The organism is Micromonospora sp. LOL_015 (assembly GCF_048060275.1).
Classification (GTDB): Bacteria; Actinomycetota; Actinomycetes; order Mycobacteriales; family Micromonosporaceae; genus Micromonospora_E.
Map to the genome: position 1 here is coordinate 57672 of NZ_JBHMIO010000013.1, position 57671 is coordinate 115342.

Sequence of the window (57671 nt, forward strand, 5' to 3'; positions counted from 1 at the left end):
CGTCGACGGCCGTCCAGTCAATGATCCGGCACCGACCACCCGGCCCCGGTCGGCGTGGGCCGCCGAACGTCGGCCGGGCGTCGCGCCCGCACCGAGCCCGGGTAGCCGCAGTGTCCGGGGCCGGTACGCGGGCCCGGCCGCCGCCGGAGCCGGACCGCCCGGCGGTACGCCGTCCGGCTGCTCGGCACCGCCCGCCGGCCCGCTGTCGTCCAGCGTCGCTGGCTCGGGCGACGGGCCGCCCTCCGGTGGTGGCGGACCCTGCGACGGGCCGCCCTCCGGTGGTGGCGGACCCTGCGGCGGCGGAGGATCGGGATCGTCGTCGCCGCACTCGTCACGCAACACCTCGTCGAGGCGCTGCTCGTCGGCACCGGGCGGGTCGAGCGGGTCACGGCGCCGCCGGTGCGGCAGCGCCAGCCGGGCTGCCTCGGCGACCTCGGCGGCGGTGACCGCCGGTTGGCCCCGCCAGGCGGCCAGCGCGACGGCGGCGCGGGCCATCACGATGTCGGCCCGCATACCGTCCACCTGGTACGCCAGGCAGATCCGGGCGATCCGGTCGATCTCGGCATCGGGCAGCGTGACCGCGGGCAGGGCCGCCCGCGCATCGCGTACCCGCAGTGCGAGCTGGTTGTCGGCGGACCGCCAGCGGTCCGCGAACGCCACCGGGTCGGTCTCGTACGCGAGCCGACGGCGCACCACCTCGGCCCGGTCGGCCACCTCGGAAGGTGCGGCCACCGACACCATCAGCCCGAAGCGGTCCAGCAACTGTGGACGCGGCTCGCCCTCCTCCGGGTTCATCGTGCCGACCAGCAGGAACCGGGCGGCGTGACTGACCGACACCCCGTCGCGTTCGACGTGGGCCCGGCCCATCGCCGCTGCGTCCAGCAGCAGGTCCACCAGATGGTCCGGCAACAGGTTGACCTCGTCGACGTAGAGCAGGCCCCGGTGCGCGGCGGCGAGCAGCCCCGGATCGTACGCCTTCACGCCGGCGCTGAGTACCCGCTGGATGTCGAGGGTGCCGACCACCCGGTCCTCAGTGGCGCCGACCGGCAATTCGACCAGAGCGGCCGGGCCGCGGCGTGCGGTCACCGGCGCGGTGTGCGGCCCGTCGGGGCAGGTCTGGTCCGGGGCTGCCGGATCGCAGCCGAACCGGCAGCCGAGCACCCGGTCGACCTCCGGTAGCAGCCCGGCCAGCGCGCGGACGATCGTCGACTTTGCGGTGCCCTTCTCACCCCGGATGAGCACGCCGCCGATGCCGGGGTGCACTGCGGCGAGCAGCAGGGCCTGCCGCAGGTCGGGCAGGCCGACGACGGCGGTGAACGGGTACGGCGTCATGGCAGGGGCCGACAGGTGTGCATGGTGAATCCCTCCCGCGGGTGTCCACGCCCGCGTACCGGTGGACCAGCGAGCGGCCGGAGTCTCCTGGCTGCCGGATCGACGTCGCGTCCCGAGCCTTCCCGCCGTTGGGGCAGTGGCTGTCTCAGGGGGACGCGACTCACCGGTCACAGTGGCGGGACCGCCCCGGATTCGCACCGGGTTCCTCCGCGCCGCTCGTGCCGGTCATGCTCCCCCACCGGCGGTCCACCGTCAATGTGGCGCCGGTCCCGGTGTCGGCCAGAGCCGCAGCCATTGCCCGAGCGGTCACCACGGCGGTACGCTGCGCAGGCCACGGTGTTCGGGAAGCCGGTGTGATTCCGGCGTGGTCCTCGCCACTGTGACCGGGAAGTGTCCGTTCCACCACGCCACTGGGCCGACGACGGTCCGGGAAGGCGGGACGGCCGCGACGATCCGGGAGCCAGGAGACCGGCCGTGGCATGCACCGCATCGCCACGAGGCATGGACGAGAGGATTTCCTGGCATGACTGCACCTTCTGTCGGCGGCGAGGTCACCACCACCGCCATCCGCGTACCGCTCGCCGGTTGGTTACTGGCCGCCGTCGCGGCGGTCGTCATCTACCTGGTCGCGCAGGACAACGGGCTGGTGCTGGCCGGTGCCGCCGAGTTCGTGCACGAGTTCACCCACGACGGCCGGCACGCCCTCGGCGTACCGTGCCACTGAGCGGCGGCCGGCTCCGATGAGCACCTACCCGTTCGGCGCGGTGCTGGGCCGCGGCCTGCTCGCCGGTGCGGCCGCCGGCGTGGCAGGCGCGGTGGCGGCCCTGCTGATCGTCGAACCGCAGATCGAGTCGGCGCTGGTCGTCGAGGAGGCCCGCGCTGCGACCGGGACGGCCGGACACAGCCACGACGAGGAGTTGGTCGGTCGGGCCATGCAGGTCCTCGGCGGGCTGGTCGCCACCGTCGCGGTGGCGCTGTGCCTGGCGTTGATCGTCGCCGTGGTCTACGCGGCGACCCGGCACCTGCTGCCCGGCCGCGACGACTTCCGCCGGGTGGGGCTGCTCGCCGGGCTCGGCTTCGTCGTGGTGGCGCTGCTACCGGCGATCCGCTTCCCGGCCAACCCGCCGGGCGTCGGCGATCCGGACACCGTCAACCAGCGCACCGGACAGTACCTGTCGTTCATCATCGCCGCAGCCGCCGTGACCTGGCTGGCGCTGCTGACCCACCGGCGGCTGACCGGCTGGGCGCGGCCGGCACCCTACCGGACGGTGGTCGCGGCGGCGCTGGCCATCGTCGGGTACGCCCTGCTCCTGGCGCTCTGGCCAGCCACCGGAGTCGACGTGCCCACCGACATCCCGGCGACGCTGCTGTGGGAATTCCGACTCGCCTCGCTGGCGCAGCTCGCCACCATGTGGACGGTCCTCGGGGTGGTGTTCGGACTGCTGCTCACCCCGGCCCGGACCGGTGGTCGGCGGTCCACGCTCGCCGACGTCGCGTGACGGCTGACGACGGCGCGGCAGGCCCGGAGCCCGGGCGCCTCGTCCGGGTGACCGTATGCCGAGGCTGCTGTTGCGGCACCCGCCGCAAACACCCGGACGTCGACCACGACCGGCAGCTCGACGAACTGCGTGCCGCCTCGCCGGTACGGGTGTCGGACTGCCTCAACGCCTGTGACCGGTCCAACGTGGTAATCGTGCAGCCGGCAGTGTTGGCCCACCGGCTGGGCGCTCGTCCGGTGTGGCTCGGCGGGGTGCTCGACGAGACGTCACTGTCAAGTGTCGTCAAGTGGATCGCGGCCGGCGGGCCGGGCCTAGCCGCACCGCCGGACCGGCTCGCCGGGCTGCGGTTCGCCGCCCCCCGCTGGGGAAAGTCCGTCCCGACGTCCTGACCGCCGTGATGCGCGGTGTTCCGCCCCGACGACACAGACCGGCCTTCGTCTACCGCTCCCAGCCGGTGCCGTACCACCCGGCCGACGCCTCGCCGATACGGATCGTCTTTCCGGGCGCTTCCGCCCGTAGCCGCCGCAGCCCAGCGTCAACGACGGCGCGATCGCGTTGTACATGTCACCGATCGCGCCCTGCGAGGCCGGCGCGTTCCAGATGATCCGTACCACCTTGACCCGCCGGCCGAACTCCTCGGCGAGCTTTGTCCTCGAACACGCCGCAGCCGGTCTCCTGGACCGCCAGCCGGGCCAAGTCGCTGCGTCGGCCGAGCGCGACGACCGACGCCTTGCCGACGATCGTGTCGATCCGTTCCTGGTCGAATTCGGCGTAGTCGTCGAGTGCCTTCGACGCCGCCGAGACGAGAGCGTCGATCGCGGCCTCTGTCTCGGCCGGCGCCGCCGGCTTCGGGTGCACCTGGACGACTGCGGTCGTGCCGATCACCTCGTTCGGTCGAGCACCGGCGGCACCCTGCCGCCGGTGCTCGACCTCATCGTCACCCGGCACGGCGATCGGTCGCTGCCGCCGTACGTCCCCGATCGCCGGGACCTAGGTCACCCGACAATCGGTCCACTGTGGCGGCTTGACCTTCCGGTCAGCTTGCGGAGCGCGCCGCCGCCAACTCTCGGGCCTTGGCCGGCCAGGTCGGCAGGCTGGCAGTGGCCCGTACCCCGGCGGCGCGGACCGCCGCGCGCAGCGCCGCCTCGTCGGTCGCGCCCAACTGCTCGTACGTACGGATCCCGGCAGACTGCAGGGCGGCGGCCATCTTCGGCCCGATGCCCTCGATGCGCCGGAAGTCGTCCGCCGGCTCAGCCTCAGCCTCGGCGGCGGCGGGCGGCTCAACGGCGGGCGGCTCAACGGCAGGCGGCTCAACGGCAGGCGGCTCAACGGCAGGCGGCTCAACGGCAGCGACCGGCTCGGCGGCGGGCGGGTCGACGGCAGCGACCGGCTCGGCGGCGGGCGGGTCGACGACCGGCGCCTGCTCAGGGCTGGCCGCATCGGCGGTAGTGGCCGGCTCAGCACTGACCGGTTCGACACTGACCGGCTCGGCCGTGGCATCCGCAGCGGGCTCGGCGGTGGGCTCGGCGGGAGCCTCGGTGGTGGGCCCGGTCTTGACCGGGTCGGCCGCCGACGGCTCCTCCGAGGTAGTGGTCGGTGGCTCGACTGCGGCAGCCGCCTCAGGCTTCACCGAGGCGTCCTTGCCGGCGGCGGACCGGCGGCTCATCACGAGCCACCCCGCGACTGCACCGAGCAACACTACGACCAGCAGAATCAGTATGTTTCCGAGGGACCAGTCCACGGCAAACCTCCAGCACCAAAAGTCAGAATCGCGAAAGGGTCTCGTTGTGGCCTTGTCGCTGTCAACCTACGGGCAGTCGCAAGGCGCTTCGAGGGCAGGTCGGTCCCGCTACTCTTCGCCAACCACAGTGGGACTGTGCGTGCCACCGAAAAACGGGGAGCGCACTCCTTGCGGGTGCAGTTCAGCCGGGTCCACGTCACCTGACTCGACTCGCCCGGTGACCGCGCGTACCAACGTCGGCCGGTCCCATCCACGCGCCGCCCGCAGCGGTGCCAGTGTGGTGCCCGCCGACAGCGCCACCACCAGATCCGCCGCCGGGGCGGTCAGCCACGGCGCTATGCCGAGGCCGTCGGCCAGGTCGACACCGTGGACGGCGAGCTCGACGACCCGGGTGGCCTGGAAGTCGGTCAACGTCATCAGGTCACCATGCCGGGTGACGACCATTCGGTCCGGCGGCTGCGTAGTGACCCGAGCGGCGGCGGTCGCTGCCCGCGCCGCCAGTTCGTCGACAGCGGCGGTGGCCGTCCGGGCCGCCGCCCACCGCTGTGCGTCGGCGATCCGCCCGCCGTCCGCGTCGGGACGGAACCGGGCGTCGGGCGCGTAGTAGCCGACTGCGTCCACCGAACCGTCCGGACCGGCGGCGGGTGCGCCGTCGTCGAGCATTTTGACGGTACGGGACAGTGCGATCACGGTGTGTGCAAGCAGTTCCTTGGCCGTCCACGGGCCGCATCTGGTCGGGCGGTCGAAGTCCGCCTCCGGTACGGCCCGTAACGCGTCGACCGCCGCCCGACTCTCGGCGGCGTAGGCGAGGGCCACCTCGTCGGACCGCCAGATCCGCTGCACGACACGGAACCGTTCGGCCACCACCATCGTCCGGTCGTCTACGGTGAACGTCTCGTCACCGAGGGCAGCCCGCATCGGCGTCGACTGCCAGAAGTCGACGTGGGCGCGGCGCCACCCGGCGACGTCAACGAACCCTTCGCCTTCGTCGACGGCGTGGGCGAGGTCCACCTCCGCCAGTGAAACCACCCGTACCCCGGTGGTCTCCAGTACCGCGCAGGGCCGGTCCGCCGAATCCACCAGCACCGACCGGTCCCCCGCGACCGGCAGCGGCTCGTTGTCGTGCTCGTACTCGCGCAGCAGCCCGGACGTGGCCGTCTTCTCGCCGGTGAGGATCGCCGCGACCAGCCGGTCGCGCAGCGGACCGGGAAAAGCGAACTCGGGCTTCGGTACATGATCGAGGCGGTGCGGCACGTCCTGCCCGGCATCACGGTCCGCCTCGGTCGCCACAGCCGCAGTGTACTGGCGCGGTGCCGCCTGGTCCCGTCCACGATCGTGTGCTGCCCGCCAACGACCGTCGCGCAATTGACGTGACTGGCCACGACCAGGTAGGCCACGATAGGCCGGTGACGACGTCAGATCAGCGCGCCGTGGCGCTGCACCCGATGACCCAGGCCGAGTACGACGTACGCATTCCCGCGCTGGTGGCGGGCTATGCCGGCAGCCTGCTGCGGTCCGGGCGCGCCACCACCGCGACGGCGCTGACCGAGTCCCGCCGCCAGCACGCCGAGTTACTGCCCGACGGGCTGGCCACCGAGCGGATGCTGTTCCTGGTGGCGCGGCCGGCGGATGCCGACGACGCGCGTCCGGTCGGCTGGATCTGGGTCGGGCTACCGGACTCTGCCGAACCGGAGCGGCCGGCCTGGATCTACAACATCGAGGTGGACGCCGCCCACCGCGGCAACGGGTACGGAGGGGCCATCCTGGCGGCTGTCGAGCCGGTGCTGGCCACGCGCGGAGTCACCCGGCTCGGGTTGAACGTCTTCGGGGACAACCTGGTGGCCCGTCGGCTGTACGAGTCGACCGGATTCACCGTCACTGCCCAGCAGATGGTCAAACCGATCGGTTCCGTGCCACAGGAGTCGGTGTAGCGAATCTGGCGTACCGCTGCGGGCGCGACCCGACGAAGCTTGCATCTCAAGCCGCTTGAGATCGCATAGTGGGCGCCGTGGACATGAACGAGCTGTACCCCATCGGGGATGTCGCCCGACGCACCGGTCTGAGCGTCAGCGCCGTCCGGTACTACGCGGACGCCGGTGTCGTCACGCCGGCCGCCAGTACGCCGGCCGGCCACCGGCTGTACGACGTGTCGGCGATCGCCCGGCTGGAACTGGTCCGGACGCTACGGGAACTCGACGCCGGGCTGGACGAGATCCGGCGGGTGCTGGCCGGCGAGGCGACGCTGCGCGAGCTGGCCGCCACCCACCTGGCTCTGCTGACCCGGCAGGAGGCACGGCTGCGCAGCCGCCGCGCGGTGCTGTCGACCATCCTTCGACAGGACTCCACCGCCGAACAGGTGACGCTGATGCACAAACTCGCCGGAATGTCGGACGACGAACGTGACCGGCTGATCGACGAGTTCTGGACTGAGATCTCCACCGGTTGGGAGCCGCCGGCGCAGATGCTCAAGTGGTGGCGGGCGGCCCACCCGAAACTGCCCGACCACCCCACCACAGCCCAGCTGGAGGCGTGGATCGAGCTGGCGGAGCTGGTCCGCGACCCCGGGATCCGCCAGGCGGTGCGCCGCGAGCTGCACGAGGTGTGCACCACCGGAGCCGGACCGCTGATGACCTCGTCACCGATGCTGGGCAGCATGGAAGCGGCTACGCCGATCGGCCAGGCGGCGATGGACGCGGCGCGGGACCAGGTGCCACCGGACTCGCCGCAGGGGCGGGAGATCGCCGACCGGTGGATGGGCTGGCTGACCGGCGTCTTCGCGACACCGGACAGCCCAGGGATGCCGGACACCCTCGAGTTCCGGCTCCAGACGGCCGACCACATGATGGAAGGTGCGGAGTGGGACCGCACACCGCCGGACCCGCCCGGTCTGTTGGACCGGTACCTGGCGCTGGTCACCACCGTTAACGGCGGGGAGCCGGAACGGTTCCCGTTCGAGTGGCTGGCCGAGGCGCTGCGCGCGTCCGCCCTACCGGCCCGCTGATCGGAGACTGGCATCATGCTTCTGAACGGGCAGCCCGTCGATCTGAATCATCTGAAGATCCTGGGTCTCACCAACTACGGTCACTTCACGTCGATGCGAGTGGACGCCGGCCGGGTGCGCGGACTCGCGCTTCACCTCGATCGGCTGACAAGGGACTGCCGTGCACTCTTCGGCACGGAACTCGATCAGCACGAGGTTCGCTGCTATGTCCGTCACGTGGTGGGTTCCGCCGAGTCGACCGTCGCCAGGGTAACGGTGTTCGACCCAGATCTCGACCTGGGGCATCCCGCCGGCGCATCAAGCCCGCAGGTGCTCGTCACGACGCGAGCGGTGTCGTCGGTCCCACCACAACCGCTGGTGCTCACCACTCGCTGCTACGAGCGGGACTTACCAGGAGTCAAGCACCTCGGCCTGTTCGCGACGGTGTTCCATCGCCGACAGGCCCAACTCGCTGGCTTCGATGACGTGCTGTTCGTGGACAGGGAGGGTTTCATCTCCGAAGGGGCGACCTGGAACATCGGCCTGATCGAAGGGGACGACATCGTGTGGCCGCAGGCACCGGTGTTGCCGGGAGTCACGATGGCGTTGATCCGTCAGGAGCGCCCAGGGCATGAGCGCCGCGTCAACGTGGCGGAGCTGGACCGCTACACCGCAGCGTTCGCCACCAACGCCACGGTTGGAGTCCGGGCTGTCACCGCGATCGACGCCATCCGATGGTCTGACATGACGCCGGTGGTCGAGCAGATCCGCAAGGACTACAGCGCCATCCCCGGCGAACCACTCTGATGCGCTGCACGTCGGTACGTACACCTGGCCTCGGGGCAGTTCAGCACACCCGCTACTGGAAGGGATGCTTCCCGTTGCCGGAACCATCCCCTGCCTTCCCTCTTGACATTTCCTCGTTGACGTAATCCCCGACAGGGTCAGGAATTGTTCGACGCAGATGGTTGAAGGCGGCATTCACCGGGTGGATACTGTCCAAAATCGATCACCGCCACAGGCAGTTCGCGCCACCACGCATCGATCGTGCGCCACACTTCGGGGGTGTCATGCAGAACCATCCGCTCACCGCAGCACGCGAACGCCTGGGCCTGACCCGCCGGCAACTCGCCGACGCCGTCAACAAGATCCTCTACCCCGACCCCGGCCAGGCGGCGCACAGCGCCTTCACCGCCAACTACCTGGGCAAACTCGAAAACGGCAAGATCCGCTTCCCCGCCGAGGACTACCGCACGGCCCTGCGCATCGTCCTCAATGTCGACACCAACGACGAACTCGGATTCCGCAACCCTCGCACAACGGTACGGCAGGATGCTGCTGTTGTCGGATCGGAGATCAGTGCCGTCTCCGGCAACCGGAGGGTTGTGCCCGCTTTCCCGAGCGTAGGTAGCGCCAAAGGGCTGGTCGAGCAGCCCTCGGTCATCCTGGCCCGGATCCGCGAGAACAACGACGCGAGCGTCAACCACGCGCTGCTGGACACTCTGAATCTCTACGTTTCGGATGTCGTCGCCCGCTACGAGGAGGAAGGGCCACTCACGCTGGCCGCCGACGTGGTGCGGCAACGACGCTGGGTGCAGAGCCTCATCCCGCTGCGGATGCAGCCCAGCTACAGCGCCCGGCTGCTCACCATCGCCGGGCAGCTCTCCGGGCTGCTCAGCTACATGTCGGTCAATCTCGGCCGGTTCAGCTCCGCGCGGGCCTACGGGATCGAGGCGTTCCAGCTCGCCGACTACGCGGAGGACCGGGAACTCAAAGCATGGGTACGGGGCACACAGAGCTTCGCCGAGTTCTACGACGGGCAGTACCGCAAGGCGCTCGCCTACGCCGTGGACGGCCGCCGGTTCGCCAGCCGCGGAGCACAGGCGGTCCGCCTCGCCGTCAACGGCGAGGCACGCGCGCACGCGAAGCTCGGCCAGGCGCAGGAGGCAGAACAGGCGATCGGCACGGCTTACGAGGTGCTCTCGGACCTGTCGCCCGACCGCTGGCCACCCCCGGCTGGCCATCGACCAGCTCCGCTCGGCCCGGTCCCGTAGGGAACGCTACGTCGGCGAGTGGCTGCCCGAGCCACTGGTCACCGACCCCACACCGGCCGAGCAGGCGGAGATCGCCGATTCGCTGTCGCTGGCCTTTCTCGTCCTGCTGGAAAAGCCTGTCAGCGCAGCAGCGCGCCGCGTTCCTGCTGCGCGAGGTGTTCGACTACCCGTACCCGCAGGTCGCCGAGATCGTCGGTGCCGACGTGGACGGCACCCGGCATCTGGTCGCCCGGGCGCGCGAGAAGATTCGCGCGCGCCGACCGCGCTATCACGCCAGCCGGCGGCAACGCGACGAGCTTGCCCGACGGTTCTTCGCTGCCGCTCAGCAGGGCGACCTGCCGGCGTTGGAGCAGTTGCTGGCGCACGACGTGGCGCACTGGCTGAGGTGATCCGGCTCCGCCGTGCCGGGCGGCCCGGTCGGCACGGCGGAGCCGGGAAGGCTCAACCTGCCGGTACGGTGATCCGTAGGCTCAGCGCGCCGTGCAGGTCGAGCCAGACGTCGACCGGGCCGCGTACCAGCCGCAGCAGCACCCCGGTGCAGTGCGGGCAGCGGGCGACCAGGCCGGGCGCGTCGGAGTAGACCATCAGAGCGGCAAGCGGCCCGGCCCGCCCGCAGTTGGCGCAGCGGCCGATCGCGGTGGTGACGTCCACCGCGAATATCTCGCCCAGCGGACCGGCCAGCGCGTTACCGTCCAGGTGGTGCTCATCGGGTAGGTGGTGCTCGTCGATCAGGTGACGTCCGTCGGGCAGCACCGACGTCACGGGCTGGTCGGTCATGTCAACCTCCGGTGGGTCCGAATCGTTCGGTGCGGACGCGGCGGGGGTCGTGCCCGAGGGCGATCAGGATGTCGGCGACCGTCTCCACGAAGCCGGTCGGCCCGCAGACATAGCAGGCCGGTTCGAGCATGGCCGGCCAACCGTCGGTGTTGACCCGGGAGATTCCGATCCGGCCGACCTGGCCGGGCCGGCCCTCGGGCGCCTGCCGGGTGTAGACGTAGCTGACGTCGAGACCGGCGTCGTCGCGGGCGCGGCGGCGCAGCTCGTCGGCGTAGTAGACGTCGGCCGGGGTACGCACCGAGTAGATGAGCCGGAACGGTACCCGGCTGCTGGCGGCCCGTCGGGCGCGGATCATCGCCATCAGCGGCACGATGCCGGAGCCGCCGGCGATCAACAGCACCGGATCGGTCGTGTCCGGTCGCCACACGAACCAGCCGCCGACCGGTCCGCGAATCTCCACCGGGTCACCGACGGCGTACGGGCCGGCCAGGTAGCCGGAGACCTCGCCGTCGGACACCCGCTGCACGGTCAGCTCGACCCGGTCGCCGTCGGCCGCGTTGGCGATCGAGTAGCTGCGCTGTGCCTGGTAACCGTCGGCGGCGGTGAGCCGCACGTCGACGTGCTGGCCGGGCAGGTGTCCGGGCCAGTCCGGCACGTCGAGCAGCAGGGTACGGGCGGTCGTCGTCTCGTCCCGGACGGCGGCGAGGCGGGCCACCCGCCAGCTCAGTCGCCCTGGTACCGCTGCTCGCGCCATGGGTCACCGTAATCGTGGTAGCCGGCGGTCTCCCAGAAGCCGGGTTCATCGTCGGTCAGCAGCCGGATGCCGTGCACCCATTTGGCCGACTTCCACAGATAGAGGTGCGGCACCAGCAGCCGGGCCGGGCCGCCGTGCTCCGGGCTCAGGTCGGCGCCGTCGTAGCGGTAGGCGATCCATGCCTGCCCGTGAAGCAGGCCGGCCAGTGGCAGGTTGGTGGTGTATCCGCCGTACGAGTGAACGAGGGCGTAGTCGGCGCTGGTGTCGATGTCGGCCAGCAGGGTGTCGAGGGAGACGCCGTGCCAGCGGGTGCCGAGCTTGGACCACTTGGTCACGCAGTGCAGGTCGACGGTGACGTCCTCACTGGGCAGGTCGAGCAGCTCCGGCCAGCTCCACCGCTGCTCGGTGCCGTCCTCGGTGGTGACCACGAACTGCCAGCCGGCGACGTCGATGCGCGGGGTCGGGCCGGCGGACAGCACCGGGAAGTCGTCGGTCAGATACTGTCCCGGCGGCAGGGTGGCAGCGCCGGGAGGACGTGGACGGCCCTGGAAACCGGGCGACACGATACCCATCGGACCGTCGTACCACCTGGCCGGGCGCTTCCGCCAGCGTCGGCGGGGATTGCACTCGTCCGAGGTGCCGGGCCGCGCGCACCTGTCAGAGGTCGAACAGGTCCCGCATCGCCTCTTCCAGTCGGGCCATGCTGGCACCGGTCACCATGCCGACCCGTTCCGCCCCGGAGCGGCCGGAGATGCGGCGCATCCGGTTGACCACGACGACTCCGGACAGCGGGTCGGTCTCGGCCAGCGGCACCACGAACGGCGGCAGGCTGGTGGCGCCGCGCTGGCGGACGATTGGCGCGCAGTACGGGGCGGCCCTGGGTCGCTCGTTGTGCGTGTCGCCGGACAGCACCACCACCCGGTAGCGCAGATCGGAGCGCTCGCCGACGGTCCAGATCTCGCCGCGGTTCACGCCGCGTCAGACAGGTCGGACCAGCCGGACTCCAGCGTGTCGGCGAGTTCGTCAAAGCCGTCCAGTTCGTCGCGGACCTCCGGGTTGGCGGCCAGCCACTCCTCGTGTGCCCGGGCGGCGTCGCGGCGTGCTTCCCGGCGGGCGGCCCGGTCGATCCAGTCGGAGAGCGTCATCCCGTCCCGTTCGGCAGCGGCCCGCGCCCTGGCCAGGGTCTGCGGGCTCAGCCGCAGGGTGACCATCTCTGCCATGTCGCGATGGTACGACCAGGGCGGCCGGTGTGCTGCCCCGGCCCGGCTCGGGTCGGCGGGCATGCCGCGGAGTTGTAACGTTCAAGTCAGCCATTGACGCACATGTAACTGACTCCTAACCTACGTTCACAAGCGCTTCCTCTGGCCCCCAAACACATCGTTACGCACCTGGTGGTCGGCTCAGATCCGGAGGTTTCTGATGGCAAGATTGAAACGATTCACCAAGTCGCTGGCCATCGCTGCTGCCCTCTCGCTGGTCGCCACCGGCACCGTCGCCTGCGGTGCCGACACCGAGTCGGGCGAGGTCGCGCTGCGCTACTCCTGGTGGGGCAACGCCGAGCGGGCCGACCTGATGCAGCAGGCGATCGACCTGTTCGAGGAGCAGAACCCGGGCATCACCGTGACGCCGAGCTTCCAGGAATACGAGGCGTACTGGCAGAAGCTGACCACCGAGACCGCCGGCGGCAACATGCCGGACGTCCTGCAGATGGACTTCTCCTACCTGCGCGAGTACGCCGACCGGGGAGTGCTTGGCGGTCTCGACGAGCACGTCGGCACCGACCTCGTCCTCGACGACCTGCTGGCCGGATTCGACGGCGCCGGCGCGGTCGACGACACGCTGTACGCGGTCCCGGTCGGCGGCAACACCTGGAGCATGTTCTACAACCCGGCGCTGTTCGAGCAGGCCGGGGTGCCCACGCCGGTGATCGGCTGGACCTGGGAGGACTACCACTCCGCGATGGCCACCATCAAGGCCGAGACCGGCACCTACGGCGGCGGCAACTACACCGGGGTAATCTACAACCTTGAGGCGCAGCTGCGTCAGGAGGGCGGGGCGTTGTTCACCGAGGACGGCCGCCTCGGCTTCAGCAAGGAACGGCTGGCGCGGTTCTGGCAGCAGGGCATGGACCTGATCGAGCAGGACGTGGTCCTGCCGGTGGAGACCGCCGTCCAGATCAAACCGGCCTCCCTGTGGGTCGACGACCTGGCCGCCTCCGACCTCAGCTGGGACAACTTCCTCACCCGGTACGCTGGCGAGACCGACACCGAAATCAGGCTGGGCCCGGTGCCCAGCAACAACCCGGGACAGCTCGGGCAGTACCTCAAACCGGCGATGCTGCTGAGCACGTCGGCCGGCACCGAGCACCCGGCAGCGGCTGCCAGACTGATCTCCTTCATGATCAACGACCCGGAGGTGGGTCGGATCTTCGGCGGCAACCGTGGCCTGCCAGCCACCAACGCCCAGCGGGACGCGGCCGAACTCGACGGGCCGCTGGCTGCTGTGGCCGCCTACGAGGAGACCATCGCCGATCAGCTCACCCAGGCACCACCGGCGCCTCCGCGCGGTGCCGGCAGCATCGAGGCAGCGTTCATCCGGATCAGCGAGGAACTGCACTACGGGCGGATCGGCGTGGCAGAGGCGGCCGACCAGCTCTTCGCCGAAGCCGAGGAAATCCTCGAGCCCTGATCCGTACGCGGTGACCAGCCCGAGGGTTCCGATGACAAGCTCCACCGTCGGCTCCGCCCGGCCCGCGGCAGCCGGCCGCCGTAGACCGGCGACGCCGCCATCGGGTCGCCGCGACGGCGACCCGGTGGCCGGTTACCTGTTCCTGTCCCCCTGGATCGTCGGCATGCTGCTGCTGACGGTCGGCCCGATGGCGGCCTCGCTGTACCTGTCGTTCACCGACTACAACCTGTTCACCACGCCGGGATGGGTCGGGCTGGACAACTACCGCCGGCTCTTCGACGACGACCGGTGGCTGCAGTCGGTCCGGGTCACCGCTGGGTACGTGCTGCTCGCCGTACCGTTGAAGCTCGCCGCGGCGCTGGCGGTGGCGATGCTGCTCAACCAGCGCCGCCGCGGCCAGGGCTTCTACCGGGCGGCGTTCTACGGGCCGTCGTTGATCGGCGCCAGCGTCAGCGTCGCCATCGTCTGGAAGGCGCTGTTCAGCGACGACGCGGTGGTCGACCGACTGCTGAGCTCGGTCGGTCTGGGCAGCGGCGGGTGGGTCGGCAATCCCGACTTCTCGCTGCTCATGCTGGTGCTGCTGGCGGCCTGGCAGTTCGGCGCGCCTATGGTGATTTTCCTCGCCGGGCTCAAGCAGGTGCCGGCCGAGCTGTACGAGGCGGCCGAGGTGGACGGCGCCGGCCGGGCGCGTCGATTCTGGTCGGTGACCCTGCCGATGATCTCACCGGTGCTGTTCTTCAACCTGCTGCTGGAGACAATCAACTCGTTCCAGATCTTCACCTCGGCGTACGTCATCGGCGGCCGCAACGGCAGCCCTGCCGGCTCGACCCTGTTCTACACGGTCTACCTCTATGACCGGGGCTTCACCGACTTCCGGATGGGCTACGCCTCGGCGATGGCTTGGATGCTACTGCTCGGCGTGGGGCTGGTGACCGCGATGCTGTTCCGAACCGCCCGTGGCTGGGTCCACTATTCGGGAGACGACCGATGACCCCCGCGTCTCGGGCGGCGGGTGCCGCCACCCGGCGGCGTCGCCTCGGCAGCGTCGGCTGGCATCTGGCGGCGGTGGCGCTGCTGGCGGTGATCCTCTACCCGGTAGTCTGGGTCGTCTCCGCCTCGTTCAAACCGTCCGGGTCGATCGTCGGCAGCCTGGAACTGTTTCCCCAGGAGCCGACGCTGGGCAACTACCAGCGGGCGGCCGAGGGCATGGCCGGTATCAGCGTGCTGCGGTTCTTCTGGAACTCGGCGGTGCTGGCGGTGCTCGCCGTGGTCGGGACGGTGGCGTCGTCGGCCCTGGCCGGCTACGCCTTCGCCCGGCTACGGTTCCATGGCCGTACCGTCCTGTTCGTACTGATGATCTCGACCCTGCTGCTGCCGTTCCACGTGCTGATCGTCCCGCAGTACGCGGTCTTCCAGAAACTCGCTCTGGTCGACACCTACGTGCCGCTGCTGGCCGGCAAGTTCCTCGCCGCCGAGGCGTTCTTCGTCTTCTTGATGGTCCAGTTCATGCGCGGCATCCCGCATGAACTGGACGAGTCGGCCCGGATCGACGGCGCTGGGCCGTGGGGCATCTTCTGGCACGTGGTGCTGCCGTTGTCCCGGCCGGCAATGGTCACCACGGCCATCTTCACCTTCATCTGGACCTGGAACGACTTCCTCGCCCCGCTCATCTACCTCAGCACCCCCGACAAGTACCCGTTGCCGTTGGCGCTGCAGCTCTACATCGATCAGACCACGCTGTCCGACTACGGTGCGTTGATGGCCATGTCGATGCTCGCGCTGCTGCCGGTCATCGGGTTCTTCCTGTTCTTCCAGCGTCTGCTGGTCGACGGGGTCGCCACCTCGGGGTTGAAGGGGTGAGCGCCACCGGCCGCGACGACCTCGCCACCGCCGCCGGAGCCGGTGTGCGTAACGCCCGCTTCGCGTTGTTCGGTGAGACCCTGCTGGTCGGAGTGCTGGTGCTGGTCAGCTTGCTGCCGCTGGTCACGCTGCTGGCCGCGCTGGCCGCCGGGTGCACGCAGCTGCGGGCGTACATCGACGACACCGGCAGCACCCGGCTCGGTGCCTTCGGCGTACGGTTGAGGGCCGCGCTGCCCGGCAGCTGGCCATGGTCGCTCGCGGCGGTCGGGGCCGGGCTGCTGCTGTACTTCGACGCGGCGGTGGTACGCACCGGCCAGTTGCCCGTCGGTGAGCTGGTCGCGGCGGCCTGCCTGCTCACCGCGGTCGGCCTGGGCGCCCTACTGTTGCGGGCCGCCGCTGGCTGGCACCCGGGCGCAGCCTGGCCGGCGCTGCTGCGCGCCGCGGCGCGCACGCTGCGGACCGACCCGGGCGGTACGGTGCTGCTGACGCTCGCCCTCACCGGTCTGGTCCTGGTCACCTGGCAGCTGGTCCCGCTGGTGGTGCCGATGACCGGCTGTGTACTGCTCGCCGCGGTCGCGGTGCACCGCCGTCAGGCGGCACCGGCTGGACCCGACTGACCCTCCGGTCCCGTCGGATGGACAGCTGACGGTCAGTCGTGCAGCTGGGCGAGGTGCCGCATCTTGTTCATCGCGTCCAGCGCGGCGACCTTGTACGCCTCGGCAAGGGTCGGATAGTTGAACACGGCGTCGACGAAGTAGTCGACGGTACCGTTGCAGCCCATCACCGCCTGCCCGATGTGCACCAGTTCGGTGGCCCCGGTGCCGAAGATGTGCACGCCGAGCAGTTGCCGGCTGTCCGGGGCGACCAGTAGCTTGAGCATCCCGTACGAGTCGCCGACGATCTGCCCGCGGGCGAGCTCCCGGTAGCGGGCGACCCCCACCTCGAAGGGCACCCGGTTGTCGGTGAGCTGGTCCTCGGTGCTGCCGATGAAGCTGATCTCCGGGATCGTGTAGATGCCGATCGGTTGTAGCTGTGGCATGCCACGGGCTGGTTCACCGCAGGCGTGGTGGGCGGCGAGCCGGCCCTGCTCCATCGAGGTGGAGGCCAGGGCGGGAAAACCGATGATGTCTCCGACCGCGTAGATGTGCCCGGCCGTGGTCTGGAAGTTCTCGTTGACCTGAATCCGGCCCCGGGCGTCGGCGGTCAGGCCGGCCCGCTCCAGATCAAGGTCACCCGCAACGCCCTGGCGCCCGGCGGAGTACATCACGGTGTCGGCGGCGATCCGCTTGCCGCTCTCCAGCACCGCGACCGCCCCGCGCTGGTGGCGCTGCACCGACGCCACCTCCTCGCCGAAACGGAAGGTGACAGCGAGGTCACGCAGGTGATACTTGAGCGCTTCGACGATTTCCAGGTCGCAGAATTCGAGCATCCGGTCCCGCCGCTCCACCACGGTGACCTCGGTGCCGAGCGCGGCGAACATCGAGGCGTACTCGATGCCGATCACCCCGGCTCCGATCACCAGCATCGACTGCGGCACCTGTTCGAGGTTGATGATGCCGTCCGAGTCGATGATGGTCCGCTCGTCGAAGTCGACGCTGGCCGGGCGGGCCGGGCGGGTACCGGCCGCGATCACGATCTTCTCGGCGGTGACCTTGTTTCCGTGGCCGGTCGCATCGGTCACCACCACGGTGTGCGCGTCATCGAACCGTGCCGTGCCGGTCATGATCCGTACCCGGTTGCGGGTCAACTGGCTGCGGGTCACGTCGATTTCGCGCCCGATCACGTGCTGGGTCCGGGCAGTTAGGTCACTGACCGTGATGTGATCCTTGACCCGGTAGCTCTGACCGTAGACCTCGCGCTGGTTGAGGCCGGTCAGGTAGAGGACGGCCTCGCGCAGGGTCTTGGAGGGGATGGTGCCGGTGTTGATGCACACGCCGCCGAGCATGTGCGCGCGCTCGACGACCATGATGCTCCGGTCGAGCTTCGCCGCGGCGATCGCCGCCTTCTGTCCACTGGGGCCGGATCCGATCACGAGCACGTCGACGTCATACACCGACCCAGTGTGACAGGCCCGGGTTTCCGGATGCTTACGACCACCCCTGTCCGTCCGGACGACCTGGGGCGATAGACGGGTTGCCTTCCGCAGCGAAAAGCTTACTATGGGGCAGCACATGAAGGCAACGTGTATGAATATATGATGGCACAGGCGTTGATGTCCGCTATGCCGTAAGCCACCGCTTCCCTCTCCAGTCGGAGCTCCGCCCGCCCAGTCGGACCTGAGAGGCACTACCGTGAGCCACCCCTACCGCACCTCTGCTGACCACTCCGGATTCTCCCCCTCCCGCCGCTCCCGCCGCCGGCCCGTCTGGCTGTGGATCACCGCGCCGGTCCTGCTGGCCGTCCTGGTCATCGGGATCGGCGCGCTGACCAGGGGCGAGCAGTCGCAGGCGACGCCGACGCCGACAATCGACGAGAGCACGTCGCAGACCCCACCGGCCGACACCGAAGGCTGGCAGGCGTGCCAGGACCTACGTGAGATCAGCGCGGCCGAGCTCGACCACGACGTCAATCGGGAGATCGGCCGGCAGGCACAGGCGTCGACCGACGCCACGCTGGCCGCCCGTGGAAAGGACCTGGTGGACGCCGCCCGGGCCGCCGCCGACCAGGAGCCGATCGAGGGGAACCTGACGATCTCGGCCGCGCAGGTCGACCTGCGCGAGGCCTGCGACCGGGTGTTCGGCCCGGCCTGACCCGACGGACAGGTGCCGGCCAGCCGGGGGCTAGCCGGCCGGGGCCGGCCGTCGCCACGTGTCGAAGGCGATTCGCACCGCCTGTTCCACCGCCGCGATGCCGGCATCCAGCGAGTCGTGGTGGTCGGACAGCACCGCCACCAGCCAGTCGTGGTCGTCCTCGACGATCCGCCCGATGCTGTTGACCAGCCAGCGTCCGTCATGATCGTCGACGGTGTCCCAGCCGTTCTTCACCCAGGTACGGGAGCCGGTCGTACCGGCACCGACCGGCACCCCCCACCGCTGTCCATCGACCACCCGACGCATCAGGTCCAGCACCAGGCCCCGCTCCGCCGGTCGCAGCGGGCTCTCCTCGTCGACCAGCACTCGAAGCAGCCGGACCTGGTCGGCTGAGGTGGTGACAGTCGTTCCCCAGGCCGACCTCGGTCGGGTCCGGGTCAGGCCCAGCTCGGTGTTGACCCGGTCCAGTCCGGAGACGCCGCCGATGGCGGCGAAGAGTTCACTGGCCGCCGCGTTGTCACTGGCTGTGATCATGGCCTCGGCCCGGTCGCGTTGCACGGCGGTCAACGGGATCCCGCCCCGGTCCAGCAGCAGGGCAGTGAGAATCTCCACCTTGACGATGCTCGCCGTCTGAAACTGGAGCTCGTCACCGGTACGGAACCCGGCCCCGGTGCCGCGCTCGACAGCCGCGAAGCTGAACTGGCCGGGCAGGCCGGCGGCGTACTCGCGTACCTGTCGGGCCGCCAGCGCCGCCCGGCGGCGCTGCTCCACCACGACGTCCGGGGTCGGCACCGCAGAGGTCGGCACGGCCACTACCGTACCCGGCCCGCCAGCGGCCACCCGACCGCCGGTCACCGGCAAACCGGCGGCAGCCCGCCACCCATAGCCGAGGCCACCTGCGGCGAGCAGGCCGGACAGGCCGAAGCCGAGCAGTGACCGACGAGATGTTCCGCCACGGGAGTCGGCGCGTCGGCCGGACGTCGCGGTTCGCCGGGCAGGGTGCCGGGAGTTCCCGGACCGGCCGGACCGATCCGCGAGGCGACCACTAACCGGGCCTTCTCCGATGATCACGTGGGCCCCCAGATCCGGTGCTGTCCGCTCTACCACCGGTGGTACGGGCATCGCACGGCGGACGTTCAAATCGACGGCTCAACGGAGGGCGTGTCCGGGTGCGACCGGGGGCAACGCATAAGGTGGCGGGCATCCTCCCTAAGACGGACAAGGCGGATCGACGATGGCGGACACGGCTGCGGTTGGCACGCTCGGCGCTGGCGACCATGCCTGTCTCACCTTCTCCGACCAGGAGGAGCGACTGGACCTGGTGGCGGCCTTCGTTCGTCGCGGGCTGCGGGCCGGGCAGAAGGTGGTCTGCTGGACCGACTCGGTGAGCCCGGACGAGCTCGCCGGTGAGCTGCACGACCGCGCGGTACGGCCTGGATCGGCCCTGCGCCGGGGCCAGCTGCGCATCGTCTCGGCCACCGAGTCGCTGCTCGGCGGGGCAACCGCCGACGCCGGGGCGATGGTGCGGACACTCGCGCGGGAGGCGCGCCAGGCCAGCGACGAGGGGTACGCCGGCCTCCGGGTGACCGCCGACATGTGCTGGGCGACCCGCCCGGCCGCCGCAGCCGATCAACTGGTCGAGTTCGAGACGCTGGTCGCCGACCTGTTCGCACACGGCCAGCTCTGTCTGATCTGCCAGTACGACCGGGAGCGGTTTGACGCCGTCACGCTGGCGTTCGCCGCCCGGGCCCATCCCCGGACCGTCGCCGCTCAGGTCTACCTGGAGCATCCGCTGCTGCGGGTCTGCCGGCAGTACAGCCCGGCCGGCCTGCGCATCGCCGGTGAGCTGGACTACCGGCACAAGGATGTGCTCGAGTTGGCGCTGGCCGAGTCGGTACGGATCGACCGCCACCTGCACATCAACCTGACCGGGCTGGACTACATCGACGGAGCCTGCGCCGGGATCATCCTGGCTGCCGCTCGGGCGTTGCCGGGATCGCGCCGAATGACGGTATCCTGCCGCCGGCTGGTCGGTACCGTGCTGTCCCTGGTCGGCGCGGATGACGTGGCTCAACTGCGGGTACAGAGACGCCATGAGCAGCCCTGATCCCACCTCGCTCGGCATCGGGGGACGGCCGACGGGCACTCCGTCCCCGGCCGGTGCCGTCGACCAGCCGTTCGACCGGGACGGTCTGTACGGCCTGCGGGCTACGCTCAGCGCACACGCTCCCGGGCTGGGCATCTCGGCCGAGCAGACCGAGCATCTGCTCATCGTTGCCGGGGAGCTCGCCACCAACGCGTTACGCCACGGCGGCGGCAGTGGCCGGCTCCGGTTTTGGCGCCGCGACGACATCCTGTACTGCCAGGTCAGCGACGGTGGACCGGGAATGCGTGACCCGCAGGTGGGAACCGTTCCGCCGGACCAGGCGCGGGCCGGTGGTCGGGGGATCTGGATCTGCCGGCAACTCTGCAGCGAGTTGATCATCGATCGTGTCGAACCGGGGCCGGGGGCGGTGGTTACCGCAGTGATCAGCCTGGCCCGGCCGGCCGGTGACCGACGATCCGGGGCGCTGATGCTGGTGTCAGAGGGCCAGGACCGCGACCACGGCGAGGTAGCCGCCGAACAACAGGGTGCCTTCGAAGCCCAACCGACCCCAGCCGCGGACCTGCCGGGCCAGCAGCCCACCGAGCAGCACCGTGGTCATCAGTAGCGCGGCAGAGGTGAGGAACAGTTCGTCCGGACCGGCCGCGTGGTAGATCGACCCGGGGCGGTAGAAGACATCAGCGACCACCAGGTTGAGCGCGTCGAGGCAGTTGCCGCCGAGGACGGCCGCGACCGCGAGGGTCACCGCCCCGCGCCGTACCGCCGCGATCGCGGTGATCGTCTCCGGCAACGCGTTGACCAGGCCCATGAGCACCCCGCCGACGAATCCGGCCCGTAGCCCGGTCGCCTGCACCAGGCTCTCGGCGGCGAGTGCGGTCAGCCAGCCGCTGGCGGCGACGGCCAGCCCGACGAGAGCGAACCGCACCCACAGCCGACGCAGTGGACAGTCGTCGAGGGGACCGTGACTCTGCGGCAGATCCCGGCGGGTCTCGTTGGTGTCGACGGCTTGCCAGTAGGGCGTAACGTCGGTGGAGTGGACGATCATGACGCCGCCGAGGTAGCAGCCGATCATGATCATCGAGACCGGGTGGACGCCCGCCACCGCGCCGTCCGGGGTGTAGGTGGCCAGCAGCGCCAGGGCCAGCAGCGCCAGCAGCAGGCAGCCGAAGAGCAAATTGGACAGCGAAGCGGCGGCGTGTTCGAGGTTGACCCGCCGGTAGAACAGGTCGGCCACCGCGATTGCGGTGGTCTGCGCAGCGATGCCGCCGACGGCGTTGCTGTAGGCCAGTTGCGGAGCGTCACTAGCCGCGGTCACCGCAGTCATCACGATCCCGGACAGCGACGTCGCCAGACCAAAGAAGACCGCACCGAAGACCGCTTCTCCCCAGCCAGTCCGGTCGGCGAGCGCGTCACCCACGGCGACGAGCCGGATCCCAGCCGCCACCGTTACCACTCCGGCGATCGCGAACGCGGCTATCGACCAGGAGACAGGCCAGTCCGCCGTCACCAGGAAATCCGGCATAGACGCATTTTTTCACCCGTCCCGCAGTCGCGTGCGATAACCGGACCACGCCGACAACCGCCCACGACAACCCGCCACGATAGATCAGGATAAACTGAACACCTGCCATTATATCCACACTGGATGCCCCGAATGCCGGTACCGGCAGGGCACGGTCCGTCAACCGAGAACCGAGAGGAATGTACGTGGTATTCAAGAAGATGCTGGGCGCTCTTGGAATCGGCGCTCCCAGCGTCGACACGGTGCTACAGAACCCCAACGCCCGGCCGGGCCTTGCCCTCACCGGGCAGGTGAACATCACTGGCGGCAGCCACGACGTGCAGCTGGACCAGATCACGGTCAGCTTGGTCACCCGGGTTGAGGTGGAGGCCGGCGGCGAGGACCACAACGCCCTGGCCGAGTTCCACCGGTTCCCTGTGTCCGGCGGCATCCACCTGCGCGAAGGCCAGCAGTTGTCGTTGCCCTTCCAGTTCCCGGTGCCGTGGGAGACCCCGGTGACCGACCTCTACGGGCAGCGCCTGCACGGCATGACCATGGGTCTGCGGACCGAGGTCGCCATCCCGGGGGCGATCGACCGAGGCGACCTCGATGCGGTGCACATCTACCCGCTGCCGTTGCAGGAGCGCATCCTGGAGGCGTTCGCCCGGCTTGGCTTCGCCTTCAAGGGCGCCGACCTGGAGTACGGGCGGCTACACGGCGTGCCCCAGACCCTGCCGTTCTACCAGGAAATCGAGTACTACGCCGCACCCCAGTACGCCGGCGGCATCAATGAGGTCGAGCTGACCTTCGTGGCCAGCGAGTACGGCATCGACGTCGTGCTGGAGTTCGACAAGCGCGGTGGTCTTTTCCGGCCGGGGCACGACTCGTACGGCCGCTACCGGGTCAGTCACACAGACGCCGACCAGGTGGACTGGACCGCCCAGGTCGACACCTGGGTCCGCCAGGCCCTCTCCCAGCGCCAGTCGCTGATCGGCGGGTACGGCGCGCCCGGTGGGCATTACGGCGGGCACCATGGCGGGTCGGGAATGGGTGGGGCCGTCGCCGGCGCGGTCGGTGGCGCCGCGCTCGGCTTCGCCGGCGGGATGATCGCCGGCGAGGTCTTCGACTCGTTCGGCGGGGACGACGACTCGGGTGAAGAGTTCGAGGAGGAGTGACCATCAGCCGGGCGTTGGTGCCCCGGTCGGGGCACCAACGCCCGGCGACGCGGCGTCGCTACCAGGTCACCGCGGTACCCGGCACACAATCGAGAGAGATCCGACCCGCGCCGACGTTATCCACTGCGGACACTCACCACCGATGGGTTCGGCAGTTCGACTGGGTCATTCGACAGCTGACGTTGCAATGCCGAGCGATATAGACGTAGGTTGAGGTCAGCCGACCGACGTACAAGGCCAACCCGTTCCGAGCGGCGGCATTCGGTACGACCGGCGAGGGTGACGACTTTGCGTATCCGGGTCCTCGGTCAGATCCCCGGGCGGTGAAACCGGCCGGGCAACGCCCGAACCGGCACCGGCCCAGCTGCCAGCCGACATCCCCGACTTCACCGGCCGGATCACCGAGTTGGCCGAGCTCGACCAACTGCTCGACGACGCCCACGGGTGGACTGACGACGTGGACCGGTCGCCGGTGGTGACCATCGCCGCAGTGTCCGGCACCGCCGGCGTCGGCAAGACCGCGCTCGCCGTCCGCTGGGCGCACCGGATCCGGCACCGGTTCCCCGACGGCCAGCTCTACGTCGATCTGCAGGGCTACGACGCCGAGCAGCCCGTCTCCCCGGGCCAGGCCCTCGCCGGCTTCCTGCGGGTAGCCGCGGAACTGGCGGCCACCCGCCCCACCGCGCCACTGGTCGAACTGGTCCGCGGACTCGCCGATCAGCACCGGCGCCTCGATCTGCTCGACGCGGGTGGCGACCGGCGCACCGGCGTACGCGCGGTGTTCTCCTGGTCCTACCTGCATCTGCCGGCCGACGCCGCCCGCGCGTTCCGGCTGCTGGGGCTGCATCCCGGGCCTGGGCCTGGCCACCGCTACGGGATGCACGACCTGCTCCGAGCGTACGCCGTGGACCTCGCCGGCCGGCAGGATTCACCGGTCGACCGGCACCAGGCGATGACCGTCCTGTTCGACCACTACCTGCACACCGCCGCAGCCGCCATGGATTACTCTTCCCCGCCGAGCGACACCGGCGGCCGGCGGCGACCGGCCCGAGCGTCGCGGCGCGGCCGCTGCCCGACGCCGTCGCGGCCCGGACCTGGCTGGAGCAGGAGCGGGCCAACCGCCGACCGACTCGAACTGGTTCTGGACCGGCGGGCTGCTGGACACCGACCGGGTCACCGGGGATCCCCGGACCGTCCTGAACCAGTCGTTGTCCGGCGCGGTGACCCGGGTGCTGGACGAACCGCGGCCTGGTCTGCCGTGGCTGGTGATCGCGGTGCTGGTCGGCGCGGCCGGGATGACCGTCGCGGTCCGCTGCGCGCGGGCCGGCGACGAACTGCTGGCGGTGCTCGCCTGCGCGGCCACCGGGCTGCTGGTCTCCCCTGTCTCCTGGCACCACCACTGGGTGTGGTGGGTGCCGGCGCTGCTGGTCCTCGGCGGTGACCAACGGTGGTGCGGCCGCAGGTCGACGATCCTCACTGCCGCCGCCGGCTGGCTGGTCCTGGCGGGCAGCACGAGCTGGGTACTGGCCAGTCCGGGCGGGTGGGACCTGCACTTCTCCGGGCTCGGGCTGATCTACAGCAACCTGTACGTGCTGCTGGCGCTCGGTGGGCTCGGGCTGCTCGGTAGGCGGGTACGGCCGGACCGGACCGGGCCCCGGCGGCGGGCGGCGGCAGCGGTGGGGCCGGTCGAGGCGGCTGCGCCGGTTATCTGCCCGATGGCACCGAGACCTGGTCGGCCAGCGAGATCGAGGCGTCGGTAGCGCACAGCGCCCGCCGGGTCGCCCAGCTCACCAGCAGCGTTGCCGGTGCCGCCGACGGCCCACTGCCGGCGGACGCTGCCGCCGCGATCCGGGCCTGGTACGACCGCCGGCTGGCCGCCACCCAGCTGGGCTGATAACCGGTCGGGTCGGTGATTGGCCGACGGCACCGGATCGGCCGCCGGTGGTCAGCCTCGTTCTAGCAGGTGACCGATGACCTGCGGGGCCAGCATCACCGGGGTGCCCGAACTGTCCCGGCGCGGATCGAGCTGCGGCAACGCCACCGACTCCCCGGACGGGGTGGCACCGACCGGTCGGGAACCCACCCAGGCCAGCTCCAGCCCCGACTCGCCCTTGAGGAACCGCTGCACCCGGACCCCACCGGTGGCCCGGCCCTTCGCGGGATACTCGGCGAACGGCGTGACCTTGACGTGATGCCCGGTGGAGGTGACCACCATCGGCTCTCCGTGCACCGGGTCGTCGGTCCGTACGGCGGCGAAGAACAGCACCCGGGCATCGGCCGCGAGGTTGATCCCGGCCATGCCGCCGCCCTTGAGCCCTTGCGGACGGACCAGCTTCGCGGCGAACCGCAGCAGCGAGGCGTCAGTGGTGACGAACACCAGGCTCTCGGTGCCGTCGGTCAGCCAACTGGCTCCGACGACCTCGTCGCCGTCGCGCAGACCGATCACCTCGAACTCGTCCGCGCGTACCGGCCAGTCCGGCGCGCAGACCTTCACCACGCCGTGGCGGGTGCCCAGCGCGAGTCCCGGCGCGTCCCGTTGGGTGGCCGGGGCCAGGCCGACAACCTGCTCACCCGTGCCCAACGGCAGCAGTTCGGCGACCGGCATGCCGCCGGACAGCGACACCGTTCCGGAACGCTGCGGCAGCACCGGCAACGGCAGAACATCGGTACGGACCGCCCGGCCGGTGCTGGTGATCAGCAGCACCTGGCCACGGGCAGTGGCCGGCACCACGGCCTGCACCGCGTCGTGCCGGGCCCGGCTGTTGCGCCGGGCATCCTCGACCGACTCCTCGCTCTCGGCGACGGTGCGGGCGACCAGCCCGGTGGCGGACAGGATGACCTGGCAGGGGTCGTCGGCGACCTCCAGCGGACCGGCCGGGACCGAGGCGGCCAGCACTTCCTTGAGGTCGCCGTCGACGAGAGTGGTCCGCCGGGGGGTGGCGAACTGCTTGGCCACCTTGGCCAGCTCGTCGGAGACCAGCTTCCGCAGCGCCGCGGGGTCGTCGAGGATCCGCGACAGCTCGGCGATCTCGCTACGCAGCCGGTCCTGCTCGGCCTCGAGCTCGATCCGGTCGAACCGGGTCAGCCGGCGCAGCGGGGTGTCCAGGATGTAGCCGGCCTGCACGGCGGTCAGCCCGAACTCGGCCATCAGCGCGTCCCGCGCCGCCTGCGCGTCGTCGCTGCCCCGGATCAGCCGCACCACCCGGTCGATGTCGAGCAGGGCGATCAGCAGACCGTCGACCAGATGCAGTCGATCCTGGCGGCGGCTCCGTCGGTAGAGGCTGCGTCGGGTGACGACGTCGTACCGGTGAGCAAGGAAGGCTTCCAGTAGCTCCTTCAGCCCGAGCGTACGTGGCTGCCCGTCGACCAGCACCAGGTTGTTGACGCCGAACGACTGCTCCATCGGGGTCAGCCGGTAGAGATCGGCGAGCAGAGCCTGCGGGTTGACCCCGATCTTGCATTCGATGACCAGGCGGGTGCCGTTCTCCCGGTCGGTCAGGTCCTTGACGTCGGCGATGCCCTGCAACCGTTTGGTCTTGTTGACCTCTTCGGTGATCTTCTCGATGATCCGCTCGGTACCGACCCCGTAAGGCAGCTCGGTCACCGTGATCGCCTGCCGCCCACGGCTGCCCTCGAGCAGGCCGATCTGCACCTTGGCGCGCATCCGCACCACCCCTCGCCCGGTGGCGAACGCACGGCGCACCTCGTCGAGTCCGAGCAGCAAGCCACCGGTCGGCAGATCCGGGCCGGGAACGAACTCCATCAGCTTGTCGAGGCTCGCGTCGGGATGGCGGATCAGCCAGCGGGTGGCCGCGACGACCTCACTGAGATTGTGCGGGATCATGTTGGTCGCCATCCCGACGGCGATTCCGGACGCGCCGTTGACCAGCAGGTTCGGGAAGGCTGCCGGCAACACCTTCGGCTCGGTCAACGAGCCGTCATAGTTGGGCTTGAAGTCGACGGTCTCCTCGTCGAGTTCGCCGACGAGCAGCATCGCCGGGCGGGACATCCGCGCCTCGGTGTAGCGGCTGGCCGCCGGACCGTCGTCGGGGGAGCCGAAGTTGCCGTGCCCGTCGACCAGCGGCACGTTGAGCGAGAAGTGCTGCGCCATCCGGACCATCGCGTCGTAGATCGCAGTGTCGCCGTGCGGGTGGAACTTGCCCATCACGTCGCCCACCACCCGAGCCGACTTGACGTAGCCCCGGTCCGGACGGTGCCCCTGCTCGCTCATCGAGTAGAGGATCCGTCGGTGCACCGGTTTGAGCCCGTCCCTGGCGTCGGGCAGGGCTCGGGCATAGATGACCGAGTAGGCGTACTCCAGGTAGGAGTCCTGGATCTCGGTCTCCAGCGGGTTGTCCAGGATCCGGGCGCCGGCCTGGTCGAACGCGGACAGGTCGACCCCGGACTGCTTGCTCTTGCTGCGTGCCATCTCTACGTTCCCAGCGCTTCCTCGATCGAGCGGGTCATGCTCAGGCGTCGATACTCTCCTGGTCGACCCGGCCGGCCGAGTCGATCAGCCAGTTGCGGCGCGGCTCGACCTTCTCCCCCATCAGCAACTCCAGGGTGCGGTCGGCGACCTCCACGTCGGCCAGGGTGATCCGGCGTACCGAGCGAGTCGCCGGGTTCATGGTGGTCTCCCACAATTCGTCGGCGTCCATCTCGCCGAGGCCCTTGAACCGGGGCACCGGGGTGACGACCTGTCGCCCGGCCCGCTCGATGCGCCGTACGGTCTGCTCCATCTCGGCCTCGGTGAAGGTGAAGATGGTCTCCGCGTTGCGGCCCTTGGTGGTGATCTTGTGGAGCGGAGGCATCGCCGCGTACAGCCGGCCGGCCTCGATCACCGGGCGCAGATACTTGGCGAACAGGGTGATCAGCAGGGTCCGGATGTGCGAGCCGTCCACGTCCGCGTCGGCCATCAGGATCACCCGGCCGTACCGCATGGCGGCCAGGTCGAAGGTACGCCCGGTGCCGGCCCCGAGGACCTGGACGATCGCCGCAACCTCGGCGTTGCGCAACGTGTCGGCCAGGTTGGCCTTCTGCACGTTGAGGATCTTGCCCCGGATCGGCAGCAGTGCCTGGTACTCGGCGACGCGGGCCATCCGGGCCGAACCAAGCGCGCTGTCGCCCTCCACGATGAACAACTCGCTGCGTTGCAGGCCGGTCGACCGGCAGTCGACCAGCTTCGGCGGCATGGACGCCCCTTCCAGGGCGGTCTTGCGCCGAGCGGCGTCCTTCTGCTGCTTCTGAGTGAGCCGGACCCGGGCCGCGTCGACAACCTTCTGCAGCACGGTCCGGGCCTCGGTACGGGTTCGACGATCCTCCACCCAGGACTTGATGTGCCGCTCCACCACCGTCTGGACCACCCGGGTGATGCCCGCGGTGGAAAGCTCGTCCTTGGTCTGCGAGGTGAACTGGGGCTCCGGTATCCGCACGTGCACCACGGCCGTCATGCCTTCGAGGACGTCGTCGACGGTCGGCGGATCCTCCTTGGGTTTTAGCAGGCCACGGCTGTTGCGCACCGCGTCCACGACGGCCCGGGTCACCCCGCGTTCGAAACCCCGCCGGTGGGTGCCGCCGTGCAGGTTACGGATGGTGTTCGTGAAGCATTCCACGGTCCGCTCGTAACCGGTGCCCCAGCCGAGGGCGACCTCCACCTCGGCCCGGCGCTCCACGTCCGACTGCATCACCCCGTTGGCGTCGGCGGCGTTCTCCTTGTAGGTGCCGGTGCCGGTGATGAACAGCGTACCGCTGACCGGTCGGTCCCCGGTCGGGGTGAGGAACTCCACCATCTCAACCAGGCCCCGGGGATGGTGGTACACCTCCTCGGCCAGCTCGCCAGAGGTGGCGTCGCGCAGCACGTAGGTGACCCCGGGTACCAGGAAGGCGGTGTTACGCAGCCTGGTCCGCACGGCCGCCACGTCGAGTGCGGCGCCGGCGTCGAAGTAGCGGGCGTCGTACCAGTAGCGGATGGAGGTGCCGGTGGCCTCGCCGCGCTTCATCCGACCGACCGCCCGCAGCCCCGACTGCCTGGTGAAGCCGGCGACCGGGCCGGGGCCGTCGAAGACCCCCGGGACGCCCCGCTGGAACGACATCTCCGACACCCGGCCGGCCCGCTTGACCCGTACGTCGAACCGTAGCGAGAGCGCGTTCACCGCCGACGCGCCGACCCCGTGCAGGCCGCCGGACGCCTTGTAACCGGAGCCGCCGAACTTGCCGCCGGCGTGCAGCCGGGTCAGCACCAGTTCGACCCCGGACAGCCCGGACCGGGTGTGTACGTCGGTCGGGATGCCCCGGCCGTCGTCGTCGACCTGGACCGAACCGTCGGCGTGCAGAGTCACCTCGACCCGGCTGGCGTGGCCGGCGACGCCCTCGTCGGTGGAGTTGTCGAGGATCTCGTTGAGCAGGTGGCCGACGCCCCGGCTGTCGGTGGAGCCGATGTACATGCCGGGCCGTTTACGGACAGCCTCCAGCCCTTCCAGGTGGGTGAGGTCGTCTGCTCCGTACAGCGTCTCAGATTGTGCAGTCAACGCGTCGAACTCCCGGTGCCGGCCCACGGTGCCCTGCCTCGCCGGTGCACAGGACCGGCCGGCAGGGCAACGACGGTGGCCTGCGAGCCACCGTCCGACGAGCGTAACCGCAGCCACCGACAGCGCCGCGCCGGGCCGGTACCGGGTGTCGCCGGGCCCAGCCGGTCGCACCCCCGCGCTCCCGGTCGCCGCACGCGGGCGGGGCCGGTACGCGGGACGTCCCGCGTACCGGCCCCGCCCTGGGGTGGTTGCCGTCAGCCGGCGCTGCAGGTCGGGGTCATCCCGCTGCCGGTGCCAGTGCCCTGGAAGCCGAACTGAGTCGACTGCCCGGCACCGATCTGGCCGTTCCACGGTGCGTTGCTGAAGCGCACCGTGCCGGTGCTACCGCTGGCCTGAGAGTTCCACGCGTTGGTGACCGCCGCCCCGGACGGCAGGGTCATGGTGACCGTCCAACTGCTCGTCGAGGCGGACCCGGCGGTCACCCGCACGTTCGCCACGAAGCCTCCTGACCACTGGTCGAGCGAGATCACCGCGGCTGAGCAGTTGCCATCACCTGGCGGCTGCGAGGGCGGCGGAGCCGTCGTGGGCGGCGGGGCCGTGGTCGGCGGCGGAGCCGTGGTCGGCGGCGGAGCCGTCGTGGGCGGCGGGGTGCCGCCGGCGTTGAGCGCGGAGAGGGTCGAGTGGTACGCCTGCTTCTTGTTGCCGTTGCACTCGAACAGCAGCGGGGTGCCGCCGCTGCGCCACGAGTCGCAGTCCCGGATGCCCCAGGTGGTGATGCCGGTGCAGCGGGACACCGCCAGGCAGTCCTGCACCACGTTGCGGTAGGTGTTGGCCTGGCTGCTGCCGGAGCCTTCGATGTCGAGCTCGGTGATCTGCACGTCGACGCCGAGGGCGGCAAAACTGGACAGCGTGGTGCGGTAGTTCGACGGGTACGGCGAGCCGCTGTTGAAGTGCGACTGCAGGCCGACGCAGTCGATGGGTACGCCGCGCTGCTTGAAGTCGCGGACCAAGTTGTACGCGGCCTGGGTCTTGGCCCAGGACCAGTTGTCGATGTTGTAGTCGTTGTAGCAGAGCTTGGCGCCGGGGTCGGCGGCGCGGGCGGCCCGGAACGCCGCCTCGATCCAGTCGTTGCCGGTGCGCTGCAGGTTGGAGTCGCGCCGGGCACCGCTACCGCCGTCGGCGAAGGCCTCGTTCACCACGTCCCAGGAGTGGATCTTGCCCCGGTAGTAGGAGGCGACCTGGGTGACGTGGTTGAGCATGGCCTGGCGCAGTGGAGCGCCTTCCATCTGCCGCATCCAGCCGGGTTGCTGGGAGTGCCAGGCGAGGGTGTGGCCACGGACGGCCATGCCGCGGGAGATGGCGTGGTTGACGATCCGGTCGCCGTTGCTGAAGTTGAACTGGCCCTGCTGCGGCTCGGTAGCGTCGAGTTTCATCTCGTTCTCGGCGGTGACGCTGTTGAACTCCCGGTTGAGGATGTTCACGTACGTCGAATCGCTGAGCTTGTTGGCCGCGACGGCGGCACCGAAATACCGGCCGGACTGCTCCGCGGCCGCGCCGAGCGTGGACTCGGCGGCGCTGGCGGAGGTTGCGTACAGCAGCGAGGTACCGGCGGCAAGGGCAACCACCGCGGCGGAGGCCAACGCGGCCCGCGGTCCCCTTCTCCTCGGTCTGCTGGCTGATTGATGGGTCATGGCGATGGTTGCCTCTCGGTGCGGAGTGTGGTCGGCGGGTGAACCTCGGCCACACATCGACTTTCATCGAAGTGCTGTTGAGCGATGCTAACGGAAAATTTCCGGTAGCTCAATGACCAAGACCGATACCGGCGGACCCGCTGTTCAACCAGCGGTCCGGAGGACGGCAGCACGGCGTCGGCACCTGATGGCGAGACCAGAGGTACCAAAATTTTCGAAAAGATCCGAGCAGATCCGGACCGCGCGCAACACCATCAGCGGCACCGTCGCGCTACGGGTCGGCGGTGTCGGCCGCGCCCGGACAATGCGGCATGGACACCAGCCGGCCGGCTGCGACTCGCCCGGCCGCTGTATGGAACTCTGTCAGATGAGCGCCCCGGGAGGAAGCACCTTGACGGACTCGACACCGGTCACCCTGCACGACGTCCGCGACGCGGCCGCGCGGATAGCCGGCGCCGCGCACCGCACCCCTGTGCTGCGCTCGCGCACTCTGGACGCCATGGTCGGCGCCGAGGTCTTCGTCAAGTGCGAAAACCTGCAACGGGTCGGGGCGTTCAAGTTTCGTGGCGCCTACAACACAATCTCCCGGCTGTCACCGGCTCAGCTGGCCCGGGGCATCGCCGCGTACTCGTCCGGTAACCATGCCCAGGCCGTCGCGCTGGCCGCCCGGGAGTTGGGCAGCACCGCAGTGATCGTGATGCCGCAGGACACCCCGGCGGCCAAGATGGCGGCGGTCCGCGGTTACGGGGCCGAGATCGTCACCTACGACCGGTACACCGGTGACCGGGTCGCCATCGGTACGGCGTTGGCCGCCGACCGGGGACTGGCCCTGGTCCCGCCGTACGATCACCCGCACGTCATCGCCGGGCAGGGCACCGCAGCGCTCGAGCTGGTCGAGGAGGTCGGCCCGCTCGACGCGCTGCTGGTGCCGGTCGGTGGCGGCGGGCTGGCGGCGGGCACCGCAGTCGCCGCGAAAGGACTACTGCCCCGGATCCGGGTGATCGGCGTCGAACCGGCGGCCGGCGACGACACGTTGCGATCGCTGGCCGCCGGCCGACGGGTCACCATCCCGGTGCCACGCACGATCGCCGACGGGCAGGCCGCCGAGACGCCCGGTGAGCTGACCTTCGCGATCAACCGGCAACTGCTCGACGACATCGCGCTGGTCGATGACGACGAGATCCGGATGGCGATGCGGTTCGCCTTCGACCGGATGCGGGTCGTCGTCGAGCCCAGCGGCGCGACCGGGCTGGCCGCCCTACTGGCAGGTCGGTCGGTATCGACGCTACGGCGGGTCGGCGTGATCGTCTCCGGCGGCAACGTCGATACCCGGCGCTTCGTCGACCTGATGTCCACCGCCGAGTCGCCCCGGCCGGCTGATCCCAGGTAACTCACCCGACGCGGGTGATGCGGGTCGGTCTCGGCCCGACCTACGGTGCACCGAGGACGTCACACGGCGCGAGGAGGTGGGGTCGGATGGTCGACACGGTCGAGGACGCGCTGGATCGGCTGGTTCGCGACGCAAGCTCGGTCCTGACCCGGCTGCCACCCCGGCTGAGCGGCACCGTTCGCTTCGACGTGCACGACGAGAGCAGGACGACGCACTGGTTTGTCACCCTGGGAACCGGGAAGGTCCAGGTGTCGTCGACGGGGCCCGAGCCGGATTCGATCATCCGCAGTGAACGGGTCCGCTTCGACCGGTTGGCCCGGGGCGAGGACCGGTTCATCCCCCTGCTGTTCCGCAACACGGTCGTCGTCGAGGGAGACCTGGGCCTTGCGGACCAGATCTGCCGGGTCCTGTTCGGCAGTGTGCCGGCCGGGCTGCATCCAAGGGACTTCACCCGGAGGGAGGCCGTCAAGAATGAACGAGAAGACCGTCAGCATCCTGGACGGGAACACCTTCGTGGTGACTGACGAACGCGGTGACGTGACCGCCTCACCGGACCTGCCAACCGGCCTGTTCTCGTTCGATACGCGCTTCCTCTCCACCTGGGTGCTCCGGATCGACGGCCATCGACTGAACGCGCTGTCCCAGGACGACCTGCACTTCTTCGAGACCCGCTTCTTCCTCGTGCCGGGCCGACCCACTCACTACGTCGACGCCAAGCTGTCCGTCATCCGGGAGCAGTCGATCGGCGCGGCGTTCGTCGAGCGGATCACCGTGCTCAACCATGACATCGCGCCGGCAACCCTGACCCTGCGAGTCGACATGGACACCGACTTCGCGGACCTGTTCGAAATCAAGGACGTTCAGCACAAGCGCGGAACGAAGTCGGTCCAGCACGACGACGGTCGGCTGCGGTACAGCTACCGGCGGGAGACCTTTCGGCGGGACACCGTCATCTCCAGCACGCTTCCGGCCCGGATCGACGACGACGGCATGACGTTCGACGTCACCCTGGAGCCGCGCGGTCAATGGCAGACCGAACTCCGGGTGGAACCGGTGATCAATGGCGGCGACCCCACGTCGCCGACCATCTGGGGCGCCTACCGGCGCCGGGCCCGACCGCAACTACGCCAAGAGCTGGAGCGCTGGATCGACCAGGCGCCGGAGTTGCTCGCCGACAACCCCAACCTCACCACGGCGTATGAGCGAAGCCTGATCGACCTCGCCGCCATGCGGTATGCCTCGCTGACCGCCACCGGCGCGATCCCGACCGCTGGGCTGCCCTGGTTCATGACGCTGTTCGGCCGGGACAGCATCTTCATCAGCCTGCAGACCATGCCGTTCCTACCCCAGCTGACTCCCCCGGTGCTGCGACTGCTCGGCTCATTGCAGGGCGGCAGCCTAGACGACCTGCGGGAGGAGGAGCCCGGCAAGATACTGCACGAATTCCGGTACGGCGAGTCTGCGGCGTTCGAGGAGCAGCCGCACACCCCGTACTACGGATCGGCCGACGCGACTCCGCTGTTCGTGATCCTGCTCGACGAGTACGAACGGTGGAGCGGCGACGTCGAACTGGTCCGCGGGCTCGAACGCCAGGCCCGCGCCGCGTTGCACTGGATCGACGAATACGGGGACCTGGTCGGCAACGGCTACGTCTCCTACTGGCGACGCAACACCCGCAATGGTCTGGAGAACCAGTGTTGGAAGGACTCCTGGGACGCGATCTCCTACCGTGACGGACGGCTGTCCGCGCTGCCGAGGGCAACCTGCGAGCTGCAGGGTTACGCCTATGACGCCAAAATCCGTGGCGCCCGGCTGGCCCGCCAGTTCTGGAACGACCCAGCGTACGCCGACCGGCTGGAGCGGGAGGCCGCCGACCTGAAGCAGCGGTTCAACCGCGACTTCTGGGTGGCCGACGGCGAGTACTACGCGCTCGCTCTCGACCCGGACGGCACCCCGGTCGACGCGCTGGCGTCGAACATGGGGCACCTGCTGTGGAGCGGAATCGTCGAGCCGGATCGGGCCGGCAAGTTGGCCGAGCATCTGCTCGGGCCGGCGATGTTCTCCGGCTGGGGGGTACGGACGTTGGCCGAGACCGAGGCACGGTACAACCCGGTCGGCTACCACGTGGGGTCGGTCTGGCCGTTCGACAACTCGATCATCGCCTGGGGGCTGCGCCGGTACGGGTTCCGCGAGGAGGCCGCCCGGATCGCGGAAGGGATGATCGAGGCGTCCGGGTTCTTCGACGGACGGTTGCCGGAGGCCTTCGCCGGCTACCGACGCGAGTTGACCGAATATCCGGTCGAGTACCCGACGGCGTGCAGCCCACAGGGCTGGTCGGCGGGGGCGGTGCTGCTGCTGCTGCGTACCATGCTGGATCTCACCCCGTACCAGGACCATCTGGGCGTCGACCCGCATCTCCCGCCGTCGATACCCCGGATCGAGCTGCTCGACGTACCCGGCCGGTGGGGCCGGGCGGACGCGCTCGGCCGACGGGCCGAGCGTCACCAGCGGCAGCACACCGGGCTGCTCGCCCGGCTGGGACACAGCGACAACGGCTGACTCGGGGCGGCCACGCCCCGGGCCGGTCAGTGCGCGTCACGGGTACGTTCGACGAGCGCCGTGCCGCGCCGCGCGGCGGCGCCGGCGTCCACCGACAGGTCCGGGTCATCCGCCGGACGCGGCACGCACAGCAGCAACGCCGCCGGCTGGACCGTCACCCGCAGCGTGGCGCCGGGTTCGATCAGGTCGCCGTCGAGCTCGCGGGGTTGGTCGCGGTCACTGACCACCGACACCTCGCGCCCCCGGTACACCTGCATCCGCGGCACCCGTCGCCGACCCCGTACCAGTGCCCAGGCCAGCGCAAGCCAGTGCCGCAGCGTCCGTGGCGTCAGCACGGCGACGTCGAGCAGACCGTCGTCGGGTTCGGCGTCGGCCAGCAGGGTCATCCCGCCCTGCAGCCGGCCGACGTTGGCCACCAGCACGGTGCGGGCCCGGGACCGTACCGGCGGCTGGTCGTCGATCTGGACCTGCACCGGCACCGGCCGGTCCCGCAGGTGCCGCACGGCGCCGGCAACGTACGCCAGCCAGCCGATCCGTGCCTTGGCCTGCTCGGAGGTGGCGGCCAGCAGGCTCGCGTCGAACCCCATGCCAGCCATCACCACGAAGCAGCGCTCGTCGTCGAGCCGACCGACGTCGAGCCGGCGGGTCTGCCGTTCCACCGCGACCTCCAGCCCGGCCGCGAGGTCGGTCGACAGCCCCAGGTTGGCGGCGAGCAGGTTACCGGTGCCGGCCGGCAGGATGGCGAGCGCCACGTCGGTGCCGACCAGACCGGCGACACACGACATCACGGTGCCGTCGCCGCCGCAGGCGAACACGACGTCAACCCCGGCCGCGACCGCGTCCCGGGCCTGCGTCCGCCCCGGTTCGGCGACCGTCGTCTCCAGCCAGATCGGTGCCGCCCAGCCGGCTTCGGCCAGGCTCGCGTCGACCGCCGCTCGCAGGACGTCGAGGTCAGTAACCTTCGTAGGGTTGACCACTACGGCGGACCGTACCGGCGCTGTCTGCTTCTGCACCAGGTCAGTGTGGGCCACCGGGTCAGCCGGTGACGCGGAAGGTGGCGTCGGCGCGTGCCTGCGCGTCGGCGATCGGCTCGAGGCGCAGTTGGTAGCCGTAGTGCCGGATGTAGCGGTCCGGGAAGTTGTAGGACTGGAACGACGACCATCCGGCGTCGGCCAGGCCGACGACCCGGCGGAAGGTGGCGTCGGCGGCGAAGACCGCCGAGCCGTCGTCGGGTGCCAACTCGAAGTCGAACGCGTAGTGCCGCAGGTAGTGGCCCGGATAGTTGACCGATTCGATCGAGACGTACCCCGAGCCGCCGGACAGGCCGGGCACCAGCCGGAACTGCGCGTCCTGGGCCGGGCTGACGTTGGCGTCGATGCGCACGTCGAAGTTGGCGTGCCGCACGTAGCGGTCCGGGTAGTTGTACGACTGAATTCGGTTCACCGGGGTGGTCGTGCCCCAGCGGGCAAGCACCCTGGACTGCTCGGCCGCGGTCAGGTTGAGGATCGATCCGTGCCGCTTGCGGCTGCCGCCCATGCTGTAGTCCGACCGGGTCCGGAAGTTGCCCGTGCCGCCCAGGTTAGTCGAGGTGACCGGCAGGTAGCCGCGGCCGGTGGCGTACTGGTCAAGCCAGAGCACCCACTCGTCACGGCCGTTGAACTGGGCCCACATCGGGCCCTCGACGACGTTGCCGCCGCCGGTGCCGTTGGAGATGCCCAGGTGCGACAGGTTGCCGAGGGTCGTCCAGTTACCGAGGATCGAGTTGCTCGCCTCGATGGTGATGTGACCGTCGGCCGACGCCCGGTAGTAGCGGTAGCCGCCGACGCTGTTCGGGACCTCGATGATCTGGGTGTCGATGATGCCCTGGCCGCTACCCCGATCGATGTACAGCTGCGGAGCACCGATGGTACGGAAGTCGCTGGTCCGCGCGTACCAGATGCGGTGCTTGGTGACCCCGTTGCGGGCCGAGTTGGTCGCCCAGTAGACGACGTAGTCACCGGTCGCCGGGTTGTAGATCGCCTCCGGTGCCCAGGCGTTGCCGGCGCCCGCGATACCGTTGGCGACGTTGAGCAGCCACGGTGCCGACCAGTTGACCAGGTCGGTGGACTCCCAGACGACGATCGAGGTGCTGCCCCGGTTGGCGGCGTCGTTCCACGACGTTCCGCTGGCGATCCGCAGATCGGTGGCGATGATCCAGTACCGGTCGCCGGCCGGTGAGCGGACCAGGACCGGGTCCCGCACGCCACGGGTGCCCACTGTGGATATCAGGACCGGGCTGCCGTTGTTGAGGTCGGTCCAGTGCAGCCCGTCGGTACTGTGCGCCAGATAGATCTGCTCGCCGTTGGTCGACTCCCCGGTGAAGTGGGCCAACAGGTATCCGGTGAACGGGTCGAGGGCGGCAGCCGGTCTCGCCGCGGTCACCGACCATGAGGTGAACAGCAGGCAGGCGGCGGCGAGGACGGCGCTGAGCCGGGCAAGGGTCCTCGGCATCGGGTCTCCTTCAGTTGGAGTTGGTCGGGTCCGGCCAGCGCCGGCGGTCCGCCGCCTACGTGCTGGCGCACGACGTGGCACTGCCGGGCACCGGACGGCAGCGACGCCGCAGGCGACAGGTATCCAGATCATCCGATGTTATCGCTAACACGGCACCCGGTACGATTGCCGCGCGATTGCCGGATTGAATCGACAGTGTTAACTACCTGCAGTCTCGATGTCAATGGGTCGAGGGCCGGCAGCGGATACCCGTGTCCGCCGGGGAGTCGGCCAACGGCTCCCCGGCGCTGCTTAAGCTGGTGCATGCTCGATGAACTCGTCGCACGTGCCCACCGGCTTGTCCCCCGCGACGGCCGACTCCTGCTCGGCATCACCGGCTGCCCGGCGGCGGGCAAATCGACGCTGGCGGCACTGCTGGTCGCCGGGCTGCGGCAGGTCGGGGTTCCGGCGGCGCTGGTGCCGATGGACGGCTTCCACCTGTCCGACGCGGCACTGGACCGGCTCGGCCGGCGCGACCGCAAGGGCGCCATCGACACCTTCGACGGTGACGGCTACCTCGCCCTGCTGCACCGGCTGCGGACCGAGCGGCATCGGACCGTCTGGGCGCCGGGTTTCGAACGTGACCTCGAACAACCGGTGGCCGGCACCATCGCGGTGGACCCACCGGTACGGCTGGTCGTCACCGAAGGAAACTACCTGCTCGCGGACGCAGAGCCCTGGCCGGCGGTACGTGCGCTGCTGGCCGAGGTGTGGTTCTGCCAACTCGACGACGACGTACGGCGGGACCGTCTCATCCGCCGGCACGTCGAGTTCGGCAAGTCACCCGCCGCCGCCCGCGCCTGGGTAGCCACGGTCGACGACCCGAACGCCCGGTTGATCGGGGCCGGTCGAGACCGAGCCGACCTCGTCGTCGACATGACCACGTTGGGACCGGCCGACGGCAACGCTCCGCGCCCGGTTGACCGGCCGCCCCGGCCCGGCGGACGCTAGCGGCACGGCTGGCCGGCGGCGCTAACAGCACGGCTGCCCGCCGTGCCGGTCCGGCGGGTCTTCGGCTCCGCCGGAGGACGGGGCGGCCGCCGGGCCATCCGCCCGGGCCAGCAGGAACAACGGGAGCAGCACCGCCGCACCGGCACTGACCGCCAACACCGGGTACCCGACGGTGCCGAGCACCATTCCGGCACCGACGCTGGCCACCGCCGAGGCTCCCCAGGCGACCGCGTCCACGCCCCCTGGACGTGCTGGCGGTCGGCGAGTGTCAACGACTGGGTGAGCAGGCCGCTGCCGCCGACGAAGGTGAGGTTCCAGCCGGAACCGAGTAGGAACAGCGCGACGTACAGCTGCGCGCTTGCGGCCGCCGGCACCAATGCGACCATCGTGGACAGGGCGATCAACCCGATGCCGGCGAGGATCGCCGTCCGTGCCCCGAACCGGTCGACGATGTGCCCGGACAGCGGCGCCAGCAGGAACATGCCGAGCAGGTGCGAGCTGACCACCGCACCTACCGCGCCAAGGTCGTGACCGTGCATGTCCATGTGTAACGGCGCCATTGTCATCACGGCGACCATCGACACCTGGCCGGCGGTCATCGACACCACCGCGGTACGGACCACCGGACGTCGCCACACCCCGACCGACACGGCACCCGGCTTCGTGTCACCGGGCGTCAGGGCAGCGCGCCGCGTACCGGCCCGGGTCGTCGGCAGGGTCGCCGACGCCGCTGCCGCGGCACCCGCACCGACCAGCGCCAGGAGGTACGGCCCGGCGAGCGGCGGCAGACCCAGCCCGGCGGAGAACCGCGCGAGTGGCGCGATCAGGTTGGGCCCGGCCAACGCGCCGACGGTACCCGCCCAGACGACGACGCCGACCGCGAAACCCCTGCGGTCGGGCGGGTACAGGTCCGCCGCGCAGTACCGGGCCAGCTGCGCTGCGCCGTTGCCGACACCGAGCAGCAGCATGCCGACCATCAGCGGGCCCGCCGCGTCGGCCAGCACGGCGCCGCCCGCGACGACCGCACCGACGGCCGCGACCAGGTAGCCCAACACGAGCGCGGTACGGCTGCCACGTCTGGCCAGCACGGCGGCGAGCGTCAGGGTGCCGACGGCGGAGCCGACGATTCCGGCCGCGTTCGGTATGCCGCTCCACAGCGGGCTGAGCAACTGCGCCCCGACGAGAGTGCTCACCGTGCTCGCACCGACCATCGACACGTGGGTCACCGCCGCGCCGGTGAACAGCGCGGCCATCGGCCGGTGTCGGGTCCGGCGGGCCTCGACCGCGGCGGGCACCATGGTCAGCCAGGTCTCTCGACGAGGATGCCCCTGGGCACTGGCACAGACATGTGCCGACCTCTTCTGCGAGACGTCGGCTGTGGCGGAACGTTGTCAAGATTCTTACGGCTGGCGGCTGCGGTGCTTCTCCGGCGTTGCCCGGCCGACGTGTCGGGCGCAGACGACGGGCGGGCCATCGGTTTCGCCGATGGCCCGCCCTGTGCGGTGCCGGCCGGCTCACGGCGTACCGCGGCCGGAGGTGCCCGGGTCAGAGGTGTCAGTTCGGGGCGTGGACTCCGGTCGCCGCGTAGTCCTTGATGGATCCTCGGACGTACATCTCGCTTCCGGTGTTACCAGCCGGCGAACGGCGTGGTGGAGGCGTTGCGTCCGTACACGTCTGTGTAGACCGTGGATGGCCCGCTGTTGCGCACCGAGAAGGTGCCGGGCCGGTACTCGCGCAGGGTGCCCTTGAACGGCGATCGGGGATCGCCCCAGGCGACCTGTTGGCCGGTCTGCTGGGTCACCTGTCGAGCCTCGGCGCAGTAGTCGCCACCGACCAGGTCGGTGTAGCACAGGTCCACGATCCGGCCCATCCTGTTCGGCAGTGTCGGGTCGTAGTACCGGGAGGGATTGACGACGTAGAACAGCCGCGCGAGGTGAAAGTCCAGCCCGGAGCCCGTCACCCGCACGTCGGAGAACCAGAAGTCGTCCATGTCGGAAACCGTGAACGGCACCGGGTTGGGGTAGAGCGGGTCGAAATGCGTACGACCTTCCCGGATCGCGTCGATACAGCCGTTCTCGGCGATCAACCGGCTCAGCGATCGGGTGTCCGACGGCGAGTCCGCCGGCACCGGGGGTGCGACGTCGATGAGCGGACGACCGAAGCCGGGGCATTCGCTGGGGCTGAAGCCGCCGGGTCGGCCAAGCGGGATCATCGCGTTGTATCGAGCCTCGGTGACCGGGCCACCGTTGCTCCCGACGCAGCGCTGGTTGAACAGCAGCTCGTGGACGTTGTTGGTGAACGCGTCCGGCGAGTGGGTACCCTGGTGGAACTTCAGCAAGACGTCGCAGACGGCGATCGTGGGCCGCTCCGGTGGGAAGAAGCTGGTGCCGTGGTCCCCCTGGATGACGTTGCTGTTGTTCACCACCAGTACCTTGTGCCCGACGTGGTCCTCGTGGCGGTGACTGTGGTCGGGCATGTTGTCCAGCATGACCTCGCTGGTGTAGCCGAAGGCCGGCCAGCCTGCGGTGCCGTACAGGTCCGAGGTCCGCGGATCGTCACCGTGTTCGTGGCCGAAATAGCAGCCGCTCGGGTGCCAGGTCGGGTAGACCTTGCCGTCTGGGCCGTAGGTCCAGTACCGGGCGTGGATCTCGACCGAGCACTCGCCGGCCCGCGGCAGGTAGCCCTTCTCGTTGGCGGTGGCGATCAGTTCGTACGCCCGGCTCCTGGGCGCGCTCGCCGGTGGCAGCGCAGTGCCCCAGGCCGGGTCGCCGGGCGGCATCGGCGGCGGCGCGGTGGTCGGCGGTGGACTGGACGGCGGCGCGGTCGTGGGTGGAGGGGTGGTGGGGTCGGTGGGCGACCCCGTACAGGTGGTGCCGTTGAGCGCGAAGCTGGTCGGGGCGGTGTTGCTGCCGTTCCACGACCCGTTGAAGCCGAACGACGTAGTCGCCCCGGTAGCGATGTTGCCGTTGTAGCTGGCGTTGCGGGCAGTGATCTGTCCACCGCTCTGCGACACCGTGGCGTTCCACGCCTGGGTGATCTGCTGACCGTTGCCGTAGCTCCAGGTCAACGTCCACGAGCTGACCGGGTCACCGAGGTTGGTGACGGCCACGCTGGCCGTGAAGCCACCCGGCCACTGCGAGGCGACGGAGTAGGTGACGCCGCATCCGACGGCAGCGTACGCGGCCGTGACGGCCACTCCGCTTCCGGCGATGACGGCCGTCACGGTCGCGGCTGACCACAGCCGGGACCGGTACCGGTGTTAACGCATGTGCTGGCTCTCCTCCACTGACGTGCGGACGGATCGACAGGGCGCGCTGTCACCTACGGTCGACCACCCCGGGTGGCCTGAAGCGCGAGGTGTCCCGGTGTGGCGCGGCACGGGTGGCACCGGGCAGCGCAGCGTGGTGGATCGTCCGAAGGGAAGACAGCGAACGCACCATCGATAGATGCTCATAAATGTTATGCCGGCGCACTCACTGTCAACTGGATACGCTGACGTCCACCGATGTAAGGTTGATCATCTTTGGAGCAGCCGAACCTCGCCTACCCGTTCTCGACCCCGGGCAGGTCGAACGTGTGCGCGAGCTGCGCGCGACCGTCGACGCCGACGCGCTCCGACACGAGCTCCGGACACTCCCGGCACCCCGGGTCCGGGTGCTCACCCCGGACGCCTGCGCCGAGCTGGACGGTGACCTACGGGACCGTTTCGCGGCAGCGGGCTGGACGGCCCGACTCGACCGGTTTCACGCGCGGGGTGTCCCCCAGTGGGGGCCGAGCGGGCGGTACGAGGACGTCCTGACCGACGTGGACATCGACGGCGTCAACATCGTCGCCGCCAAGGAGGGCGAGCTCTCCGAGGTGGTCCTGGTCCTCGCCCACCACGACACGGTTCCAGGCACCGGCGGCGCCGACGACAACGGCACCGGCGTGGTCGGACTACTGGAACTGGCACGACTGCTGGGTGGGACACGGTTCCGCCGTACGGTGCTGCTCGTCGCGGTCGACCACGAGGAACTCGGCTTTCACGGTGCCCGTCACCTGGTGCGGCAGATGTCGGTTGCCAGGCGGAAGGTGGTCGGCGCCTATGTGTTCGAGATGCTCGGATTCGCTAGCACGGAGCCCGGCAGCCAACATCTGCCGACCGGGCTCGGCCTGCTCTACCCTGGGCAGATCAAGCGAATTCGGCGCGACGGGCAGCGAGCGGACTTCGCTGCCGTGCTCTACCAGCGGTCCAGTCGTACGATGGCGACGCTGTTCGCGGCCGCCCTGACCCAGCTGGCCGGCCCGACCGGCACTATTCTGCTCCGCGCACCCACCGACCTCCCTGTGCTGGGGCCGCTGCTTGGCCGTTTCGTGCCGTTCACCCAGCACTTCGCGCGCAGCGACCACCTGCCGTTCTGGGACGCCGATCTGCCCGCGGTCCAAATCACCGACACGGCCAACTTCCGCAACCCGCACTACCACCGGGCCGGCGATGTCCCCGAAACGGTCAGCATGCAGCAGGTGGCGGACGTGGTCGCAGCCACCGCCCTGGCCGTGGAGATCCTGGCGGAGCGGCTCGACTAGCCGGCACTGGCGCCCGCGAAGCCTGGACCGCATCCTGACACCCATGACATCGATCACCGCAGGTGCCTGGATTCGCCGTTACCACTCGGCGGCGGTGGACGCGCCGCGCCTGATCTGCCTCCCGCACGCCGGTGGCAGCGCCAGCTTCTACTTCCGGCACTCGGTCGCCCTGGCCCCGCCGTCGCGGTTCTCGCCGTGCAGTACCCCGGTCGCATGGAGCGCCACGACGAGCCCTTCGCCAATTCCGTCGCCGACCTCGCAGACGGAGCCTTCGACGCGCTCGCCGCCCTGCCCGACCTCGGCGGCGACGTCTCCCTCTTCGGACACAGCATGGGCGCGACCGTCGCCTTCGAGGTGGCACGACGGCTGGAGAACCGGCTGGGGCTCACTCCTCGCCGGCTCTTCGTCTCCGGCCGCCGCGCTCCGTCCCGGCACCGCGATGAACGCGTACACACTCTCAACGACGACGGCCTCATCGCCGAACTGACGGCCCTCGACGGTTCCGACAGCCGGGTCTTCGCCGACCGGAGATGCGGGCGCTGCTGCTGCCGGCGATCCGCAACGACTACCGTGCGATCGAGACCTACCGGTGCGCCCCGGACGTGACGATCTCCGCCCCGGTGACGGTACTGACCGGCACCGCCGACCCGACGACCACCCCGGACGAGGCCGACGCGTGGCGCCGGCACACCACCGCGGGCGTCACCATCCACACGATGACCGGCGGGCACTTCTTCCTCAACGAGCACCGCCCAGCCGTACTCGAGATCGTCACCCGGTCGCGGTCGGCACGCGACGGTATGCCCGACCGGTGAGGCGCCCGGACCCGCAACGCAAGTCACTCAACCGCATGTGCGAACGACGGGTCTAGATCAGCAATCTCCTACCGAGGCACAGTGCATTAGAAGCCGCTGACCAGAGATTACTCCTGGTCAGCGGCTTCTTTAGCAACTGTCGGGACGGCCGGATTCGAACCGACGACCCCTTGACCCCCAGTCAAGTGCGCTACCAAGCTGCGCCACGTCCCGCCTCCGCCGACACAACGCCAGCGGCAGCCGGTACAGCGTAGCGCACCGGTCGGCCAGGACTCCGTGGCCCCACCCGACGGCCACGACAGCCGTACCGGCAACGGGTCTCAGCCGTGGGCCTTGCCCCGCCCGCCGGGACCCACCTGCTTGCGCGGGCGCACCGTGACCTCGATCGGGGTCCCCTCGAAGCCGAACTCCTCCCGCAGCTTGCGCTCGACGAACCGCTGATAGCCGGCGTCGAGCGGGCCGGTGGTGAACAGCACGAACCGGGGCGGCGCCACGCCGGCCTGGGTGGCGAACAGGATGCGCGGTGCGCGGCCGCCGCGTACCGGGTGCGGGGTGGCCTGCACCAGGGCGGTGATCCACTGGTTGAGCTGGCCGGTCGGGATCCGGGTCTCCCAGCTGGTTAGGGCGGTCCGCAGCGCCGGGGCGAGCCGCTCCACCGACCGGCCGGTCCGGGCGGAGATGTTCACCCGGATCGCCCACGGGATGCGCCGGAGATCCCGCTCGATCTCCTTCTCCAGGTAGTATCGCCGGTCGGCGTCGACCAGGTCCCACTTGTTGAACGCGATCACCAGCGCCCGGCCGGCCTCGACGACCATCGACAACACCCGCTGGTCCTGCTCGCTCAGGACTTCGCTGGCGTCGAGCAGGACGACCGCCACCTCGGCCGCTTCGATCGCACCGGCGGTACGCAGGCTGGCGTAGTACTCGGTGCCGCTGGCCCGGTTTGCGCGCTTGCGCAGCCCAGCGGTGTCGACGAACTGCCAGGGCTCACCGCCGATCTCGACGATGCTGTCCACCGGGTCGACGGTGGTGCCCGCGACGGAGTCGACGACGGCCCGATCCTCCCGGGCGAGCCGGTTGAGCAGACTCGACTTGCCGACGTTCGGCCGGCCGACCAGGGCGACCCGGCGAGGGCCACGCGGCCCACCCGGCTCGGTGACCGGCGGCGGATCAGGCAACGCGTCGAGGACCGCGTCGAGCAGATCACCGGACCCGCGGCCGTGCAGCGCGGAGACCGGGTACGGCTCCCCCAGGCCGAGCGACCACAGGGCGGCCGACTCCAACTCGACGGACATGTTGTCGGCCTTGTTGGCGACCAGCAGGACCGGTTTTGCGCTGCGTCGCAGCATCTTGACCGCGGCCTCGTCGACGTCGGTCGAGCCGACCGTGGCGTCGACGACGAACAGGACGACGTCCGCGGTGGCCACCGCAGCTTCGGCCTGGGCGGCGATCGCGGCGGCGCGGTCGCGGGCATCCGGCTCCCAGCCGCCGGTGTCGACGACGACGAACTGCCGGCCGGACCAGTTGGCGTCGTACGGTACCCGGTCCCGGGTCACGCCCGGGGTGTCCTCCACCACCGCCTGCCGGCGGCCGATGATCCGGTTGACCAGTGTGGACTTGCCGACGTTGGGACGCCCGACGACGGCGACCACCGGGACCGGGGCAGCCGGCCCGGTCCGCTCGTCCGGAACCGCCTCGGCGCTCACCGGGTCGTCCGGGCTGCGAGCAGCTCACGGAGCCGGTCGACGACCTCGTCGATGCCCATCCCGGTGGTGTCCAGCTCGACCGCGTCGGCGGACTGCTGCAACGGGTCGGCGGCCCGGGTCGAGTCGAGCCGGTCGCGGCGGGCCAGCGCCGCCGCTGTCGCCGCCACGTCGGCGGCGGTCTCGGCACTGCGCCGCATCGCCCGGGCCTCGGCCGAAGCGGTGAGGTAGACCTTGAGGTCGGCGTCGGGTGCGACGACGGAGCCGATGTCACGGCCCTCGACGACGATCGGGGCCGGCTGGTCGATCAACGCGCGCTGCTCGGCGACCAGCCGTTCGCGTACCGCAGGCACGGCGGCCACCGCGGACACTGCGGAGGTGACCTCCTGGCTGCGGATCTCGACGTCCACCGCGACGCCGTCCGCACTGATATGCGGTGCCGCCGGATCGGTGCCGACGGTCAAGGCGACGTCCGACGCGACCTTGACGACCCCGGGCGTGTCGTGCGGATTGACGCCAGACCGGAGCACCGCCCAGGTGATCGCCCGGTACATCGCCCCGGTGTCCAGATAGCGGGCGCCCGTCGCGGTGGCCAGTCGCCGGGAAACGGTGGATTTGCCGGATCCGGACGGACCATCCACCGCCACCACGAAGTGCCCGGTCCGTACCTGCTCAGCCACCGTCGGTTTCCTCTCTTCCGCACCACCGGCCCCGGCAGTCCCGGGAGCATCCACGAGAGCACCTGCCGAGTGCCCGCTTTCCGGGTCCATCATGCCTGGTTAGTCACTGACGGCCGCGAACAGGGCGGCGACCTCCGCGTTGTTCAGCCGCCGGGTCCGCCCCGGCCGCAGGTCACCGAGCCGGATCGGCCCGATGGCGGTCCGCACCAGTCGCGAGACCGGGTGCCCCACCTCGTCGAACAGCCGACGCACGATGTGGTTGCGCCCCTCGTGCAGCACCACCTCAACCTGCGCGGTGCGACCCAGGGTGTCCAGCAGCGCGTACTTGTCCACTTTGGCCGGCCCGTCGTCGAGGTCGACACCGGCGAGCAGCCGGCGGCCGACCGCCCGGGGCACCGGGCCGGCGATCTCACACAGGTACGTCTTCGGCACCCCGTACGACGGATGCATCAGGCGATGCGCCAGCGTGCCGTCGTTGGTCAGCAGCAACAGTCCCTCACTGTCCGCGTCCAGCCGGCCGACGTGGTAGACCCGCTGGTCGACCCGGTCGAGCAGGTCCGACAACGCGGTACGCCCCTTTTCGTCTGCCATGGTGGAAACGACACCGCGGGGCTTGTTCATCGCCAGATAGGCGAGCCGGTGGTCGGCGACGACCCGTTCGCCGTCGACGTGGATGACCGCCGTACGCGGGTCGACCTTGTCACCGAGTTGAGCGATGCGTCCGTCGACCGTCACCCGGCGTCGGAAGATCAGATCCTCGCAGGCCCGCCGCGAGCCGACCCCGGCGGTGGCGAGCACCTTCTGCAGACGCTGGACACCGCTGTCGTCATCGCTGGGCATCGGCAATCTCTTCCACGTCGTCGGGCAGGAACGGCGCGAGCGAGGGTAGCTCCTCGACGCTGTCCAACCCCAGTTTCTCCAGGAACAGCGTCGAGGTGCGGTAGAGGTAGGCGCCGGACTCCGGCTCGCTGCCGCACTCCTCGATCAGGCCACGGGACAACAGGGTACGGATCACCCCGTCGCAGTTGACACCCCGGATCGCGGAGACCCGACCGCGCGTCACCGGCTGCTTGTAGGCGACCACAGCGAGGGTCTCCAGCGCGGCCTGGGTCAGCCGCGCCGACTGCCCGTCGAGCACGAACCGCTCCACGTACGGTGCGTACTCCGGACGAGTGTAGAGCCGCCAGCCGCCAGCCGCCCGGCGCAGGTCGAAGCCGTGACCGGCCGCGGTGTAGCCGGCGGAAAGGTCGGCGAGGACCGCGGCGATCCGGTCGGTGGGCTGCTCCAGCACCTGGGCCAGAACCACCTCGGCGACGGGTTCGTCGATCACGAGCATGATTGCTTCGAGCGCGGCGCGCAGCTCGCCGTCGTCGAGCAACGCCAGCGCCTCCGGTCGGACCGGCGACGGCTCAACCACCGGGGTCGGCTCAGTAGCTGGTGCCGGCTCAGCGACCGACACCGGTTCAGGCTCGGGGGCCGGCGGCTGCTCCGGTTCGGGCGCGGGGGCACGCTCCGCTGGTACGGGGGCCCGAGCCCACGGTGGAACCCAGGCGGCCGCCTGCTCGGCGAGCGAGTCAGGCTGCTCGTCGGTGCTCACGAGGTCTCCTCCTGGACGGTGTCCGGCTGGGCGGGCGGTGCCGCCGCGGCGTCCCGTTCCTCCGGGTGGCCGGCGTACTCGTCGATGGTGAGCTCCCCGCCGCCGTCGGCGCCCCCGGTCCAGCGTACGGTCAGATCTCCCAGGGCCTGCTCCTGGCTGAAGCCGACCAGACCCTCCCGGTAGAGCTCCAGCAGCGCGAGGAAGCGTGCGACGACCTCCAGGGTGGACTCGCAGTCCAGGCACAGCGTCTGGAACGTCGCGGTGCCCATCCGGCGCAGCCGGTCACGCAACAGAGTGGCGTGCTCCCGCACGCTCACCCGGATCTGGTGCACGTGGTCGATGGAGACGACCGGTGCGACGCGTGGCGTCATCGCCCTGATCGCGAGCTTCGCGAGCCGCTCCGGACCGACACCGAGCACCAGTTCAGGCAGCGCCTGCGCGTACCGCTCCTCCATGGTGACCGAGCGGGGATAGCGGCGGGCCCCGGCGGTCTCCAGCTCGGCGATGTGCCCCGCGGCCTCCTTGAACGCCTTGTACTGCAACAGCCGGGCGAACAGCAGGTCCCGGGCTTCCAGCAGAGCTAGATCCTCTTCGTCCTCGACCTGGGCGGCGGGCAGCAGCCGGGCCGCCTTGAGGTCGAGCAGGGTCGCCGCGACGACCAGGAACTCACTGGCCTCGTCCAGGTCCCAGTCGTCGCCCATCGCCCGGATGTAGCCGATGAACTCGTCGGTGACCTGGTGCAACGCCACCTCGGTTACGTCCAGCTTGTGTTTCCCGATGAGTTGCAGCAACAGGTCGAACGGGCCGGTGAAGTTGTCCAGCCGGACGGTGAATCCGGTGCTCTCGCCGGGCCGGGCCACCCCGGCGGCGTCGCCGGAGCCGGGTGCCGTATCGGCCACCTGCCCAGCTGTCGCGTCGACCGTCGGAGCGCTCACCCGTCGACCGTAGTCCACCTGCTCGACGAGCTGCACCGCAGGTTAGCGCTCCGCCTGGTGCGCGATGACCTCACGGGCCAGCTGCCGGTAGTTGCGGGCCCCAGACGAGGCCGGGTCGAGGCTGGTGATCGGCGCGCCGGCCACCGTCGACTCGGGGAACTTCACCGTCTTGGTGATGACCGTCTGGTAGACCTTGTCGCCGAACGCCTCGACCACCCGCTGCAGCACCTGCCGGCAGTGGGTGGTGCGGCTGTCGTACATCGTGGCGAGGATGCCTTCCAGCTCCAGGTCGAAGTTGAGCCGCTCGCGGACCTTGTCGATGGTGTCCAGCAGCAGCGCCACCCCGCGCAGGCTGAAGAACTCACACTCCAGGGGGATCAGCACACCGTGCGCCACGGTGAGCGCGTTGATCGCCAGCAGACCGAGCGAGGGCTGGCAGTCGATCAGAACGAAGTCGTACTCCTTGCGGATCGACTTGAGCACCCGGGCCAGGGCCATCTCCCGGGCGACCTCGTTGACCAGCTGGATCTCTGCGGCCGACAGGTCGATGTTGGCCGGCAGCAGGTGCAGACCGGCGACGTCGGTCTTGATCAGCACGTCCTCGGCGGTGACGTCGTCCTGCATCAGCAGGTTGTAGACCGACAGATCAAGGTTGTGCGGGTTGACCCCGAGCCCGACCGACAACGCGCCCTGCGGGTCGAAGTCGACCAGCAGCACCCGGCGTCCGTACTCGGCCAACGCGGCACCGAGGTTGATCGTCGTGGTGGTCTTGCCGACGCCGCCCTTCTGGTTGGCCATCGCGATGATCCGCGCCGGGCCGTGCCGGTCGGTCGGCATCGGCTCGGGGATCGGCTTGCGCATGGTGTAGGCGGTCGGATCGGCGGGACCGAGCTCCGCGCTCAGATCGAGCCCCGCCTGTTGTTCGCGGAGCGTCGAGGTCCACGCCTCGGCACGGTCACCGTTGCCCGCCATGTCCTGTGCGCCCCCTCCCGACGACTGCTCGGCGCCGGAGCCGACCGGCGTCTGCAGCGGCGTCGCCGCTGCGGGGCCTTCGCCTGCCGCCGTACGAAAGCCGCGCCGTTGCCCGACTGTACGCCACCCGGCTGGGGTGCGGCGGACACCGGTCCGGCGTGTCGACCCGGCTTGCCCGGGTACGCCCGGCGGCCTCACCCGCACCCGCCCACGGATCAACCGTAGGCACGCGGAGCGGGTCAATGACGGGCCCGCGGATGGGAGGTGGCGTAGATTTCGCGGAGCCGGTCGACGGTCACCAGAGTGTAGACCTGGGTGGTGGTCACCGACGCGTGCCCGAGCAGTTCCTGGACCACCCGTACGTCCGCGCCGCCGTCGAGCAGATGGGTGGCGTACGAGTGCCGCAGGGTGTGCGGGGAAACCGGATGCGCCCCGCTCACCGGCAGCCCGGCGCGTTCGGCGGCGCGCCGCAGCACCGTCCACGCGCTCTGCCGGGACAGCTGCCCGCCCCGCGCGTTGAGGAAGACGGCCGGGCTGCCCCGGCCCGCCGCCGCGAGGGCCGGCCGCACCCGGGTCAGGTACGCCCGCAGCGCGTCGGCCGCGTACCCACCGACCGGGACCACCCGCTGCCGGCCGCCCTTGCCGCGGAGCAGGACCGCCCCGGTGGCCAGGTCGAGGTCGTCGACGGCGGCACCGACCGCCTCGGAGATCCGCGCCCCGGTGCCGTAGAGGAACTCCAGCAGTGCCCGGTCGCGTACGGCCAACGGCGGCACCGGACCGTCCACGGCCCCGGCGGCGGCCAGCAGCCGTTCGATCTGGTCGAGGTCGAGCGCCCGGGGCAGCCGACGCGGCGGGACGGCGGGACGGACATCGCGGCCGGCGTCGGAGTCGGCGTGTCCCTCCCGGACGGCGAACCGGTGCAGCCCGCGGATGGCGCTGGCGGCCCGGGCGGTGGACGCGGCCGACAGCGGCGGCTGCCCATCTGCGCCGGACCGCATCGCGGCGAGGTGCCCGGTGATCTGCGCCGACCCCACCTTGGCCAGCTCGTCGATCCCCAGGTTCGCCAGGGTGCCGAGGTATCGGTCCAGGTCGCGCCGGTACGACCGGAGGGTGTGCTGGGACAGCCCGCGTTCGACGGTCAGGTGATCCAGGTAGCTGCGGACCGCGTGCCGCAGCGCGGGGGCCGGCGGCACCGTCGGTGGCGGCGCGTCGCCGGTCAGCCCAGCACCTCGGCCAACGACCGGCTGCTCAGGCCGTGTGCCTCGGCCACCGGGCCGGAGGTGATCTCGCCGTCGTGGGTGTTCAGACCGGCGGCGAGAGCCCGATCGTGGCGCAGCGCGTCGCGCCAGCCCCGGTTGGCGAGTTCGAGGGCGTACGGCAGGGTGACGTTGGTCAACGCGTAGGTGCTGGTGTGCGGGACGGCGCCCGGCATGTTCGCCACGCAGTAGAAGACCGAGTCGTGGACCGGGTAGACGGGTTCGGCGTGGGTGGTGGGCCGGGAGTCCTCGAAACAGCCACCCTGGTCGATCGAGATGTCGACGAGCACACTGCCGGGCTTCATCCGGGACACCAGTTCGTTGGTGACGATCCTGGGTGCCTTCGCCCCGGGCACCAGGACCGCGCCGATCACCAGGTCCGCGTCGATCACCGCCCGTTCGACCTCGTAGGTGTTCGACGCGACCGTCTTCATCCGCCCCTGGTGGATCGCGTCCGCCTGACGCAGCTTGCTGATCTCCCGGTCGAGCAGCAGGACGTCGGCATGCATCCCGGCCGCGATCGCCGCCGCGTTCATCCCGGACACCCCGGCCCCGATGACCACCACCTTCGCCGGGTAGACGCCGGGGACCCCGCCCATCAGCACGCCGCGCCCGCCGCCGGGACGCATCAGGTGGTACGCGCCGACCTGCGCGGCCAGCCGACCGGCGACCTCGGACATCGGTGCGAGCAGCGGGAGGGACCGGTCGGCGTTTTCCACCGTCTCGTACGCGATTCCGGTGACCCGCTGCCGCAGCAGGGCGTCGGTGCACTCCCGCGACGCCGCAAGGTGCAGGTAGGTGAAGAGCACCTGGCCGGAACGCATCCGGTGGTGTTCCTCGGCGACCGGCTCCTTCACCTTGAGTACCAGGTCGGCGCTTGCCCAGACATCGTCGGCGCTCGGGGCGATACTCGCCCCGGCGGCGGCGAACTCGTCGTCGGTGATGGAGGACCCGACGCCGGCGCCAGTCTCCACCGTCACCTGGTGACCGGCCCGGGTGAACTCGTGCACCCCGGCCGGGGTGATCGCCACCCGGTACTCGTGGTTCTTGACCTCGCGGGGAATGCCAACCTTCACGTCGCCGTCACCTTTCCGCGGGCCACGCTGCCCGAACTTGTCTCCCGGCGAAGTCTAGATCCGGTCGACGGGTCCGACAGTCCGCACGTTGACAGTCGATGGCGGCGCGGCTTGACGGTGTGTCATCCCACGCAGCCACCGGCCAGCTGGCTACACAGAGCGAAGGTCCGAGACCACCAGGTAGCACCCGTTCACGGGTTTTCCCAGCATCCGGACTTTCGCTGCGACGACCTGGACCAAGGTCACTACATTGCCGCTTCATGACCTTTCCTCAGCATCCTGGCGCCGGTGGCGTCTCCGACAAAAGCAAGATCATCGCCGGGTTCTCGGCATCCTGCTGGGCGGCTTCGGCGTCGGCCGGTTCTACACAGGCCATACCAAGATCGCCGTACTCCAGCTGGTCGTCAGCGTCGTCACCTGTGGCCTCGGTTCGCTCTGGGGCCTGATCGACGGGATTCTCGTCCTGGTCAACGGCGGCACCGACGCCCAGGGGCGACCGCTGCGCGACTGACCACCCGATTGCTCGGCGACCCCGGCGGATCCGGCCGGTCGCCGAGCGGAGATTGCGACAAGCCGAACGGCGGTCGGGCGACATCCGCCCCGGCCGCCGTTCGGCGTACACCGGGTCAGCGTGCCGCGCCGCCGGGCGGGCGCGAGGCAGGTTCGGTGGCGGCGCGCAGCGCCGCCCACCCTGTCTGCCGGGCGCAGGCGGCAGCCAGCAGACCGGCCACCGCCGGACCGTTGGTGATCTCGCCGGCCAGCACCATCCGGACCGCCTCGTCGAGGTCGACGAGGCGGATCTGCAGCTCGGCCTCCTCGTCGTGGCGGTGGTGCCGGTCCTGCTCCGGCACCGGGGTAAGGTCCCGGGCGAGGAAGATCCGGACCGTCTCGTCCGAGAATCCCGGCGACGGGTGCACGTCGACGAGCAGGTCGAGTCGACCGGCGGTCAGGTCGGCCTCCTCGACGAGCTCCCGGTGGGCGGTGGCGGGCAGTTCCTCCCCGGCGACGTCGATCAGGCCGGCGGGTAGCTCCCACAGTTGCCGGCCCACCGGGTGGCGGTACTGACGGATCAGCACCACTCGTCCGGCCTCGTCGAGCGCGACCACTGCGACCGCGCCGACGTGCCGTACGTAGTCGCGCCTGGCCACACCGCCGCCTGGCATCGTCACCTCGTCACTGACCACCGAGAAGACCGGGCCGGAGAACCGGTCGATCCGCGACAACACCTGGTAGACGTGACCACCCGAGCCGTCTTCGGCGTCCGGCTCATGCTCCCGCATCAGGCCCGGCCTCCGGGGGCCGGCACCAGATCCACCGGCAACTGGTCGGCCTCCGAATAGGTGATCACGGCACCGACGAAGGCGTGGAACAACGGATGCGGCCGGGTCGGGCGGCTCTTCAGCTCCGGATGGGCCTGGGTGGCCACGAAGAACGGGTGCTCAGCCCGGTCCAGCTCGACGAACTCAACCAGCCGGCCGTCCGGCGAGGTGCCCGAGATCCGCAACCCGGCTTTCTCCAACACCTCCCGGTACGCGTTGTTCACCTCGTAGCGGTGCCGGTGCCGCTCATTGACCTCGGTCGCCCCGTACGCCTGCGCGACGATCGAGCCCTCGGCCAGCAACGCCCGGTACCCGCCCAGCCGCATCGTGCCGCCCATGTCCCCCTTGCCGGCGACGATCTGCTCTTGGTCGGCCATGGTCGCGATGATCGGGTGTTCGACCTCCTCGTCGAACTCGGCGGAGTTGGCACCGGCCAGACCGGCGCCGTTGCGGGCCACCTCGATCGTCATGCACTGCAAACCGAGGCAGAGCCCGAGCACCGGGACACCGTTCTCTCGCCCGTACCGGGCCGCGCCGATCTTGCCCTCGATGCCCCGCACCCCGAACCCGCCCGGAATCACGATCCCGTCGACCCCGCTGAGCGCGGCGGCGGCACCGTTCGGGCTGACACACTCGTCGCTGGGCACCCACCGGATCTGCACCCGCGCACGGTGCCCAAAACCCGCCGCCCGGATCGCCTCGGTCACCGAGAGGTACGCGTCCGGCAGGTCGACGTACTTGCCGACCAGCGCCACGGTCACGGTGTGTCGCGGATGGTGCACCCGCTCCAGCAGGTCGTCCCAACTGGTCCAGTCCACGTCCCGGAAGGACAGGCTCAGCCGGCGCACCACGTAGGCGTCGAGGCCCTCCCGGTGCAGCACCTTCGGAATGTCGTAGATGCTCGGCGCGTCGGGGGCGGCGATGACCGCCTCCCGGTCCACGTCACAGTAGAGCGACAGCTTGTGCTTCAACTTGTCCGGGATCTCCCGGTCGGAGCGGCACACAATCGCGTCCGGCTGGATACCGATGCTGCGCAGCGCGGCGACCGAGTGCTGCGTCGGCTTGGTCTTGAGCTCGCCGGACGGCACCAGATAGGGAACCAGCGACACGTGCAGGTAGAAGCAGCGGTCCCGGCCGACATCGTGGCGGACCTGGCGGATCGCCTCCAGGAACGGCAACGACTCGATGTCTCCGACGGTGCCGCCGACCTCGGTGATCACCACGTCCGGGATCAGCCCGTGCTCGTCGGGCTCCCCCATCGCCCGGATCCTGGCCTTGATCTCGTTGGTGATGTGCGGGATCACCTGCACCGTGTCGCCGAGGTACTCGCCCCGGCGTTCCTTGGCGATGACCTCGGAGTAGATCTGACCGGTGGTCACGTTGGCCTTGCAGGACAGGTCACGGTCGAGGAACCGCTCGTAGTGCCCCACGTCGAGATCGGTCTCGGCGCCGTCGTCGGTGACGAACACCTCACCGTGCTGGAAGGGGTTCATCGTGCCGGGGTCGACGTTGAGGTACGGGTCGAGCTTCTGCATCACCACCCGGAGTCCGCGGGCGTTGAGCAGGTTACCCAGGCTGGATGCGGTCAACCCCTTGCCGAGTGAGGACGCGACGCCCCCGGTGACGAAAATGTGCCGTACCGTCTGTGTCGAAGGGGCCAAGGCGTGCTCCCGTGGGTCGTCTGACTGGTCGTGCAGACCGGCGCGTCACTGATGAAGCTGCTGGCGCGATCCACGGGACTCCACGGTAACACCTGCCGAAACAGCGGACTCGCTGACCTCGTCGGGTGCCTTCGCCGTGGTCTGCTCGGCCGAGCCCGGCGGGCCGGTCGACGGTCTGGTCCGGTCCGCCGAGTGCCCGAGCACCCGCAACGCCACCAGCGCGGCCAGCGGCACGGTCACCGCCGCCGCCGCACCAGCCACGTCCAGCGCCGAACCCGCGAGTCCGCCGCCGATCACCGACGACACAGCGATGCCAGCCATCGCCGCCCGCACCGCCGGGTAGATGCCGAACAGCCGTTTCAGCCCGCCCCACGGCTGCAGCAGGGCGAACCACACGAGTACTGCGGCGACCAGCGCCAGTACCGTCAACGGGCTGCTCAACAGGGCCGACATGTTGGCCGCCGAGGAACGGTGCAGGGTCAGACCGCCGGTGCCGTCGGCCAGTGCGGTGAAGAACCGTCCCAGGCTGCCCCGTTCGGTCTCCGGCCGCTGCAGATCGAGCAGTGCGAAGCCGGCGGTCACCAGCAGACCCGCGATCGTCGCCCACGCCACTTTGGGCACGCTCAGCCACCCACCGGTGCTGATCGCCGCCGTGATCGCCACCCCGGCGGTCAACGCGATCGCTCCTACCGGGTCGGCACCCAGGTAGGGGCTGCCGACCAGGATCACCGCTGCACCACCGATGGTGACCACCACCGTCACCCGCCAGCTACGCCGGACCCGCTGGGCCAGGCAACCGGCGGCCAGCAGGGTGCCGGCGATCAGCACTCCCAGCCCCACTGTGCCGAGCCCGGCGTAGCGACCGCCTTCAGAGGCGGAGTACCCGGTGACGCCGTTGAGCTGCAGCCGGGCCCCGGTCAGCACGTCGGCGGCGACGACCGCCGCCGCGATCATGGCGACCAGCGTCATCGGGGCGAGCGTGTGCCGGTAGGAACGGCTGAACCGGACCGCCGCCGTCGCGGCGGCGACCGCCAGCAGCGTGGTCACGGCCAACGCAGGGCCGGGCTGGCCACTGCGCCACCAGGGCACCACCTCGGCCAGCAACGCCGCCGGGATGACGAGCGCGGCCGCGATCAGCAGCACCTCCATGACGGCGTCGACCCGTCGGGTGACCGGATCCGGGCCGGGCCGCCCAGCGGTGCGTCGCACCCGGCGCAGCAACGGTACGACGGCCACGGCGAGGACCGTATGGAACCCGGCGAGCAGGCCGAAGAACCAGACCGCGGCGCGTCGCTGGGCGCGGGCCTCCCGGTCGGCGTCGGCCGGGTACGCGATCGCCGTCGCGAGGTCCTCCGGCCGGCCGGGTACCGAACTCGCCGGCTGGCCGATGAACAGCCCGTCGGGTTGGTCCCGGTCGAGCACGTGCAGCGCGGTCGGCGCCAGGTCCACCAGCTGCAGGTAGCCGTCCCGGCCGGTGGTCGGCGACGTCATCCAGCCGACGTCCCAGCCGGGGCCGTCGGCGATCGCGACGTGCAGCCGGGCCGGTGCGCTGGTGTCGGCCAGCCCGGCGACCAGCACGAGTGAACGCTGCGGGCGGGCCGCCAGGACCCGCGCCAGCGTCGCGTCGGCCTGCCGGGCGGCGGCGGCCCGTTCGATCGGGTCGGAACCGGCGACCACTCCGGCGGCGACCACGCTCAGCACGCAGGAGGCGAGCAGGTCCGCCGGGTCCTGCGGGAGTTCCGGCTCGTAGCGGTCGACCCGGCCGAACGGCCGGGCGGCGGTCAGCGCGGCACCCGGCCCGACAGCCACCGTGCACCGCACCGACTCGGCCAACGCGCCGGGCACCGCGCCCCAGGCGAGACGTTCCTGGTTGAGGCGTACGGTCGCGGGCTGCGAGGTCAGGTATCCGCCGATGCCGTCGGGTTGCTCGACGGCGATCTGCGTCGGCGGGCAGGTGCCGTCGCCGGTGGTACCGTCGTACGCCGCGTAGTTGCCGGCGCCGAGGGTGACCCAGCCGTCGGCCGGACAGGTCGGCCGCTGCGCAGATCGCACCGAAAGTGAGGCGATCGAGCCCTGCTCCGCCAGCCGCCACAGCGTCGGCGTCGTCCGCCGGTCGATGTCGTCCCAGCGCAGGCCCGGAACTCCGACGATCACCACGTAGTCGGCGCTGCGGCCGGAGGTGCCCACTGCCGGCCGGCCGGCCAGTGCCGCCACGCCAGCGGCCAGCAG

General features: G+C 70.4%; 50 protein-coding genes, 1 tRNA gene, 6 pseudogenes and 2 riboswitches (2 of these 59 cut by a window edge). Of the genes and pseudogenes, 25 read left to right on the forward strand and 32 right to left on the reverse strand.

Annotated features, from left to right (window positions below):
- Positions 1–1332 carry the 5' portion of a VWA domain-containing protein gene (locus ACFHWU_RS13540; RefSeq protein ID WP_416555139.1) on the reverse strand. The gene continues 636 nt to the left of window position 1, outside the view, so the window shows 1332 of its 1968 coding nt (coding positions 1–1332); it begins with the start codon at positions 1330–1332; the stop codon falls past the left edge of the window.
- A gap of 80 nt (positions 1333–1412) precedes the next feature.
- Positions 1413–1540: riboswitch (cobalamin riboswitch) on the reverse strand.
- Positions 1541–1649: 109 nt separating this feature from the next.
- Positions 1650–1824, forward strand: a riboswitch (cobalamin riboswitch).
- Between the two features lie 31 nt (positions 1825–1855).
- Between ACFHWU_RS13540 and ACFHWU_RS13545 the strand changes: the two genes are divergently transcribed.
- From ACFHWU_RS13545 to ACFHWU_RS13555, 3 genes are read left to right on the forward strand one after another with little or no spacing between them, the layout of a single operon-like run.
- Complete coding sequence (locus tag ACFHWU_RS13545) at positions 1856–2056, forward strand: CbtB domain-containing protein (protein ID WP_278168918.1); 201 nt, start codon at positions 1856–1858, stop codon at positions 2054–2056.
- Between the two features lie 16 nt (positions 2057–2072).
- A complete protein-coding gene (locus ACFHWU_RS13550) occupies positions 2073–2831 on the forward strand; it encodes a CbtA family protein (RefSeq protein ID WP_416590689.1) in 759 nt (252 codons plus the stop codon).
- A gap of 47 nt (positions 2832–2878) precedes the next feature.
- Positions 2879–3220 (forward strand): hypothetical protein, encoded by a 342-nt coding sequence (locus tag ACFHWU_RS13555; RefSeq protein ID WP_416555133.1) that lies wholly within the window; start codon positions 2879–2881, stop codon positions 3218–3220.
- Between the two features lie 175 nt (positions 3221–3395).
- Here the strand turns inward: ACFHWU_RS13555 and ACFHWU_RS13560 are convergent, their stop codons facing one another.
- The 4 genes and pseudogenes from ACFHWU_RS13560 to ACFHWU_RS13575 form a co-directional block, all read right to left on the reverse strand.
- Entirely contained in the window at positions 3396–3779 is a 384-nt protein-coding gene (locus tag ACFHWU_RS13560) for a hypothetical protein (RefSeq protein WP_416555131.1), read from the reverse strand.
- Between the two features lie 88 nt (positions 3780–3867).
- The gene (locus ACFHWU_RS13565) at positions 3868–4497 is read right to left on the reverse strand and encodes a hypothetical protein (RefSeq protein WP_416590690.1); all 630 of its coding nucleotides are present in this window, start codon (positions 4495–4497) and stop codon (positions 3868–3870) included.
- Between the two features lie 183 nt (positions 4498–4680).
- The gene (locus ACFHWU_RS13570; RefSeq protein ID WP_416590725.1) at positions 4681–5439 is read right to left on the reverse strand and encodes a maleylpyruvate isomerase N-terminal domain-containing protein; all 759 of its coding nucleotides are present in this window, start codon (positions 5437–5439) and stop codon (positions 4681–4683) included.
- Positions 5413–5826, reverse strand: a pseudogene (locus ACFHWU_RS13575) (ASCH domain-containing protein); the annotation flags it as partial. The gene ACFHWU_RS13570 and the pseudogene ACFHWU_RS13575, both read right to left, overlap by 27 nt.
- Before the next feature lie 152 nt (positions 5827–5978).
- On the opposite strand from ACFHWU_RS13575, the gene ACFHWU_RS13580 reads away from it, so the two are divergent.
- From ACFHWU_RS13580 to ACFHWU_RS13600, 5 genes are all read left to right on the forward strand, one after another.
- Positions 5979–6503: a GNAT family N-acetyltransferase gene (locus ACFHWU_RS13580; protein ID WP_416590692.1), complete on the forward strand. Its 525-nt coding sequence runs from the start codon at positions 5979–5981 to the stop codon at positions 6501–6503.
- 77 nt (positions 6504–6580) lie between these two features.
- The gene (locus ACFHWU_RS13585; RefSeq protein ID WP_416590694.1) at positions 6581–7573 is read left to right on the forward strand and encodes a MerR family transcriptional regulator; all 993 of its coding nucleotides are present in this window, start codon (positions 6581–6583) and stop codon (positions 7571–7573) included.
- A gap of 15 nt (positions 7574–7588) precedes the next feature.
- Positions 7589–8359 carry an aminotransferase class IV family protein gene (locus ACFHWU_RS13590; protein WP_416590695.1) on the forward strand — a complete coding sequence of 257 codons (771 nt, stop codon included), beginning with the start codon at positions 7589–7591 and terminating at the stop codon, positions 8357–8359.
- A gap of 263 nt (positions 8360–8622) precedes the next feature.
- Entirely contained in the window at positions 8623–9606 is a 984-nt protein-coding gene (locus ACFHWU_RS13595) for a helix-turn-helix domain-containing protein (RefSeq protein WP_416590697.1), read from the forward strand.
- Positions 9607–9722: 116 nt separating this feature from the next.
- On the forward strand, positions 9723–9995 hold the full coding sequence (locus ACFHWU_RS13600) for a sigma factor-like helix-turn-helix DNA-binding protein (protein ID WP_416590727.1): 273 nt from the start codon (positions 9723–9725) through the stop codon (positions 9993–9995).
- Positions 9996–10047: 52 nt separating this feature from the next.
- On the opposite strand, the gene ACFHWU_RS13605 is transcribed toward ACFHWU_RS13600, so the two are convergent.
- From ACFHWU_RS13605 to ACFHWU_RS13625, 5 genes are all read right to left on the reverse strand, one after another.
- The gene (locus ACFHWU_RS13605) at positions 10048–10383 is read right to left on the reverse strand and encodes a DUF6510 family protein (RefSeq protein ID WP_416555119.1); all 336 of its coding nucleotides are present in this window, start codon (positions 10381–10383) and stop codon (positions 10048–10050) included.
- 1 nt (position 10384) lies between these two features.
- On the reverse strand, positions 10385–11137 hold the full coding sequence (locus tag ACFHWU_RS13610) for a ferredoxin reductase (protein ID WP_416555117.1): 753 nt from the start codon (positions 11135–11137) through the stop codon (positions 10385–10387).
- Complete coding sequence (locus tag ACFHWU_RS13615) at positions 11107–11709, reverse strand: sulfite oxidase-like oxidoreductase (RefSeq protein ID WP_416555115.1); 603 nt, start codon at positions 11707–11709, stop codon at positions 11107–11109. Before ACFHWU_RS13615 ends, ACFHWU_RS13610 begins: the two co-directional genes overlap by 31 nt.
- Positions 11710–11794: 85 nt before the next feature.
- The gene (locus tag ACFHWU_RS13620; protein WP_278168906.1) at positions 11795–12109 is read right to left on the reverse strand and encodes a type II toxin-antitoxin system PemK/MazF family toxin; all 315 of its coding nucleotides are present in this window, start codon (positions 12107–12109) and stop codon (positions 11795–11797) included.
- The gene (locus tag ACFHWU_RS13625) at positions 12106–12357 is read right to left on the reverse strand and encodes a hypothetical protein (protein ID WP_278168905.1); all 252 of its coding nucleotides are present in this window, start codon (positions 12355–12357) and stop codon (positions 12106–12108) included. The genes ACFHWU_RS13620 and ACFHWU_RS13625 overlap by 4 nt, the downstream gene beginning before the upstream one ends.
- Positions 12358–12556: 199 nt before the next feature.
- Between ACFHWU_RS13625 and ACFHWU_RS13630 the strand changes: the two genes are divergently transcribed.
- From ACFHWU_RS13630 to ACFHWU_RS13645, 4 genes are read left to right on the forward strand one after another with little or no spacing between them, the layout of a single operon-like run.
- Entirely contained in the window at positions 12557–13825 is a 1269-nt protein-coding gene (locus tag ACFHWU_RS13630) for an ABC transporter substrate-binding protein (RefSeq protein ID WP_416590699.1), read from the forward strand.
- A 31-nt stretch (positions 13826–13856) separates the two neighbouring features.
- Complete coding sequence (locus ACFHWU_RS13635) at positions 13857–14816, forward strand: carbohydrate ABC transporter permease (protein ID WP_416590701.1); 960 nt, start codon at positions 13857–13859, stop codon at positions 14814–14816.
- Positions 14813–15685, forward strand: a complete 873-nt coding sequence (locus ACFHWU_RS13640; protein WP_416555109.1) for a carbohydrate ABC transporter permease — start codon at positions 14813–14815, stop codon at positions 15683–15685. Before ACFHWU_RS13635 ends, ACFHWU_RS13640 begins: the two co-directional genes overlap by 4 nt.
- Positions 15682–16302 (forward strand): hypothetical protein, encoded by a 621-nt coding sequence (locus ACFHWU_RS13645; RefSeq protein WP_416590703.1) that lies wholly within the window; start codon positions 15682–15684, stop codon positions 16300–16302. Before ACFHWU_RS13640 ends, ACFHWU_RS13645 begins: the two co-directional genes overlap by 4 nt.
- Positions 16303–16334: 32 nt before the next feature.
- On the opposite strand, the gene sthA is transcribed toward ACFHWU_RS13645, so the two are convergent.
- Entirely contained in the window at positions 16335–17738 is a 1404-nt protein-coding gene (gene sthA / locus ACFHWU_RS13650; protein WP_416555105.1) for a Si-specific NAD(P)(+) transhydrogenase, read from the reverse strand.
- A 238-nt stretch (positions 17739–17976) separates the two neighbouring features.
- Here sthA and ACFHWU_RS13655 point away from each other — a divergent pair, with 238 nt between their 5' ends.
- Complete coding sequence (locus tag ACFHWU_RS13655; protein WP_416555103.1) at positions 17977–18435, forward strand: hypothetical protein; 459 nt, start codon at positions 17977–17979, stop codon at positions 18433–18435.
- Between the two features lie 30 nt (positions 18436–18465).
- Here ACFHWU_RS13655 and ACFHWU_RS13660 read toward each other — a convergent pair whose 3' ends face one another.
- A complete protein-coding gene (locus tag ACFHWU_RS13660) occupies positions 18466–19242 on the reverse strand; it encodes a serine hydrolase (protein WP_416555101.1) in 777 nt (258 codons plus the stop codon).
- A gap of 427 nt (positions 19243–19669) precedes the next feature.
- On the opposite strand from ACFHWU_RS13660, the gene ACFHWU_RS13665 reads away from it, so the two are divergent.
- Together ACFHWU_RS13665 and ACFHWU_RS13670 are read left to right on the forward strand one after the other, a co-directional pair.
- Positions 19670–20542 carry an MEDS domain-containing protein gene (locus ACFHWU_RS13665; RefSeq protein ID WP_416555099.1) on the forward strand — a complete coding sequence of 291 codons (873 nt, stop codon included), beginning with the start codon at positions 19670–19672 and terminating at the stop codon, positions 20540–20542.
- Positions 20529–20957 (forward strand): annotated as a pseudogene (locus tag ACFHWU_RS13670) (ATP-binding protein); the annotation flags it as partial. The gene ACFHWU_RS13665 and the pseudogene ACFHWU_RS13670, both read left to right, overlap by 14 nt.
- 60 nt (positions 20958–21017) lie before the next feature.
- Here ACFHWU_RS13670 and ACFHWU_RS13675 read toward each other — a convergent pair.
- Complete coding sequence (locus ACFHWU_RS13675; RefSeq protein ID WP_416555097.1) at positions 21018–22061, reverse strand: sodium:calcium antiporter; 1044 nt, start codon at positions 22059–22061, stop codon at positions 21018–21020.
- 185 nt (positions 22062–22246) lie between these two features.
- Between ACFHWU_RS13675 and ACFHWU_RS13680 the strand changes: the two genes are divergently transcribed.
- The 3 genes and pseudogenes from ACFHWU_RS13680 to ACFHWU_RS13690 all read left to right on the forward strand — a co-directional run bounded on the left by ACFHWU_RS13680 (position 22247) and on the right by ACFHWU_RS13690 (position 24975).
- On the forward strand, positions 22247–23215 hold the full coding sequence (locus ACFHWU_RS13680; RefSeq protein ID WP_278168894.1) for a sporulation protein: 969 nt from the start codon (positions 22247–22249) through the stop codon (positions 23213–23215).
- A 355-nt stretch (positions 23216–23570) separates the two neighbouring features.
- Positions 23571–24113: pseudogene (locus tag ACFHWU_RS13685) on the forward strand (hypothetical protein); the annotation flags it as partial.
- A gap of 259 nt (positions 24114–24372) precedes the next feature.
- A complete protein-coding gene (locus ACFHWU_RS13690; RefSeq protein ID WP_416590729.1) occupies positions 24373–24975 on the forward strand; it encodes a glycosyltransferase 87 family protein in 603 nt (200 codons plus the stop codon).
- Positions 24976–25160: 185 nt separating this feature from the next.
- On the opposite strand, the gene ACFHWU_RS13695 is transcribed toward ACFHWU_RS13690, so the two are convergent.
- The 3 genes from ACFHWU_RS13695 to ACFHWU_RS13705 all read right to left on the reverse strand — a co-directional run bounded on the left by ACFHWU_RS13695 (position 25161) and on the right by ACFHWU_RS13705 (position 31433).
- Positions 25161–27644, reverse strand: coding sequence for a DNA gyrase/topoisomerase IV subunit A (locus ACFHWU_RS13695; RefSeq protein ID WP_416555093.1), 2484 nt, complete (start codon positions 27642–27644; stop codon positions 25161–25163).
- Positions 27645–27684: 40 nt separating this feature from the next.
- The gene (locus ACFHWU_RS13700; protein ID WP_416590705.1) at positions 27685–29769 is read right to left on the reverse strand and encodes a DNA gyrase/topoisomerase IV subunit B; all 2085 of its coding nucleotides are present in this window, start codon (positions 29767–29769) and stop codon (positions 27685–27687) included.
- A gap of 227 nt (positions 29770–29996) precedes the next feature.
- A complete protein-coding gene (locus tag ACFHWU_RS13705) occupies positions 29997–31433 on the reverse strand; it encodes an endo-1,4-beta-xylanase (protein ID WP_416590707.1) in 1437 nt (478 codons plus the stop codon).
- Positions 31434–31824: 391 nt separating this feature from the next.
- Between ACFHWU_RS13705 and ACFHWU_RS13710 the strand changes: the two genes are divergently transcribed.
- The 3 genes from ACFHWU_RS13710 (at position 31825) to ACFHWU_RS13720 (ending at position 35382) form a co-directional block, all read left to right on the forward strand.
- On the forward strand, positions 31825–32823 hold the full coding sequence (locus ACFHWU_RS13710; RefSeq protein ID WP_416568282.1) for a threo-3-hydroxy-L-aspartate ammonia-lyase: 999 nt from the start codon (positions 31825–31827) through the stop codon (positions 32821–32823).
- Between the two features lie 86 nt (positions 32824–32909).
- Positions 32910–33347: an SCP2 sterol-binding domain-containing protein gene (locus ACFHWU_RS13715; RefSeq protein ID WP_416555085.1), complete on the forward strand. Its 438-nt coding sequence runs from the start codon at positions 32910–32912 to the stop codon at positions 33345–33347.
- Positions 33295–35382: a glycogen debranching N-terminal domain-containing protein gene (locus ACFHWU_RS13720; protein ID WP_416590709.1), complete on the forward strand. Its 2088-nt coding sequence runs from the start codon at positions 33295–33297 to the stop codon at positions 35380–35382. Before ACFHWU_RS13715 ends, ACFHWU_RS13720 begins: the two co-directional genes overlap by 53 nt.
- Before the next feature lie 26 nt (positions 35383–35408).
- On the opposite strand, the gene ACFHWU_RS13725 is transcribed toward ACFHWU_RS13720, so the two are convergent.
- Both ACFHWU_RS13725 and ACFHWU_RS13730 read right to left on the reverse strand, forming a co-directional pair.
- Positions 35409–36395, reverse strand: coding sequence for a diacylglycerol/lipid kinase family protein (locus tag ACFHWU_RS13725; protein ID WP_416555081.1), 987 nt, complete (start codon positions 36393–36395; stop codon positions 35409–35411).
- A gap of 22 nt (positions 36396–36417) precedes the next feature.
- The gene (locus ACFHWU_RS13730; RefSeq protein ID WP_416590711.1) at positions 36418–37872 is read right to left on the reverse strand and encodes a glycoside hydrolase family 43 protein; all 1455 of its coding nucleotides are present in this window, start codon (positions 37870–37872) and stop codon (positions 36418–36420) included.
- A gap of 303 nt (positions 37873–38175) precedes the next feature.
- On the opposite strand from ACFHWU_RS13730, the gene ACFHWU_RS13735 reads away from it, so the two are divergent.
- Positions 38176–38862 carry a nucleoside/nucleotide kinase family protein gene (locus tag ACFHWU_RS13735; RefSeq protein ID WP_416555077.1) on the forward strand — a complete coding sequence of 229 codons (687 nt, stop codon included), beginning with the start codon at positions 38176–38178 and terminating at the stop codon, positions 38860–38862.
- On the opposite strand, the gene ACFHWU_RS13740 is transcribed toward ACFHWU_RS13735, so the two are convergent.
- Together ACFHWU_RS13740 and ACFHWU_RS13745 are read right to left on the reverse strand one after the other, a co-directional pair.
- Entirely contained in the window at positions 38859–40160 is a 1302-nt protein-coding gene (locus tag ACFHWU_RS13740; protein WP_416590713.1) for an MFS transporter, read from the reverse strand. The genes ACFHWU_RS13735 and ACFHWU_RS13740 overlap by 4 nt on opposite strands.
- Before the next feature lie 329 nt (positions 40161–40489).
- Positions 40490–42058 carry a cellulose-binding domain-containing protein gene (locus ACFHWU_RS13745; RefSeq protein WP_416590714.1) on the reverse strand — a complete coding sequence of 523 codons (1569 nt, stop codon included), beginning with the start codon at positions 42056–42058 and terminating at the stop codon, positions 40490–40492.
- A 380-nt stretch (positions 42059–42438) separates the two neighbouring features.
- On the opposite strand from ACFHWU_RS13745, the gene ACFHWU_RS13750 reads away from it, so the two are divergent.
- Positions 42439–43428, forward strand: coding sequence for a M20/M25/M40 family metallo-hydrolase (locus ACFHWU_RS13750; protein ID WP_416555069.1), 990 nt, complete (start codon positions 42439–42441; stop codon positions 43426–43428).
- A gap of 114 nt (positions 43429–43542) precedes the next feature.
- A pseudogene (locus ACFHWU_RS13755) lies at positions 43543–44243 on the forward strand (thioesterase II family protein).
- A gap of 139 nt (positions 44244–44382) precedes the next feature.
- Here ACFHWU_RS13755 and ACFHWU_RS13760 read toward each other — a convergent pair.
- The 9 genes from ACFHWU_RS13760 to ald form a co-directional block, all read right to left on the reverse strand.
- Positions 44383–44456 (reverse strand) — tRNA-Pro (locus ACFHWU_RS13760).
- Positions 44457–44563: 107 nt separating this feature from the next.
- Positions 44564–45949: a ribosome biogenesis GTPase Der gene (gene der, locus ACFHWU_RS13765; RefSeq protein WP_416590717.1), complete on the reverse strand. Its 1386-nt coding sequence runs from the start codon at positions 45947–45949 to the stop codon at positions 44564–44566.
- The gene (gene cmk / locus ACFHWU_RS13770) at positions 45946–46626 is read right to left on the reverse strand and encodes a (d)CMP kinase (protein ID WP_416555063.1); all 681 of its coding nucleotides are present in this window, start codon (positions 46624–46626) and stop codon (positions 45946–45948) included. The genes der and cmk overlap by 4 nt, the downstream gene beginning before the upstream one ends.
- 99 nt (positions 46627–46725) lie before the next feature.
- A complete protein-coding gene (locus ACFHWU_RS13775) occupies positions 46726–47466 on the reverse strand; it encodes a pseudouridine synthase (RefSeq protein ID WP_123601318.1) in 741 nt (246 codons plus the stop codon).
- Positions 47453–48223 carry an SMC-Scp complex subunit ScpB gene (scpB, locus tag ACFHWU_RS13780; RefSeq protein ID WP_416590719.1) on the reverse strand — a complete coding sequence of 257 codons (771 nt, stop codon included), beginning with the start codon at positions 48221–48223 and terminating at the stop codon, positions 47453–47455. Before scpB ends, ACFHWU_RS13775 begins: the two co-directional genes overlap by 14 nt.
- Positions 48220–49158, reverse strand: a complete 939-nt coding sequence (locus tag ACFHWU_RS13785; RefSeq protein ID WP_416555059.1) for a segregation and condensation protein A — start codon at positions 49156–49158, stop codon at positions 48220–48222. Before ACFHWU_RS13785 ends, scpB begins: the two co-directional genes overlap by 4 nt.
- A gap of 42 nt (positions 49159–49200) precedes the next feature.
- A complete protein-coding gene (locus ACFHWU_RS13790; RefSeq protein ID WP_416555057.1) occupies positions 49201–50130 on the reverse strand; it encodes a ParA family protein in 930 nt (309 codons plus the stop codon).
- A 239-nt stretch (positions 50131–50369) separates the two neighbouring features.
- Entirely contained in the window at positions 50370–51350 is a 981-nt protein-coding gene (locus ACFHWU_RS13795; protein ID WP_416555214.1) for a site-specific tyrosine recombinase XerD, read from the reverse strand.
- Positions 51347–52462 (reverse strand): alanine dehydrogenase, encoded by a 1116-nt coding sequence (gene ald / locus ACFHWU_RS13800; RefSeq protein ID WP_416555055.1) that lies wholly within the window; start codon positions 52460–52462, stop codon positions 51347–51349. The genes ACFHWU_RS13795 and ald overlap by 4 nt, the downstream gene beginning before the upstream one ends.
- A gap of 260 nt (positions 52463–52722) precedes the next feature.
- Here ald and ACFHWU_RS13805 point away from each other — a divergent pair.
- A pseudogene (locus ACFHWU_RS13805) lies at positions 52723–52973 on the forward strand (NINE protein).
- 115 nt (positions 52974–53088) lie between these two features.
- Here the strand turns inward: ACFHWU_RS13805 and ACFHWU_RS13810 are convergent.
- The 3 genes and pseudogenes from ACFHWU_RS13810 to ACFHWU_RS13820 all read right to left on the reverse strand — a co-directional run.
- On the reverse strand, positions 53089–53742 hold the full coding sequence (locus ACFHWU_RS13810) for an NUDIX domain-containing protein (RefSeq protein WP_416555053.1): 654 nt from the start codon (positions 53740–53742) through the stop codon (positions 53089–53091).
- The gene (locus ACFHWU_RS13815) at positions 53742–55442 is read right to left on the reverse strand and encodes a CTP synthase (protein WP_416568275.1); all 1701 of its coding nucleotides are present in this window, start codon (positions 55440–55442) and stop codon (positions 53742–53744) included. Before ACFHWU_RS13815 ends, ACFHWU_RS13810 begins: the two co-directional genes overlap by 1 nt.
- 150 nt (positions 55443–55592) lie before the next feature.
- Positions 55593–57671 (reverse strand): annotated as a pseudogene (locus ACFHWU_RS13820) (hypothetical protein); its annotated part runs 39 nt beyond the window's last position; the annotation flags it as partial.

Coding starts and splice junctions, on each gene's coding strand:
- ACFHWU_RS13545 (WP_278168918.1), top strand. CDS start 1,856: ATGACTGCACCTTCTGTCGGCGGCGAGGTCACCACCACCGCCATCCGC.
- ACFHWU_RS13550 (WP_416590689.1), top strand. CDS start 2,073: ATGAGCACCTACCCGTTCGGCGCGGTGCTGGGCCGCGGCCTGCTCGCC.
- ACFHWU_RS13565 (WP_416590690.1), bottom strand. CDS start 4,497: ATGAGCCGCCGGTCCGCCGCCGGCAAGGACGCCTCGGTGAAGCCTGAG.
- ACFHWU_RS13590 (WP_416590695.1), top strand. CDS start 7,589: ATGCTTCTGAACGGGCAGCCCGTCGATCTGAATCATCTGAAGATCCTG.
- ACFHWU_RS13595 (WP_416590697.1), top strand. CDS start 8,623: ATGCAGAACCATCCGCTCACCGCAGCACGCGAACGCCTGGGCCTGACC.
- ACFHWU_RS13605 (WP_416555119.1), bottom strand. CDS start 10,383: ATGACCGACCAGCCCGTGACGTCGGTGCTGCCCGACGGACGTCACCTG.
- ACFHWU_RS13610 (WP_416555117.1), bottom strand. CDS start 11,137: ATGGCGCGAGCAGCGGTACCAGGGCGACTGAGCTGGCGGGTGGCCCGC.
- ACFHWU_RS13615 (WP_416555115.1), bottom strand. CDS start 11,709: ATGGGTATCGTGTCGCCCGGTTTCCAGGGCCGTCCACGTCCTCCCGGC.
- ACFHWU_RS13625 (WP_278168905.1), bottom strand. CDS start 12,357: ATGGCAGAGATGGTCACCCTGCGGCTGAGCCCGCAGACCCTGGCCAGG.
- ACFHWU_RS13630 (WP_416590699.1), top strand. CDS start 12,557: ATGGCAAGATTGAAACGATTCACCAAGTCGCTGGCCATCGCTGCTGCC.
- ACFHWU_RS13635 (WP_416590701.1), top strand. CDS start 13,857: ATGACAAGCTCCACCGTCGGCTCCGCCCGGCCCGCGGCAGCCGGCCGC.
- ACFHWU_RS13640 (WP_416555109.1), top strand. CDS start 14,813: ATGACCCCCGCGTCTCGGGCGGCGGGTGCCGCCACCCGGCGGCGTCGC.
- ACFHWU_RS13665 (WP_416555099.1), top strand. CDS start 19,670: ATGGCGGACACGGCTGCGGTTGGCACGCTCGGCGCTGGCGACCATGCC.
- ACFHWU_RS13675 (WP_416555097.1), bottom strand. CDS start 22,061: ATGCCGGATTTCCTGGTGACGGCGGACTGGCCTGTCTCCTGGTCGATA.
- ACFHWU_RS13695 (WP_416555093.1), bottom strand. CDS start 27,644: ATGGCACGCAGCAAGAGCAAGCAGTCCGGGGTCGACCTGTCCGCGTTC.
- ACFHWU_RS13705 (WP_416590707.1), bottom strand. CDS start 31,433: ATGACCCATCAATCAGCCAGCAGACCGAGGAGAAGGGGACCGCGGGCC.
- ACFHWU_RS13715 (WP_416555085.1), top strand. CDS start 32,910: ATGGTCGACACGGTCGAGGACGCGCTGGATCGGCTGGTTCGCGACGCA.
- ACFHWU_RS13720 (WP_416590709.1), top strand. CDS start 33,295: ATGAACGAGAAGACCGTCAGCATCCTGGACGGGAACACCTTCGTGGTG.
- ACFHWU_RS13730 (WP_416590711.1), bottom strand. CDS start 37,872: ATGCCGAGGACCCTTGCCCGGCTCAGCGCCGTCCTCGCCGCCGCCTGC.
- ACFHWU_RS13735 (WP_416555077.1), top strand. CDS start 38,176: ATGCTCGATGAACTCGTCGCACGTGCCCACCGGCTTGTCCCCCGCGAC.
- ACFHWU_RS13740 (WP_416590713.1), bottom strand. CDS start 40,160: ATGGTGCCCGCCGCGGTCGAGGCCCGCCGGACCCGACACCGGCCGATG.
- ACFHWU_RS13775 (WP_123601318.1), bottom strand. CDS start 47,466: ATGCCCAGCGATGACGACAGCGGTGTCCAGCGTCTGCAGAAGGTGCTC.
- ACFHWU_RS13790 (WP_416555057.1), bottom strand. CDS start 50,130: ATGGCGGGCAACGGTGACCGTGCCGAGGCGTGGACCTCGACGCTCCGC.
- ACFHWU_RS13810 (WP_416555053.1), bottom strand. CDS start 53,742: ATGCGGGAGCATGAGCCGGACGCCGAAGACGGCTCGGGTGGTCACGTC.